General features: G+C 67.6%; 57 protein-coding genes and 1 tRNA gene (2 of these 58 only partly in view). 27 read left to right on the top strand and 31 right to left on the bottom strand.

Annotation, left to right across the window (positions count from 1 at the left end; translation table 11 throughout):
- A protein-coding gene (gene malQ / locus AB0F51_RS19585; RefSeq protein WP_360281757.1) for a 4-alpha-glucanotransferase crosses the window boundary here: on the bottom strand, window positions 1-591 show its beginning. 1,527 nt of this gene lie to the left of the window's left edge; 591 of the gene's 2,118 nt are visible here — the first part of the coding sequence; its start codon is at window positions 589-591; its stop codon lies off the left edge, out of view.
- A 244-nt stretch (window positions 592-835) separates the two neighbouring features.
- On the opposite strand from malQ, the gene AB0F51_RS19580 reads away from it, so the two are divergent.
- Window positions 836-2,323, top strand: a complete 1,488-nt coding sequence (locus AB0F51_RS19580) for a glycerophosphodiester phosphodiesterase (protein WP_360281755.1) — start codon at window positions 836-838, stop codon at window positions 2,321-2,323.
- Here the strand turns inward: AB0F51_RS19580 and AB0F51_RS19575 are convergent.
- Window positions 2,307-3,251 carry an FAD-dependent oxidoreductase gene (locus tag AB0F51_RS19575; RefSeq protein WP_360281753.1) on the bottom strand — a complete coding sequence of 315 codons (945 nt, stop codon included), beginning with the start codon at window positions 3,249-3,251 and terminating at the stop codon, window positions 2,307-2,309. The genes AB0F51_RS19580 and AB0F51_RS19575 overlap by 17 nt on opposite strands.
- Window positions 3,248-4,267 (bottom strand): hypothetical protein, encoded by a 1,020-nt coding sequence (locus tag AB0F51_RS19570; RefSeq protein WP_360281751.1) that lies wholly within the window; start codon window positions 4,265-4,267, stop codon window positions 3,248-3,250. Before AB0F51_RS19570 ends, AB0F51_RS19575 begins: the two co-directional genes overlap by 4 nt.
- 135 nt (window positions 4,268-4,402) lie before the next feature.
- Between AB0F51_RS19570 and AB0F51_RS19565 the strand changes: the two genes are divergently transcribed.
- Window positions 4,403-5,209, top strand: coding sequence for a mechanosensitive ion channel family protein (locus AB0F51_RS19565; RefSeq protein WP_360281749.1), 807 nt, complete (start codon window positions 4,403-4,405; stop codon window positions 5,207-5,209).
- Between the two features lie 293 nt (window positions 5,210-5,502).
- Here the strand turns inward: AB0F51_RS19565 and AB0F51_RS19560 are convergent, their stop codons facing one another.
- Complete coding sequence (locus tag AB0F51_RS19560) at window positions 5,503-5,700, bottom strand: hypothetical protein (protein ID WP_360281747.1); 198 nt, start codon at window positions 5,698-5,700, stop codon at window positions 5,503-5,505.
- A 66-nt stretch (window positions 5,701-5,766) separates the two neighbouring features.
- Window positions 5,767-6,336, bottom strand: a complete 570-nt coding sequence (locus tag AB0F51_RS19555; protein WP_360281745.1) for an AAA family ATPase — start codon at window positions 6,334-6,336, stop codon at window positions 5,767-5,769.
- Between the two features lie 150 nt (window positions 6,337-6,486).
- Between AB0F51_RS19555 and AB0F51_RS19550 the strand changes: the two genes are divergently transcribed.
- Complete coding sequence (locus AB0F51_RS19550; protein WP_360281743.1) at window positions 6,487-7,518, top strand: type IV toxin-antitoxin system AbiEi family antitoxin domain-containing protein; 1,032 nt, start codon at window positions 6,487-6,489, stop codon at window positions 7,516-7,518.
- The gene (locus AB0F51_RS19545) at window positions 7,421-8,392 is read left to right on the top strand and encodes a nucleotidyl transferase AbiEii/AbiGii toxin family protein (protein WP_360281741.1); all 972 of its coding nucleotides are present in this window, start codon (window positions 7,421-7,423) and stop codon (window positions 8,390-8,392) included. The genes AB0F51_RS19550 and AB0F51_RS19545 overlap by 98 nt, the downstream gene beginning before the upstream one ends.
- A 459-nt stretch (window positions 8,393-8,851) precedes the next feature.
- Here the strand turns inward: AB0F51_RS19545 and AB0F51_RS19540 are convergent, their stop codons facing one another.
- Genes AB0F51_RS19540 through AB0F51_RS19525 form a run of 4 tightly spaced genes read right to left on the bottom strand, consistent with a single transcriptional unit; the run spans window position 8,852 to window position 10,526 of the window.
- Window positions 8,852-9,283, bottom strand: coding sequence for an OsmC family protein (locus AB0F51_RS19540; RefSeq protein ID WP_360281739.1), 432 nt, complete (start codon window positions 9,281-9,283; stop codon window positions 8,852-8,854).
- A gap of 22 nt (window positions 9,284-9,305) precedes the next feature.
- The gene (locus tag AB0F51_RS19535; protein WP_360281737.1) at window positions 9,306-9,725 is read right to left on the bottom strand and encodes a globin; all 420 of its coding nucleotides are present in this window, start codon (window positions 9,723-9,725) and stop codon (window positions 9,306-9,308) included.
- Between the two features lie 13 nt (window positions 9,726-9,738).
- Complete coding sequence (locus tag AB0F51_RS19530) at window positions 9,739-10,158, bottom strand: acyl-CoA thioesterase (RefSeq protein WP_360281735.1); 420 nt, start codon at window positions 10,156-10,158, stop codon at window positions 9,739-9,741.
- Window positions 10,155-10,526 (bottom strand): thioesterase family protein, encoded by a 372-nt coding sequence (locus AB0F51_RS19525; protein WP_360281733.1) that lies wholly within the window; start codon window positions 10,524-10,526, stop codon window positions 10,155-10,157. The genes AB0F51_RS19530 and AB0F51_RS19525 overlap by 4 nt, the downstream gene beginning before the upstream one ends.
- 142 nt (window positions 10,527-10,668) lie before the next feature.
- Between AB0F51_RS19525 and fabG the strand changes: the two genes are divergently transcribed.
- On the top strand, window positions 10,669-11,424 hold the full coding sequence (gene fabG / locus AB0F51_RS19520) for a 3-oxoacyl-ACP reductase FabG (RefSeq protein ID WP_360281731.1): 756 nt from the start codon (window positions 10,669-10,671) through the stop codon (window positions 11,422-11,424).
- A 9-nt stretch (window positions 11,425-11,433) separates the two neighbouring features.
- Window positions 11,434-11,886 carry a MaoC family dehydratase gene (locus tag AB0F51_RS19515; protein ID WP_360281729.1) on the top strand — a complete coding sequence of 151 codons (453 nt, stop codon included), beginning with the start codon at window positions 11,434-11,436 and terminating at the stop codon, window positions 11,884-11,886.
- Here the strand turns inward: AB0F51_RS19515 and AB0F51_RS19510 are convergent.
- From AB0F51_RS19510 to AB0F51_RS19500, 3 genes are read right to left on the bottom strand one after another with little or no spacing between them, the layout of a single operon-like run.
- Window positions 11,883-12,770 carry a GNAT family N-acetyltransferase gene (locus tag AB0F51_RS19510; RefSeq protein ID WP_360281727.1) on the bottom strand — a complete coding sequence of 296 codons (888 nt, stop codon included), beginning with the start codon at window positions 12,768-12,770 and terminating at the stop codon, window positions 11,883-11,885. The two genes, AB0F51_RS19515 and AB0F51_RS19510, sit on opposite strands and share 4 nt — an antisense overlap.
- A 9-nt stretch (window positions 12,771-12,779) precedes the next feature.
- On the bottom strand, window positions 12,780-13,676 hold the full coding sequence (locus tag AB0F51_RS19505; protein WP_360281725.1) for a GNAT family N-acetyltransferase: 897 nt from the start codon (window positions 13,674-13,676) through the stop codon (window positions 12,780-12,782).
- A complete protein-coding gene (locus tag AB0F51_RS19500) occupies window positions 13,676-14,566 on the bottom strand; it encodes a GNAT family N-acetyltransferase (RefSeq protein ID WP_360281723.1) in 891 nt (296 codons plus the stop codon). The genes AB0F51_RS19505 and AB0F51_RS19500 overlap by 1 nt, the downstream gene beginning before the upstream one ends.
- A gap of 120 nt (window positions 14,567-14,686) precedes the next feature.
- Between AB0F51_RS19500 and AB0F51_RS19495 the strand changes: the two genes are divergently transcribed.
- From AB0F51_RS19495 to AB0F51_RS19480, 4 genes are read left to right on the top strand one after another with little or no spacing between them, the layout of a single operon-like run.
- Entirely contained in the window at window positions 14,687-15,586 is a 900-nt protein-coding gene (locus AB0F51_RS19495; RefSeq protein WP_360281721.1) for an ABC transporter ATP-binding protein, read from the top strand.
- Window positions 15,579-16,475 (top strand): ABC transporter permease subunit, encoded by an 897-nt coding sequence (locus AB0F51_RS19490; protein ID WP_360281719.1) that lies wholly within the window; start codon window positions 15,579-15,581, stop codon window positions 16,473-16,475. Before AB0F51_RS19495 ends, AB0F51_RS19490 begins: the two co-directional genes overlap by 8 nt.
- Window positions 16,472-17,386 (top strand): ABC transporter ATP-binding protein, encoded by a 915-nt coding sequence (locus AB0F51_RS19485; RefSeq protein WP_360281717.1) that lies wholly within the window; start codon window positions 16,472-16,474, stop codon window positions 17,384-17,386. Before AB0F51_RS19490 ends, AB0F51_RS19485 begins: the two co-directional genes overlap by 4 nt.
- A 3-nt stretch (window positions 17,387-17,389) precedes the next feature.
- The gene (locus AB0F51_RS19480) at window positions 17,390-18,106 is read left to right on the top strand and encodes an ABC transporter permease subunit (protein ID WP_360281715.1); all 717 of its coding nucleotides are present in this window, start codon (window positions 17,390-17,392) and stop codon (window positions 18,104-18,106) included.
- On the opposite strand, the gene AB0F51_RS19475 is transcribed toward AB0F51_RS19480, so the two are convergent.
- A complete protein-coding gene (locus AB0F51_RS19475) occupies window positions 18,083-19,081 on the bottom strand; it encodes a WYL domain-containing protein (RefSeq protein WP_360281713.1) in 999 nt (332 codons plus the stop codon). The genes AB0F51_RS19480 and AB0F51_RS19475 overlap by 24 nt on opposite strands.
- A 67-nt stretch (window positions 19,082-19,148) precedes the next feature.
- Here AB0F51_RS19475 and AB0F51_RS19470 point away from each other — a divergent pair, with 67 nt between their 5' ends.
- Window positions 19,149-19,712, top strand: coding sequence for a TIGR03086 family metal-binding protein (locus tag AB0F51_RS19470; RefSeq protein WP_360281711.1), 564 nt, complete (start codon window positions 19,149-19,151; stop codon window positions 19,710-19,712).
- A 3-nt stretch (window positions 19,713-19,715) separates the two neighbouring features.
- Here AB0F51_RS19470 and AB0F51_RS19465 read toward each other — a convergent pair whose 3' ends face one another.
- The 3 genes from AB0F51_RS19465 to AB0F51_RS19455 are packed head-to-tail and all read right to left on the bottom strand — an operon-like array spanning window position 19,716 to window position 22,849.
- Window positions 19,716-20,471: an SDR family oxidoreductase gene (locus AB0F51_RS19465; protein ID WP_360281709.1), complete on the bottom strand. Its 756-nt coding sequence runs from the start codon at window positions 20,469-20,471 to the stop codon at window positions 19,716-19,718.
- Window positions 20,471-21,691, bottom strand: a complete 1,221-nt coding sequence (locus AB0F51_RS19460; RefSeq protein ID WP_360281707.1) for an acetyl-CoA C-acetyltransferase — start codon at window positions 21,689-21,691, stop codon at window positions 20,471-20,473. Before AB0F51_RS19460 ends, AB0F51_RS19465 begins: the two co-directional genes overlap by 1 nt.
- A gap of 12 nt (window positions 21,692-21,703) precedes the next feature.
- Window positions 21,704-22,849 carry an acyl-CoA dehydrogenase family protein gene (locus AB0F51_RS19455; protein WP_360281705.1) on the bottom strand — a complete coding sequence of 382 codons (1,146 nt, stop codon included), beginning with the start codon at window positions 22,847-22,849 and terminating at the stop codon, window positions 21,704-21,706.
- A gap of 72 nt (window positions 22,850-22,921) precedes the next feature.
- Here AB0F51_RS19455 and AB0F51_RS19450 point away from each other — a divergent pair, with 72 nt between their 5' ends.
- Window positions 22,922-23,524, top strand: a complete 603-nt coding sequence (locus AB0F51_RS19450) for a TetR/AcrR family transcriptional regulator (protein WP_360281703.1) — start codon at window positions 22,922-22,924, stop codon at window positions 23,522-23,524.
- Between the two features lie 83 nt (window positions 23,525-23,607).
- Here AB0F51_RS19450 and AB0F51_RS19445 read toward each other — a convergent pair whose 3' ends face one another.
- A complete protein-coding gene (locus AB0F51_RS19445; RefSeq protein ID WP_360281701.1) occupies window positions 23,608-24,162 on the bottom strand; it encodes a YceI family protein in 555 nt (184 codons plus the stop codon).
- Window positions 24,163-24,306: 144 nt separating this feature from the next.
- Here AB0F51_RS19445 and AB0F51_RS19440 point away from each other — a divergent pair, with 144 nt between their 5' ends.
- Window positions 24,307-24,765, top strand: coding sequence for a MarR family transcriptional regulator (locus tag AB0F51_RS19440; RefSeq protein ID WP_360282542.1), 459 nt, complete (start codon window positions 24,307-24,309; stop codon window positions 24,763-24,765).
- 17 nt (window positions 24,766-24,782) lie between these two features.
- Window positions 24,783-25,418 carry an SGNH/GDSL hydrolase family protein gene (locus AB0F51_RS19435; protein ID WP_360281699.1) on the top strand — a complete coding sequence of 212 codons (636 nt, stop codon included), beginning with the start codon at window positions 24,783-24,785 and terminating at the stop codon, window positions 25,416-25,418.
- On the opposite strand, the gene AB0F51_RS19430 is transcribed toward AB0F51_RS19435, so the two are convergent.
- A complete protein-coding gene (locus AB0F51_RS19430) occupies window positions 25,399-26,763 on the bottom strand; it encodes an NAD(P)/FAD-dependent oxidoreductase (RefSeq protein ID WP_360281697.1) in 1,365 nt (454 codons plus the stop codon). The genes AB0F51_RS19435 and AB0F51_RS19430 overlap by 20 nt on opposite strands.
- A 109-nt stretch (window positions 26,764-26,872) precedes the next feature.
- Here AB0F51_RS19430 and AB0F51_RS19425 point away from each other — a divergent pair, with 109 nt between their 5' ends.
- Window positions 26,873-27,322: a MarR family transcriptional regulator gene (locus AB0F51_RS19425; RefSeq protein WP_360281695.1), complete on the top strand. Its 450-nt coding sequence runs from the start codon at window positions 26,873-26,875 to the stop codon at window positions 27,320-27,322.
- Window positions 27,323-27,397: 75 nt separating this feature from the next.
- Here AB0F51_RS19425 and ettA read toward each other — a convergent pair whose 3' ends face one another.
- The 5 genes from ettA to AB0F51_RS19400 all read right to left on the bottom strand — a co-directional run bounded on the left by ettA (window position 27,398) and on the right by AB0F51_RS19400 (window position 37,214).
- Window positions 27,398-29,080, bottom strand: a complete 1,683-nt coding sequence (ettA, locus tag AB0F51_RS19420) for an energy-dependent translational throttle protein EttA (protein ID WP_360281693.1) — start codon at window positions 29,078-29,080, stop codon at window positions 27,398-27,400.
- A 252-nt stretch (window positions 29,081-29,332) separates the two neighbouring features.
- A complete protein-coding gene (ssb, locus tag AB0F51_RS19415; protein ID WP_360281691.1) occupies window positions 29,333-29,890 on the bottom strand; it encodes a single-stranded DNA-binding protein in 558 nt (185 codons plus the stop codon).
- Window positions 29,891-30,057: 167 nt separating this feature from the next.
- On the bottom strand, window positions 30,058-31,728 hold the full coding sequence (locus AB0F51_RS19410) for a GTPase (RefSeq protein WP_360281689.1): 1,671 nt from the start codon (window positions 31,726-31,728) through the stop codon (window positions 30,058-30,060).
- Window positions 31,725-35,429, bottom strand: coding sequence for an AAA family ATPase (locus tag AB0F51_RS19405; RefSeq protein ID WP_360281687.1), 3,705 nt, complete (start codon window positions 35,427-35,429; stop codon window positions 31,725-31,727). The genes AB0F51_RS19410 and AB0F51_RS19405 overlap by 4 nt, the downstream gene beginning before the upstream one ends.
- A 90-nt stretch (window positions 35,430-35,519) precedes the next feature.
- Window positions 35,520-37,214, bottom strand: coding sequence for a PrsW family intramembrane metalloprotease (locus tag AB0F51_RS19400; RefSeq protein WP_360281685.1), 1,695 nt, complete (start codon window positions 37,212-37,214; stop codon window positions 35,520-35,522).
- Window positions 37,215-37,430: 216 nt separating this feature from the next.
- Here AB0F51_RS19400 and AB0F51_RS19395 point away from each other — a divergent pair.
- The 4 genes from AB0F51_RS19395 (at window position 37,431) to AB0F51_RS19380 (ending at window position 39,847) form a co-directional block, all read left to right on the top strand.
- Window positions 37,431-37,504 (top strand) — tRNA-Arg (locus AB0F51_RS19395).
- Between the two features lie 204 nt (window positions 37,505-37,708).
- Window positions 37,709-38,005, top strand: a complete 297-nt coding sequence (locus AB0F51_RS19390; protein WP_360281683.1) for a hypothetical protein — start codon at window positions 37,709-37,711, stop codon at window positions 38,003-38,005.
- Between the two features lie 158 nt (window positions 38,006-38,163).
- Complete coding sequence (locus tag AB0F51_RS19385) at window positions 38,164-39,102, top strand: aldo/keto reductase (RefSeq protein WP_360281681.1); 939 nt, start codon at window positions 38,164-38,166, stop codon at window positions 39,100-39,102.
- A gap of 34 nt (window positions 39,103-39,136) precedes the next feature.
- A complete protein-coding gene (locus tag AB0F51_RS19380) occupies window positions 39,137-39,847 on the top strand; it encodes a YdcF family protein (RefSeq protein WP_360281679.1) in 711 nt (236 codons plus the stop codon).
- Window positions 39,848-39,869: 22 nt separating this feature from the next.
- Here the strand turns inward: AB0F51_RS19380 and AB0F51_RS19375 are convergent, their stop codons facing one another.
- Window positions 39,870-40,259, bottom strand: coding sequence for a nuclear transport factor 2 family protein (locus AB0F51_RS19375; protein WP_360281677.1), 390 nt, complete (start codon window positions 40,257-40,259; stop codon window positions 39,870-39,872).
- Window positions 40,260-40,350: 91 nt separating this feature from the next.
- Here AB0F51_RS19375 and AB0F51_RS19370 point away from each other — a divergent pair, with 91 nt between their 5' ends.
- From AB0F51_RS19370 to AB0F51_RS19355, 4 genes are all read left to right on the top strand, one after another.
- The gene (locus AB0F51_RS19370) at window positions 40,351-40,740 is read left to right on the top strand and encodes a helix-turn-helix domain-containing protein (protein WP_360281675.1); all 390 of its coding nucleotides are present in this window, start codon (window positions 40,351-40,353) and stop codon (window positions 40,738-40,740) included.
- 134 nt (window positions 40,741-40,874) lie between these two features.
- Window positions 40,875-41,837 carry a LysR family transcriptional regulator gene (locus tag AB0F51_RS19365; protein WP_360281673.1) on the top strand — a complete coding sequence of 321 codons (963 nt, stop codon included), beginning with the start codon at window positions 40,875-40,877 and terminating at the stop codon, window positions 41,835-41,837.
- A gap of 138 nt (window positions 41,838-41,975) precedes the next feature.
- Window positions 41,976-42,140 (top strand): hypothetical protein, encoded by a 165-nt coding sequence (locus AB0F51_RS19360; protein WP_360281671.1) that lies wholly within the window; start codon window positions 41,976-41,978, stop codon window positions 42,138-42,140.
- Between the two features lie 173 nt (window positions 42,141-42,313).
- The gene (locus AB0F51_RS19355; RefSeq protein WP_360281669.1) at window positions 42,314-43,075 is read left to right on the top strand and encodes a GntR family transcriptional regulator; all 762 of its coding nucleotides are present in this window, start codon (window positions 42,314-42,316) and stop codon (window positions 43,073-43,075) included.
- 44 nt (window positions 43,076-43,119) lie between these two features.
- On the opposite strand, the gene AB0F51_RS19350 is transcribed toward AB0F51_RS19355, so the two are convergent.
- From AB0F51_RS19350 to AB0F51_RS19330, 5 genes are all read right to left on the bottom strand, one after another.
- The gene (locus AB0F51_RS19350) at window positions 43,120-43,659 is read right to left on the bottom strand and encodes a hypothetical protein (protein WP_360281667.1); all 540 of its coding nucleotides are present in this window, start codon (window positions 43,657-43,659) and stop codon (window positions 43,120-43,122) included.
- Between the two features lies 1 nt (window position 43,660).
- Window positions 43,661-45,160: an Nramp family divalent metal transporter gene (locus AB0F51_RS19345; protein WP_360281665.1), complete on the bottom strand. Its 1,500-nt coding sequence runs from the start codon at window positions 45,158-45,160 to the stop codon at window positions 43,661-43,663.
- Between the two features lie 120 nt (window positions 45,161-45,280).
- A complete protein-coding gene (locus tag AB0F51_RS19340; RefSeq protein WP_360281663.1) occupies window positions 45,281-47,425 on the bottom strand; it encodes an acetate--CoA ligase family protein in 2,145 nt (714 codons plus the stop codon).
- Between the two features lie 35 nt (window positions 47,426-47,460).
- Entirely contained in the window at window positions 47,461-48,687 is a 1,227-nt protein-coding gene (gene frc, locus AB0F51_RS19335) for a formyl-CoA transferase (protein ID WP_360281661.1), read from the bottom strand.
- 13 nt (window positions 48,688-48,700) lie between these two features.
- Window positions 48,701-50,425, bottom strand: coding sequence for a thiamine pyrophosphate-binding protein (locus tag AB0F51_RS19330; protein WP_360281660.1), 1,725 nt, complete (start codon window positions 50,423-50,425; stop codon window positions 48,701-48,703).
- Between the two features lie 127 nt (window positions 50,426-50,552).
- Here AB0F51_RS19330 and AB0F51_RS19325 point away from each other — a divergent pair, with 127 nt between their 5' ends.
- Window positions 50,553-50,837, top strand: coding sequence for a hypothetical protein (locus AB0F51_RS19325; protein WP_360281659.1), 285 nt, complete (start codon window positions 50,553-50,555; stop codon window positions 50,835-50,837).
- Window positions 50,838-50,848: 11 nt separating this feature from the next.
- Entirely contained in the window at window positions 50,849-51,010 is a 162-nt protein-coding gene (locus AB0F51_RS19320; protein WP_360281657.1) for a hypothetical protein, read from the top strand.
- Between the two features lie 338 nt (window positions 51,011-51,348).
- On the opposite strand, the gene AB0F51_RS19315 is transcribed toward AB0F51_RS19320, so the two are convergent.
- A complete protein-coding gene (locus AB0F51_RS19315; protein ID WP_360281655.1) occupies window positions 51,349-52,707 on the bottom strand; it encodes an OFA family MFS transporter in 1,359 nt (452 codons plus the stop codon).
- A gap of 170 nt (window positions 52,708-52,877) precedes the next feature.
- Here AB0F51_RS19315 and sucC point away from each other — a divergent pair, with 170 nt between their 5' ends.
- Both sucC and sucD read left to right on the top strand, forming a co-directional pair.
- Entirely contained in the window at window positions 52,878-54,035 is a 1,158-nt protein-coding gene (gene sucC / locus AB0F51_RS19310; RefSeq protein WP_360281653.1) for an ADP-forming succinate--CoA ligase subunit beta, read from the top strand.
- A 10-nt stretch (window positions 54,036-54,045) separates the two neighbouring features.
- Window positions 54,046-54,936, top strand: coding sequence for a succinate--CoA ligase subunit alpha (gene sucD / locus AB0F51_RS19305; RefSeq protein ID WP_360281651.1), 891 nt, complete (start codon window positions 54,046-54,048; stop codon window positions 54,934-54,936).
- Between the two features lie 17 nt (window positions 54,937-54,953).
- Here the strand turns inward: sucD and AB0F51_RS19300 are convergent, their stop codons facing one another.
- Window positions 54,954-55,042 carry the final stretch of an EamA family transporter gene (locus tag AB0F51_RS19300; RefSeq protein ID WP_360281649.1) on the bottom strand. Its footprint extends 727 nt past the window's final position, so only the last 89 of its 816 coding nucleotides appear in the window; the start codon falls outside the window, past its right edge; the stop codon is at window positions 54,954-54,956.

The raw sequence follows: 55,042 nt of genomic DNA, 5'->3' as shown, positions 1-55,042 counted from the left end.
AAGGTCGTGCAGGTCGCCGATACCCCACGACCTGCGGGAGCGCACGGAGTACAGCTGAAGCACCCAGCCCCAGGTCCGCTGCAGCTTCTGGGGTTCGAGCCTTTGCGGGGTGACGATCAGCGAGCCGACCGAGATCTCCGGGTTGCTGCCGACGCGCGCGCAGAGCCGGTGGTAGCCGATCGGCAGGTCGCCCGGCAGTTGGTACGTCGCCTCGCCGATCTGTACGCCGTCGACCCACTCGGGCTCGACCCAGTGCTGCTGCTGCACGATGTCGCGGCGCTGCCCACCGTCCTCCAGGTCCACCCACACCTCGGCCGTCGAGCCGTGCGGCAGGTGTACTGCGAACCAGGGCGTCCAGCCCTCCCGCATCACCAGACTGGCCGGCACCGTCCGGCGCCAGCGGGTTAGCTGGTGCTCCGCCAGGGCGTCCGCGGCCCGGTCGGGGGTGGACGCGTCGACACCGAGGGCGGCCAGCACAGTGGAGACGACCTCGGACGAGACCAGTACATGTTTGCCTTGCCAGTCCCAGTACTCGGTCGCCACTCCGTGCGCGACGGCTAGCTCGACAAGGGCTGGAGTGGGAGCAGTCACGCGTGCGAGTCTGCCGCATCCGGGGCCACGGGGGCGAACGCCGCGCGCGCCGGAACAGCCTGTGACGTCACTGCTCGCAGGCGTTCCGGCACTGGCCGTTCCGTTGCGTCACGACCGCGCATCGGGGACTGCCGCAGTACCGCCTCCTGCCTTAGTCTTCGGTGGAGTACCTGACCAGGGGCAGTGAGGCGGGCAGGTCAACAGCACGGCGGAGTGGGGACTTGCGCCGGAGTGAGGGGGCACGATGGACGAGTTGCTGCCGCGCGGCATCAGCCGCCGTGCTGCCCTTGGCTTGCTGGGTGCGGCAGCCGTCGGCTCTGTGACCACGGGCTGCCGCAGTACGCCGGCCGCGAGCGCACCCGTGACCGGCGACTACAGCGTCACCGACTGGGTCGCGGACCGGGGCGACAGCTACCTGGTCGCCCACCGAGGTGCCGGCGACGTGTTCCCTGAGCACAGCATGGAGTCGTACGACGCCGCGGTCGGCTGGGGTGCGCAGGCGATGGAGATCAGCGTCGGCATCACCTCCGACGACGTGCTGGTCTGCTTGCACGACCTGACCCTGGACCGGACCACCAGCTTGACCGGCAACCTGCGAACCACCCCGTACGCCGCAGTCGCGAACGGCTGGCTCGACGTTCCCCGGCTGGGACCGCGCTGGGCGCAGACCAAGGTCAAGGTCCCGTTGTTCGAGGACGTCCTGCGCAAGTACGGCGGCCGGGTGATCCTCGCGGTCGAGGCGAAGGACGAGCGGGCCTACGCGCCGATGATGGCGATGGTCGCGAAGTACCGGCTCGAGTCAGCGGTGATGCTGAAGACCTACTTCAAGAGCAAGCGCATCGCCGAGGCGAAGGCGCACGGGCTCGGCGTGTTCGCCTACTTCACCACACCCGCGGAGCTGACCCCCGAAGCGGTCCAGGCCGTCGCTAGCCAGTTGACGCCGCGCACGGACGCGATCGTCGTACCGAACTCCGGCCCCGGCGGTTACCTGGACACGCGCCTCGTGGAGGCGGCCGTCGCGACCGGCATCCCGATCTGGCCGTATCCGTTGCACCGCCGCTCGGACGTCGCGCATTACGCGGCGCTCGGAATGAACGGTGCCGTGACATCCAACATCGGCTACCTGCTGGGCAAGACCGAGCAGGCCACCACCGACCAGTGGGCTTCAGGTGCGCTGGCTCCGGGCGAGCTGACCAGAGATCCCTATGACGACCGGTTCGCCATCGCCTGGGGGCGCGGCGGCAGCATCGCGCTCGCCGCGAAGGGGACCCAGCACTTCCTCACGCTCGGCAATCTCGGGCCGATCACCGCACCGTCGTACTCGGTTGAGTTCCAGGCCTCGTACGCCGCGCTGCCCACCGACCCGCTCGCCAACTTCACCCTGGCGTTTGGTCACACCGACGACGCGTACTACGAACACCGGCTCGGCGCCTCCAACGGCTACCACGCGATCATGCAGGCGAACGGCGAACTGGGCCTCTACGCGCACCGCACCGGGAAGACCGCCGGCATCAAGCTGGCCGTGAAGAAGACGGCTCCCGCGTTCCGGGGCGAGTGGCTGAAGTTCCGCCTCGACGTCACGCCGACCACGCTGACCTGGAACCGTCTCGACCAGCCGGCCAAGGTAACCGTCATGGACAAGGCGTACCGGGGCGGCTACCTGCACATCGGGCGCGCGTCCACCGACGGCAGCCTCGTACTCCGCGGCCTGAAGGTCACCCACACGCCCTGACAGCATCCGCGGCACAGCCCCAGCCCAGAGTGATGCCACTGCCGCCATGCCCGTAGTTGTGCACGACCGGTACTCCGGGCAGCAGCTGCTCGTCTCGCTCCAGCCTCACCTCTGGCCTGCCGGGCCGTAGTCCGACCAGAGCCTCGATGATCTCTGCATCCGCCAGTGCTGGGACAAGGTCGCTGCAGCGGCTCACTATTGACCGGGTGGTCTCGTCGTCGACTGTGGTGTCCCACACGCCCGCGTCTAGCGTGCCGCCGAGGATGCAGTCGTTCTGGCGCGGGTGAATGTAGGCGCGGCCGGCCGGGTGCGTCTCGTCCCGCACGGACAGGGTCAGGCCGGGGTTGGCCACTCTGACGATCTGGCCGCGGATGGGGTAGGTGCTGGTGTCGCCGACGAGCTCGCCCGCAGCAAGACCCGCGCAGTTCACGATCACGTCGGGCTTGAGGTCCAGGAGCTCCCCCAGGTCCTTGATCCGGCGTACCTGCTGCTGGCCGCCTCCGTCGACGTACTGGCGGTAGAGCCACGGCAGGTAGGTCGGCATCTCGACCAGCGGCACCACGAAGCGCAGGCCGTGGGTGTAGCCGGGTGGGAGCTCGTCAGGGCTCGCTGGGCGTACGTCGCCGACAGCGCCCGCCCAGGGCTGCGGGCCGGGCTCCTGGCGGTACACAACCAGCGACTCGCGCATGACGACGCCTGGCACCCCACGGGCCGCCTCAGCCGCCAGTACGTCGTACGTGGTGCTCCCCCAGCTTGCGACCTTGTCTGCTGGCCCAGCGGAGGTCGGGAACCACACTGCTGCTGCCAGGTGGGAGGTGGTTGCTTCGGTGGCGTGTGCGCTGACCAGGATCACGTCGTCGCCGCGCTGCCTGAGCAGGGTGGCGGTAGACAGGCCGGAGATCCCTGCGCCGAGTACGACGACTCTCATCTGACCAGTCTTCTCTGACGGCGGGTCAGGAGCAGGACGGCCACCAGGAGCGCAGTACTGGCTATCACCAGGCCGATAGCCACACCGGCCACGTTGTTGGTCAGCTGATAGAGCGAGATCGGCCAGATGACCAAGAGGATCGAGCAGCCGACTACTGCGTACGCCGACGCGTGGCGGCGACTGTAGGCGAACAGGAGCGCGGCCGGGCCCGCAGTACCGACGACGAGGGCCATCACCTCACCACGTTCCTGAATGAGCCAGCAGACCGACGAGCTGAACATCGCGGCTCCGGCCAGTGACCACGCGGTCACTTGGTCGCGGACCAGACCGGTCACGGCCAGCACAAACGCCACCAGGATGAAGCCGGTGCCGGCGATCCCGGCCGAACTGGCCGACGAGGTGTCCGGAGTCAGGACGTCGGCGGTGATCACCAGCACACCGACGGCCAGGATCGCGAATGTTGCCACCAGCAACGAAGACCCGGCCAGCCACCACACGCCGAGCACCGCCAGCACGAGGGCTACCGCGACTCCCGCGATCCGGCCCGACTCGCCCTCGATCGCGACGTACGTGGCGAACCCGGCCACACAGCACCCCAACGAGGCCAGCGCCGAACTCAACTGCTCCCTGCGGCCCACCAGGGCTAGCACGGCCGCAGTACCGAGGAGGATCACCGCTGCGCTCGTCCCCGTACTGATCCGGGCGGCACGGCCCATCTCGCCCCAGTTCGCCACTGTGAGCAGGGCCACGGCGCCTAGGAGGAGCGCGCCGCCGATGTACCCCAGCACCTCGGTCAGGGCCGACGAGTGAGCAGCGGTGGGCGGCACCCGGCGCGGCTCGCTCTTCGTCGGCTGCGGGCTGGCCTCTCGCGTGCTCGGGCGGCTGGCGGCGGGTTGCGACGTACTGGCGCCTTGGGCGTCGGCCTCGGCGGCTGAGCGGAGCGCCTGGGCTTGGTAGGGGCGCAGGACACCCGCGGACACCAGCCTGGTCAGCTCGTCATCCAGCCGGCTCGGCATATCCGTGTGCTCCTCCTCGCAAATCTGAAGGTTCGGGGATTGCAGAGATCCGGGCGGCGATCACTACAGTAGGGCGGCGAGATGCCTATTCTGCTCAGTTACCCCGTGTCCCTGCTCAGTCACCCCCTGTTTTCCGTGCCGGACACCTTCCCGACCTTCTTCCGCCGCGGCAACGACGGCCAGTTGGAGGTCACGGACCAGATCATCATGGTCCCGGCCCGGATCGCCGGCCTGATCATCGGCTTCTTCGTGATCCGCTGGCTGCTGCACAAGGGAATCCGCCGCTTCGCCAAGCGCACCGGCAACGGCGCCGTGGCCGGCGTCCTGGCCAAGTCCAAGCGCGGCCAGGAGTTCGTCGAACAGACCCTGAACAGCGAACGCCGGGCCCAGCGCGCCCAGACCATCGCCTCACTCCTGTGCAGCACGGTCACGATCATCCTGACCGCCATCCTGGTCGTGATGGTGCTGGCCGAACTCGGCTTCAACATCCTGCCCGTGGTCGCGTCCGCCAGCATCATCGGCGTCGCACTCGGCTTCGGCGCGCAAACTCTCGTCAAAGACTTCCTGGCCGGCGTCTTCATGATCTTCGAAGACCAGTACGGCGTCGGCGACCTGGTCGACATGGAAAAAGCCACCGGCGTGGTCGAAGCAGTCGGCCTACGAGTCACCCGCCTGCGCGGCGAAGACGGCACCACCTGGTACGTCCGCAACGGCGAAGTCCTCCGAGTCGGCAACCTCACCACCCGCGACCCCCACGCCCCCGCCGCGTCCACCACCGGCGTAGGCAGCGCCGCCGAGGTCGCCGACGGCATAACCCACCTCGAAACCCCCAACTCCGACGAATCCACCACCCGCCCAGAAACACGCGCCCTCCCGGAACATCCGGTCCGTTCGTCCGCGGAGGCTCAACGCACCGCAGGCGGTCACGAACCTCGCGAGTAGCGCGCATTTCCCCACCCCTGCCCGTCACGCGGGCCAGCGCCTTGCACCCACCCGAACCTCTGCGGGTGAAGCGCGCAGGCTAGGGATGCCCGCATCGCACCGTGCGACTGCATGGGCACCCACCCCCACCCGTCACGCGGGGCCGGCGCGTTGCACCCACCTGAGCCCAGACGCGTGGACCGCGCAGGCGCGCAGTGCCCGCATCGCGTGGGCGCACCCGAACCCGGTAACGCGTCCGCGTCCTCACGAGGGGAATGTGTGCCGACCGACAGGAGATGGTGCTTGTTTTGTCATCACTCGACCGGTCGCTGAGCGTCGCGAGTCGGAACGCCGCCAACTAGCTCCTGTCGGTCGGCACAACCTTCACAGAAGACCTCGACCTCCGACCTCGCCACCCGCTGCGGAATCACCGCCGGCGCGGTCAGCGAGCCCATCGCGTACTCCGCGACTGCGACCTGATCACCACCGACCGCAGCCGCCGATCCCTCCACTCCATCACCCCAGTCGGCGCAGCCCTCCTCCGAGCCCCGCGCCGTACCCCCACCTGACCTCGCCGCTCAAGCCCACCCCCGACGATCACGCAGCCGATCGAACGCCTTCGGCGGACGAATTGTGGGGAGTACTTCGGCGATCACTCGCGCGCAGGCTTCGGGGCTGGTGGAGGTGGTATCCACGGCGATGTCGTGGTCTCGATGATCAAAGACCGTGGTCTGCGACAAGGCCAGTCCGACCGGCCGGTCTCCTCGGGCACGCTCACGCCGTTCGAGTTCCTCAGGCGCACAACGGACGTCGACGAGCGTCACGTCGTACCCATCCAGTACGTCGAGCAGGTCGTCCAGTCGCCATCGCTCACTGAGCGGATAGTCCATGATGACGTCGTTCCCAACGGACACGAGAGCCGCCACGGCCCGGTGATAACCCAACCGAGTCCGCCGCAACATCTCGCCAACCTCAGCCTCCGCCAGCACCCGCGTATGCACCGTCGACCGCATCGCCCCCAACGCGTCAACCGGCACAAAAAACCACGGCTCCGCCAACAACGGCAGCAACGCCCGCCCAATGGAACTCTTACCGGAACTGGAAGCCCCGTTCAACAAAACAACCCGTCCCCCACGCCCCGACTCCACCCCAGGACCCTAACAACCGGGGGACCTCAGGCCTGCGCCTTCTCCACCGCGACCCCACGTCGGACTCTCCGCATCCGGGACCTGTCTTGGGCTGAACTCGAACTTCGAAAGTAACGCTTAGCTGTTACTATCGAAGCGTCGAGGAGGTGAATGTGGATGCGTGCAGTTGATGTATTGGAGTCGTTGGAGCTTCTTGGGTCCAGCCAGGGAGGCGTGGTGACCGCGGCCCAAGCCTCCGAGGCGGGAGTGTCCAAGATGCACCTGTCCCGCCTCGCCGACCGTGGCACTGTTCAGCGCATTCGTCATGGCGTCTATGCGCTTCCTTCCGCCGACACCGGACCGCTGCAAGGCCTGCGTGCAGCCTGGTTGGCTACGGGCAGTCGGCCAGCGGGAAGCCAGCCGCTGGCCGTAGCGTCTGGCGAGTCCGCGGCGGCCGTGCACGGACTCGGTGATCTGCTGCCGTCGAAGTACGAGTTCACCACCGCAGTACGCCGACAGACCACGCAGCCGGACACCCGGTACCGGAGGCGCGACCTGCCGGAGGAAGACGTCACCTGGGTCCACGGGCTTCCAGTGACCACGGTCGCCCGCACCATCAAGGATCTAGCTGCTGGCGGCACCGATTTCGACCACCTTGCCGTCGCGGTCCGCGACGCTGTTTCGTCGACAAACGCCGCATCCGACGCCCTCATTCAGGCGCTTGAGCCGGCCGCTGAGCGGTTCGGTTTCCCTGATGGAAAAGCCCTTTTCCTAGCTCTGTTGAAGGCAGCAGGCTACAAACCCGACCCCGAGCTTGCGGCGTTGGAAAGCCCAGCTGCTGGCGACGAGTTCCTCCGCGCACTCATGCCTCAACTCGAGAACCTCGTCACCCAGCTCGTCACCGAGCAACTCCACCAACTGGCGCCCGAGGTTGATCTCTCTCCCGAGACTGATTACCTCATCAGAGCAGCACTTCCCGACGCCGAGACAATCAGCCGCGCGGTTGCCCCGCTACCACCAGGGCGGTCCCCGGAATTGCGCCATTCATCGGCGCAGCAACACGAATCACGAGATGCCGTCCGCCGGCAGAACAGAAAGGCCGACGATGGCAAGCCCGCTGACGCAGCTGGAAGCGAACCTCCTGCGACGGTCGCTGGGGGCCAAGCTGGCCAACGATGCGAAGAGCCGCGGCATCGCGGTTGATCCGGTCCGCAAGCAGTACATCTTCACGATCTTCCTCAGCCGCGTCTTCCAGAACCACGACGCACCTTGGGTGCTGCTCGGTGGAAACGCTTTGCTGATCCGGACGGGCGGCGGCCGGTTCACCCAGGACATCGATCTGGCCCGCGAGACACCCTGGGCAAGTCCCGAGGATGCGATGGCCGAACTGAGGCGACTTTCGAGCCGACCGCACCACGACGATCCGTTCGTATTCGACCTGTACTCCATGACCACCCAGAGGGAACCCGACGCTTACGGTTACGGCCTCGAGCGACGAGGGCAAGGCCAAGCTGACGGAGTACGGGAAACTGCCAAGGTGAAGACGCGAGCTCTGCTGGGAGGTCGAGAGTTCGAGAGCTTCAGCATCGATCTCACCACTCGCCGGCACATCGATGCCCCGGTCGACCAGGTACCGCTGAAACCGATCATCGATCACGAGACCTTGCGAGACCTCCCTTCGGTCCCCACCACTCCGATCGAACCCCACCTTGCCGACAAGATCTGCGCCCTCTACGAGAGGTACGGCCAGGACGGCGAGAAAGCCTCGAGTCGCTACCGCGATCTGGCCGATATCGTCCGGATCGTCGCAGCTATCCCGTTCGATGCCGCCCGGCTGACCGCAGTCCTCCAGCGCGAAGCCGGCCGACGTCAGATGACCCTGCCGAAGAAGCTCCGAGCGCCGAGTGAAGACTGGGTCACCGGCTTCCCCCGATCGGCCGCGGGGTTCGCAGAGTACTCACGGGACTACTGGGACCTGGACGCGGCACTGACGTACTCCAACACCTGCCTGGAAGAGGTTCTCAACGGCGAACGAACCAGCGGCACCTGGGATCCAGACGACAACTGCTGGCGATAGGTGCCTAGATCTGCCGCGGGCAAGGCGAGCTGTCGGCCCTGCAGGTGACCCCGGGTCTGGCGATGCGCAACGCGGTGCGGGTCCCAGCCGCCTGCGCGCCGATCCGCCAAAGGTTCGGGTGGGCACGACGCTCCAGCCCGCAACACGAGTACGGGTGGGTGCAAACCCCCACACCACCACCGCGACGCGGGTCCCCAAACCCCTGCGCACATCACCCCCAGAGGTTCGGGTGGGCACGACGCTCCAACCCGCAACACGAGTACGGGTGGGTGCAAAACCCCCACACGACCACCGCGACGCGGGTCCCCAAACCCCTGCGCACATCACCCCCAGAGGTTCGGGTGGGCACGACGCTCCAGCCCGCGACTTGAGCACGGGTGGGTGCAAAAACACATCCACAAACACTTCCGGCGCCAGCCCCCACATGAGGCCGGCGCCGGTCGGCAGTACGAAAGAACGTCAGGCGGTGAAGGTGACGTCGAGGGTGATTTCGGTGCCGGTGAGGGCCTGGGAGACCGGGCAGTTCTTCTTGGCGTCCTCGGCGAACTGGGCGAACTCGTCGGCGGTCAGGCCGGGGACCTTGCCGTTGACCGAGAGCTTGCTGCCGGTGATGCCCTGGCCCGGTACGAAGGTCACGGCGGCCGTGGTGTCGAGGGACTCGGGGGCGTTGCCGGCCTTGGCCAGGACGTTGGACAGGGCCATGTTGAAGCAGCTCGAGTGGGCGGCGGCGATCAGCTCTTCCGGGCTGGTCCGGCCGCTGGCGGCGTCCTCGGTGCGGGCGGCCCAGGTTACGTCGAAGGAGCCGAGGCCGGACGACTCGAGGTTGACCTGGCCGGCCCCCTCCAGCAGCGAGCCTTCCCAGTGGGCCTTGGCGGTGCGAATTGCAGCCATGCTCTTTGTTTCTCCTCAGAAGTCAGGTGCCGGACACGTCGATCGTGCCGGGGTACGTCGGTTCGTCGGTGTTCACCATGCTGTGCGCGGCCATCACCATGTACGTCCAGATCTCCTGGTCGCGGTCCGGCTCCAGCCCGAGTTCGTCGAGCGCGGCGCGCATGTGGCCGAGCCAGCGGTCCCGGGCGCTCGGGGTGACGGCGAACGGGTGGTGCCGCATCCGCAGCCGGGGGTGCCCGCGCTGTTCGGAGTACGTCCGGGGTCCACCCCAGTACTGCTCGAGGAACATCCGGAAGCGCTCCTCGGCCGGGCCGAGGTCTTCTTCCGGGTACATCGGGCGCAGCTCCGGGTCGGCGGCGACACCGCGGTAGAAGGCGGCCACCAACCGGTGGAACGTCTCGGCCCCGCCCACGGCGTCGTAGAAACTCTTCGGCTCGCTCATCGCCCCAAGTGTCTCAAGCCGCCCCAACGAGCCGGACGAGGGCGTCCCGTTCGGCCGCGGAGAGCTTCCGCTTGGTGTGCGTCCGGCCGTCCACCGCGACCAGTACGGAGACCGCCTTGGCGTAGACGTCCTCGGTCTCGCCGGTGCGATCGACGATCCGTGAGCCCAGCGTGAACGACGTACTGCCGACCGCCTCGACCCAGACGTCCACCTCGTACGGCGGATGGCGCAGCAGGATCGGGCGCAGGTAGTCGACGGTCTGGCTGGCCAGGACACACGGGTACTGCGTGACGTAGTCCCCACTGGTCCCCGCCAGCTGGCTCAGGAACGCGAGTCGCGCCTCCTGGAGATAGTCGAAGTACCGGACGTTGTTCACGTGGTCGTAGGAGTCGATGTCGGACCAGCGGACCAGGACGGGATGACTGAACCTCACGAGCCCACCAGTTTCTCCAGCGCCGCGCGCTCGACCGGGGTGATCCGGCGCAGGCGGTTGGCGGCGAAATCGAAGGGAACCAACCGGGTCCGCGCCTCCACGTAGGTCACTCGCGGCGAGGGGTCCAGGATCTCGTAGTCGACCACGAACGAGGCCGCCTTGATCTCGCTGATCCACAGCTCGATCTGGACCGGCTCGGGCCGGAAGACCAGCGGCCGCCGGTACTGCACCTCGTGCCGGGCGACCAGCAGGCCGGTCTCCAGGTTGTCGGCGCCGAGGTCCTTGGCGGTCCGGAACAGGAAGTCGACGCGCGCGTCCTGCAGGTAGTCGACGTACCGGCCGTTGTTGACGTGGCCCAGCGCATCCATGTCACCCCAGCGGAGCGGACACTGGTAAACGTGCCGGTTGTGATGATCCACACGGCGATCATCCCATCCTGACCACACCCGCCGTGACCGAACGTGGGTAATGTCATCCCGGATACGAACCGAGCAGTAGGGAGCAGGCGGTATGAGCGAGCAGCGAGTGGCGGTCGTGACCGGGTCGGCCCGGGGAATCGGTGCCGCCGTGGCGCAGCGGCTCGCCGCCGACGGCAACGCGGTCGCGGTCCTGGACCTGGACGAGGCGGCCTGTGCCGGGACCGTCGAGGCGATCACCGCGGCCGGCGGCAAGGCCGTCGCGATCGGGTGCGACGTGAGCAAGTCCGACCAGGTGGCGGCCGCGATCGAGCGGGTGGTGGCCGAGCTCGGCCCGCCCACGATCCTGGTGAACAACGCCGGCGTACTGCGCGACAACCTGCTCTTCAAGATGTCCGAGGACGACTGGGACACCGTGATGTCGGTGCACCTGCGCGGCAGCTTCCTGATGTCGAAGGCCTGCCAGGCGCACATGGTCGAGGCGGGCTACGGCCGGATGGTCTTCCTCTCCTCCACCTCCGCGCTGGGCAACCGCGGCCAGGCGAACTACGCGTCCGCGAAGGCCGGCCTGCAGGGCCTGGCCAAGACGCTCGCGATCGAGCTGGGCAAGTTCGGCGTCACCGCGAACGCGATCGCCCCCGGCTTCATCGAGACCGACATGACGGCGGCCACCGCGGCCCGGGTCGGGGTCGACTTCGAGGAGTTCAAGAAGGCGACCGCCGCCACCATCCCGGTCAACCGGACCGGTAAGCCCGAGGACATCGCCGCCGCCGCGTCGTTCTTCTGCAGCGAGGAGGCCGGCTTCGTCTCCGGCCAGGTCCTGTACGTCGCCGGCGGACCCCGCAACTAGGAGCCCGGAATGCATACCTTCACCGGTGTCGACGAGGTCGTGCACGCGGTCGGCACCCAGCTGGGTGAGACCGAGTGGCTGGAGATCACCCAGGAGCAGGTGAACCAGTTCGCCGCGGCGACCGGGGATCACCAGTGGATCCACGTCGACGTGGACCGCGCCGCGAAGGGCCCGTACGGCGGAACGATCGCGCACGGCTACCTGACGCTGAGCCTGATCGCGCGCTTCGGCGAGGAACTCTTCTCCGTCGAGGGCGTGACGGCGAAGCTGAACTACGGCGTCAACAAGGTCCGCTTCCCCAGCCCGGTCCCGGTCGGTAGCCGGGTCCGCGCGGGCGCCTCGATCGCGGGCGCCCAGGAGACCGCCGCCGGAGTTCAGGTCTCACTCCAGTGGGTGATCGAGCTCGAGGGCTCCACCAAGCCGGCCTGCGTCGCCGAAACCGTAGTACTGCTCGTTCGTTAGAGCGGGCAGACCAGTACTGCGTGGGTTGCGACGCGGCGGTAGCCGAGCCAGTTGTTGACGGCAAGCATTGGCTGGTTGCCGTCGTAGTTGGCGGTGAAGGCGCCGACGACGCCGGCCTCGGCGGCGCGGTGTAGTGCCGCGCACTTGACCACTTTGGCGAGGCCGCGGCCTCGGTGCTCGGGCATCGTCGCCGTCATGTGCGACCAGATCTTGTGAGAGCCGCCGGTACCGAGGGTGAAGCCGATGACCTGGCCGTCCCGCACGGCAGCCATGCTCAGGTCCAGCCTCATGCCGGGCGCCTGCCAGACTTCGGCGTACCAGTCGTCGTACGGCCGGCTCCCGATCTTCGCGTCACCGGGTTTGGTGCGCTGGGCAACTTCATCGGCCGCGTGGACGAGTCGCGGGTCCACCTCGATCAACGGCAACAGCTCAACCCCGGCCGGTACTGCGGGCAGCGCCGGCGCCTCGCGTGGAGCGATTCCCGCGTAGTGCACCTGCCTGGTCTGCCGGTAGCCCCAACGCGATGCCCACTCCAGCGAGGCCGGCTCGGCGAAGACGCGGACGCTCACCGCGCCGGCCTGCTTCAAATGGTAGTGACTGCACTCCACCAGCGCAGTACCGGCCCCACGCTCGCGGTACTGCGGATGCACCATCACCCGGAGCTCGGCACTGACCGGATTGGAGCCCGCTGTCAGCGCCGACGTTCCCCAGCCGACCAGCCGGTCGTCGTCGAAGGCTGCGAACATCGCGCGAGCCCGGGAACCAGGGCCGCGCTCGATGCCGGCCCGCAGCAGGTCCGCAGTACCGACGGACCAGGGCTCGACCACGTCATAGAGCGCGATGGCCGCCTCGGCGTCATCGGGTACGGCAGGCCTGATCTCCATCGGCAGCCCTTACGAAGTCCGTAAGTTCCGGCTGACCACGGTGTGCTTGGCCACCTGGTGGTATCCCAGCCACTCGTTGACCGCGAGCATCGGCCGGTTCCCACCGGCATTCGCCGTGAACGCGGAGGTCAGTCCCGCGTCGGCGGCGGTTCGCAGTACCGACCACTTGACCGCTCGCGCCAGGCCGCGGCCGCGGTGCGACCGGCGGGTGGCGGTCATGTCGGTCCACAAGCCGCCCGCACCTACGAGGCTGATCGTCAGGCACACCACCTGGTCGCCGTCGACGGCCGCGGCGCAGTACTCCCATGCCACGTTCGGCGAATCCCAGACGACCTGGCGGAACCACTCGTACGGCGCGTCCACCGGGGTCGACGGGATGTCCAGCCCCGCTTCCCGATAGACGGCGAACGCCGCCTCGGGGTCGACGTCCGCCAGCGGCACGATCGCGACGCCGTCCGGCAGCACGGGTTCGGGCGGGAGGGTGCGCAGGTCGACGCCGGCGTACCGCATCTCGGCGTGCGCCTGGTAACCGTTGCGCAAGGCAAACGTCAGGCCGCTCTCGTCGGGCGTGGCCTCCACCTCGGTCGCCTCGTGATCCGCAAGGTGGGCGTCGACCGCTGCCAGCAACTGGGATCCGAGCCCGGCACGACGATGGTCCTGGTGGACGAAGACATGCAGGTTGAACGCACCCGGCACATTCCGCCAGGTGGCGGGAAGGACCATGGCCCAGCCGACCATCCGGCTGTCCGACTCGGCGGCGTACGCGGCTCGCCGAGGGTCATCGAAGGTGCGGACCAGGTCGTGGCGGTACTGGTCTTCGGTCTTCGCCAGGTACGGAAACAAAGCCAGATACAGTCCGGCCAAGGCGGCTGCGTCGTCAAGGGTCGCGAGCCGGACCGCTGCCATCAGAGCACTCGCAGCATGCTCGTCTGGGTTTCGATGCGCTGGTACCCGAGCCAGTTGTTGATGGCGAGCATCGGGCCGTTCGCGTCGTCGTTCGAGGTGAACACGCTGACAATGCCGGCCTGCGCGCAGCGGCGCAGCGCCACCGACTTCACCAGTTTCGCCAGCCCACGACCCCGGTACTGCGGAATGGTGCCCGTCATGCCCGACCAGGCCCGGTCGCCGTCGATCTCCATCGCGGTGAAGCAGACCACCTCGTCACCGGCCAAGGCCGCGACACTGAGCGACTTGTCCAGAGCAGGCGACTTCCACACCTCCTCGAACCACTCGTCGTACTCGATGGAGTCCAGCGGTGAGTCGCCCGGCTCGTCGAGGGAGGCGATCATGTCGGCGGTGTAGATCGGCTTCGGGTCGAGCTTGTCCATCGTCTCGAGCACGATGCCCTCAGGCGTCGGCGGCTGGTCGGGCAGCACCTGAAGGTCGACACCGGAGTAGTGCAGCTCGCGGGACCGCTCGTACCCGAGCCGCTCCGCGAAGGCCTGCCCATCCGGTGTCGCGAACGCCCGCACCCGGGCGACGCCGATGTCAGCCAGGTGATTGTCCAGCTGCTCGTGCAGCGCGGTGGCGATGCCCTGCCGCCGATAGCGCGGATGAACATACAGAGACAGCTGGGCCTGGCCCGGCTCGCTCGTCCAGGTGTTCCGGCCGCAGCTCCCCGAGGCGACCACCACACCGTCCACCTCGGCGACGAGCGCGAGCTGCTGCTCAGCCGGCGTGTGCATCGTGATCGCGTGCCGCATCGCGGCCGGCGAGACCACGGAGTACGAGAAAGTGTCCCGCCGCACCTGTGACAACGCCTCTGCGTCGGTCACCTCAGCCGCCCTGATCACCATGTCGGGACACTAGTCAGGCCGGGGGCCACGCGCCACGCAATTTGCAGTTGGAACGGGATCGCAACAGCTGTGCGGCGGCTGTGATTCTGTCCGGGGCGGGGTGGGCATTAGGGTTGGCCGGTGCCCGTGATCGCGACCGCATCGTTGAGCAAGCGATACCCGCGTGTGACGGCCCTGGACGAGCTGACTGTCGAGGTGGGGTCCGGCGTGACCGGACTGGTCGGAGCCAACGGTGCCGGCAAGTCGACCCTGCTGAAGATTCTGCTCGGACTGATCGCCCCGACCGCCGGAAGCGCCATCGTGCTGGGACACGACGTGGTCACCGGCGGCGAGGCGGTCCGTGCTCTCGTCGGCTACATGCCCGAGCACGACTGCCTGCCCCCTGACGTGTCCGCGACCGAGTTCGTCGTCCACCTCGCGGAGATGTCCGGACTGCCGTCGACCGCCGCGCGGGAGAGAGCAGCCGACGTACTACGGCACGTCGGCCTCGACGAGGCGCGCTACCGGCCGATGGGTGGCTACTCCACCGGTATGAAGCAACGGGTGAAGCTCGCCCAGGCGTTGGTGCACGACCCCAAACTTGTCCTGCTGGACGAACCGACCAACGGGCTCGACCCGGCCGGGCGCGACGAGATGCTGACGCTCGTACGCCGGATCGGTACCGAGTTCGGCATCCCCGTGCTGATCACCTCGCACTTGCTCGGCGAGCTCGAACACGTCTGCGACCACATCGTCGTACTGGACGGTGGCCGGTTGCTGCGGTCGGAGTCGAAGGCCGCGCTGACCGGCGAGACCGGAGTACTGGCGGTCGAAGTACGGGACCTGAGCGGGCGGGACCGGTTGGGTGCCGCGCTGGAGCGGGCCGGTGCGCGGGCGCGCGCCGATGGGCCGCTGGTGCTGGTCGAGATCGCCGGTGAGGAGACGTACGACCTGGTCCGCGACACGATCGTCGAACTGGGACTCGGCTTGGTTCGTGTCGAGCCGCACCGGCACCGCCTGGAAGAGGTCTTCAGTGTCTGACCAGCCCCACGAGCAGCGCCGCGCCGGCGTCATTCACGACATCGGCTACCGGCACTACGACGGTCCGCGGCTGGGCCGGTTCGCGATCTGGCAGGCGCTGGTCGTCTCGAGTCTGCGGCACGCTTACGGGCTCGGGCGGTCCGGCAGGTCGAAGGTGATGCCGATCCTGCTGCTCGCGGTGATGGTGGTGCCGGTGGCGATCATCGTCGGCATCGAGACCGCACTGAAGTTCGACAAACCGCCGCTGACGCAGGTGGAGTACATCTCCTTGCTGCAGGCCGTCATCGCGCTCTACCTCGCCTCGCAGGCGCCGCAACTGTTCTCGCGGGATCTCCGCTACCGCTCGATCGTGCTGTACCTCGCTCGGCCGCTGCACCGGACCGACTATGCGCTCGCGAAGCTCACGTCGCTGATCCTCGCGCTGATGATCCTCATGGGCCTGCCGATGGTGATCCTGTACGCCGGTGCGCTGCTGGCCAAGTTCGACTTCACCGACATGACCAAGCAGTTCCTCAGCGGACTGGTCGCGGCGCTGCTGCTCGCGATTCTGCTGGCCGCGATCGGCGGACTCATCTCGGCGGCGACACCCCGGCGGGGCTTCGCGGTGGCGGCCATCATCGCCGTCCTGATCGTCTCGTTCACCGCCGTCGTGACAACCACCGCGATCATCAACGACGGGCCGGGGAAGATGACCCCCACGGGCCGCTACGTCAACCTGGGTTCGCCTTTCACGCTGGTCGAGGTGCTACAGAGCTTCCTTCTGCGCGGCGGCGGGACCTTCGAGCCGACTACTTCCCAAGGCCTCGTTTTCGCGGCCGTCTACGTCGCACTGCTCGCGGTCTGCGTCTGGGGCGTCAACGCGCGCTACGCGAAGGTGGCCCGCGGATGAGCGTGATCCAGATCGCGAAGGTCTCCCGCTGGTACGGCAACGTCGTCGCGGTCAACGACGTCACGATGACGATCGGCCCCGGCGTCACCGGCCTGCTCGGGCCGAACGGCGCGGGCAAGTCCACGCTGATCACGATGATGGCCGGCTTCCTGCCGCCGTCGACGGGCGCGGTGACACTGGACGGCGTACCGGTCTGGCGAAACGAGGCCGCGTACCGGCAGATCGGGCTGGTGCCCGAGACCGAGGCCGTCTACGACACGTTGACCGGGTCGGCGTTCGTGCGGGCCAATGCGGAGCTGCAGGGGTTGACGAATGCTGGTGCGGCGGCAGCCGAGGCGGTTGCCACGGTGGCGATGGAGGATGCCGCGGGACGGCGCATCTCGACGTACTCGAAGGGTATGAAGCAGCGGATCAAGATGGCGGCCGCGCTCGTGCACGAGCCGTCGGTGCTGTTGCTGGACGAGCCCTTCAACGGCATGGACCCGCGGCAGCGGCTGCACCTGATGGATCTGCTGCGCAAGATGGGCGCGGACGGGCGGACCGTACTGTTCAGCTCGCACATCCTCGAGGAGGTGCAGCAGGTCGCGACCCACATCGAGGTCGTCGTGTCCGGGCGGCACGCGGCCTCGGGCGACTATCGCGCCATCCGGACGCTGATGACGGACCGCCCGGTGCTCTACCGGCTGCGCTCCAGCGACGACCGCCGGCTCGCTTCCGCGTTGATCGGTGACCCCTGTACGTCGGGCGCGGATCTGGACGGCGGTGCGCTGCAGGTGCAGGTGGTCGACTTCGAACGGTTCAGCCGCCTGGTGCCGACGATGGCCCGCGACCTCGGGATCCGGCTGCTCGAGGTCGCGCCGACGGACGAGTCCCTCGAGAGCGTCTTCTCCTACCTCGTCGGGAGGCGCTGACCTATGAACGTCACGATCGCGCGATTGACGATGGCGACCCTGTTCGGTCACCGTCGCGGTCTGCTGCTCTTCATCCTGCCCGGCGTACTGCTCGCGCTGTGCATCCTGCTGGCGCTGACGGTCGACGACAGCCCTGGTTTCAGTGCGGCGCTGCTGCAGATGTTCGGCCTCGCGGTCATCGTGCCGCTGGTCTCGCTGGTGGCCGCGACCGGCGCGCTGGCCTCCGAGATCGACGACGGCTCGATCGTCTACCTGCTCAGCAAGCCGATCAAGCGCTCTTCGATCATCCTGACCAAGGCGGTGGTGGCGATCGCGGTCATCTTCGTCCTGGCGGCTTTGCCGATGACGGTGGCCGGACTGATCCTCGACCACTCCGACCCGCGCACGGCCGTTGCCTTCGGCATCGGTTCGCTGGTGGCCGGGATCGCCTACACCGGAATCTTCCTGGCGCTCTCGGTCATCTCGGGCAACGCGGTCACCATCGGCCTGATCTACGCGCTGCTCTGGGAGGGCGTGATGGGCCAGTACGTCGACGGCGCCAAGGCGCTCAGCATCCAGCAGTGGTCGCTGGCTGTCATCCAGAAGCTCACCGACTCACCCCACGTCGAGTCGGCCGTGAAGCTGCCGATCGCCACTCTCCTGCTGATCGCAGTAGTGGCCGTCGGCCTGGGCCTAGCGATCGCGCGTCTGCGCTCGCTAGTCCTCTCCACCGCCGAGTGACCCGTAGACCTGCACAACCTCGGAAGCCAACCGCAGCAGGTCTTGCCGAAGCTCCAACGGCTCCAGTACTTCGACGTGCTTGCCGAACCCGAGCAGTACGCCGCAGGCCGCCTCCCGCACGCGGAACCTCATCGCCACATGCGGCCAGGAGTCGTCCCCACCCGGTACGTCGCGTGCCTGCTCCCCCTTGGCCAGCATCGGCGTAGCCACTCGTCGTACCAGCTCGGCGCGGTCCGGTCGAACCCTGACGACCACGTCGACCCCAGCCGGCAGGGTCCGCTCCAATTGGGCCCGCAGCCGCTGCCACTCCCCTTGCAGATCAAGCCCTTCCGGCCGCGCAGCCGCTTCGTCCAGTACGTCGACCTGTTCGACCCGCGACACCCGGTACATCCGGGACACCCCGCGATGAGCTGCCACCAAGTACCAGCGTCCTGCCTGCTCCACGAGTCCCCAGGGGTCGACGGTACGGCGTACTGGTCGCCCTTCGGTTGCGGACGCGTAGCGCAGCGCCACCCGGCGGCGGGTCACCACGGCTTGCCGTAGTACGGGCAGGGCGCCGGTGTCCTCGGCTTCGGCGAACCACCTGCGCCGGTCGACCACGATGGCGTCTTTCAGCGCGTCTGCGTCGCCTTGCAACTGCAGCGGGAGCGTGGAGGACAGCTTGCCCATTGCCGACTGCAGTGCGTCGCGCAGGCCGAGCTCCTCCGACAGTGAGGCGCTGCCACTCCAGGCGAACAGAGCCTGCGCCTCACGAGGCGTCAGACCGCTGACGTCGGCCCGGTAGCCGGGCAGCAGTACACAGCCGCCGTTGCGGCCGCGCTCTGTGTAGACGGGGACTCCAGCGGCCGACAGCGCCTCCATGTCGCGCATCACCGTGCGCCGCGAGACCTCCAGCCGCTCGGCCAGGTCGCGCGCGCTCAACCTTGGATGCCTCTGCAGCAACAGGATGATCTGCAACAACCGGTCGGCTCTCATATAAGACACAAGATGTCACACATAGGGCCCGAGAGTGGAGCCGTTCCCAACCACTGGAGGAAGAATCGTGACCGACCCGCGTCCGATGCTCGTGCGTGCCCTGGACCAGACCCAGGCGATGATCGACACCGTCACCCCTACCGACCTGGACCTCCCGACCCCCTGCCCCGAGTACGACGTACGGACTCTGCTGGGCCACATGATCACGGGGATCAGCCGGATCAATCTCGCGCTGACCGGCCAGGACCCGCTGTCCGTTCCCACCGTGACGCCCGGCGTGACGGACTTCCCTGGCGCCTGGAAGGAGCGCCGCGCGCTGGTCGACGAGACGCTGTCGGACCCGGCCATCCTGACCATGACCTGCACAGTGCCGTGGGGAACCATCCCGGGCGCCGCGGCAGTCGCGTCGTACACGAGCGAGATGACCACCCACGCCTGGGACCTCGCCAAGGCCACGGGTCGCACCGATCTGCTCGATGACGAGCTGGCCGTCTACTGCCTGCCGCTGGCGCAGCAGTTCATCCCGGCGGCACAGCGAGGCGGCCCGATCCCGTTCGGCCCAGTGGTCGAGGTGGCCGCAGACGCACCGGCGTACGACCGGCTCGTTGCCTGGGTTGGCCGCCAGCCGTGAGGACTAGCCGACGATGCCGCCGTTGAGGGTCAGGCCGCCGTCGATGGTGATGGTCTGGCCGGTGATCCAGGAGGCTTCGTCGGAGAGCAGGAACCAGACAAGGGACGCGACGTCCTCGGGGCGGCCCAGCCGCTTCAGGGGGTACGACGCGGCGACCTTGTCCTCGCGGCCTTCGTAGAGGGCGCCGGCGAACTTGGTCTTCACCACCGCGGGTGCGACCGCGTTGACCCGGATCGCCGGTGCCAGCTCCACCGCCAGCTCGGCCGTCACACGGGACAGCATCGCCTTGGTGGCGCCGTACCAGCCGATACCGGGTGATGGCGACAGCCCCGCGACCGAGGACACGTTGACCACGGAACCGCCGTGCGCCCGCATCCAGGCATCACTGCAGGCCTTGACCCACGCGATGGTCGCCAGCACGTTCGTGTCGACCATCTTGGCCGCCACTGCGGTGTCGACGTCCAGCAGCGAGCCGTAGATCGGGTTGATGCCGGTGTTGTTCACCAACAGATCCACCGACCCGTACGTCGCCACTGCCGCGGCCACGACGCTTGCACGGTGCTCGCCGTCGGCAGCGTTGCCTGCAACGGCCAGGGCGTTGTCCCGGCCACCCAGGTCGGCGACTGCCTCGTCGAGCGCGTCCTGCTTGCGTCCGGTGATCACTACGTGAGCACCGTCGGCCACCAGCCGCTTGGCGATCGCCAGGCCGATGCCGCGGGAGGCACCGGTGACGATCGCCGTCTTGTCCTTGAGAGTCATCAGCTGAGGCGTTCCAGGATGACGGCCATACCCTGGCCGCCGCCGACGCACATCGTCTCGAGGCCGAACTGCTTGTCCTCGAACTGCAGACCGTTGACCAGCGTGGTCATGATCCGCGCGCCGGTCGAGCCGAACGGGTGGCCGAGCGCGATCGCGCCGCCGTGCACGTTCAGCCGGTCCTCGTCGATGCCGAGCTCGCGGGCCGAACCGATCACCTGGACCGCGAAGGCCTCGTTGATCTCGACCAGGTCGATGTCGCCGATGCTCATCCCGGCCCGCTGCAGAGCCTGCCTGGTCGCGTCGACCGGGCCGAGCCCCATGATCTCCGGCGACAGGCCGCTCACGCCGGTCGAGACGATCCGGGCCAGCGGGGTCAGGCCGAGCTCACGGGCCTTGGTGTCGCTCATGATGACCACCGCGGCCGCACCGTCGTTCAGCGGGCAGCAGTTGCCGGCCGTGACCGTGCCATCGGGGCGGAACACCGGCTGCAGCTGGCTGACCTTCTCCAGCGTCGTACCGGCGCGGGGTCCGTCGTCCTTGCTCACGACAGTGCCGTCCGGCAGCGTCACCGGGGCGATCTCGCGCTCGAAGAAGCCGTTGTTGATGGCCTTCTCGGCCAGGTTCTGCGAGCGGACGCCGAACGCATCCTGGTCCTCTCGCGAGATGCCCTTCAGCGTCGCGACGTTCTCGGCGGTCTGGCCCATCGAGATGTAGATGTCCGGGATGAGGCCGTCCTCGCGCGGGTCGTGCCAGGTCTCGTTGGTCTCGGCGTACTTCTCGGTCCGCTGGACCGCGTCGGCGAAGACCTCGTTGAACGAGCTCGGGTCACCGACGCCGGCCGACCCGAAGTTCTTGTACCGCGAGACGCACTCGACACCCGCGCTGACGAAGATGTCGCCCTCGCCGGCCTTGATCGCGTGGAACGCCATCCGCGCGGTCTGGGTGGACGACGCGCAGAACCGGTTGATCGTCGTCGCGGCGGTGCTGTCCCAGCCCAGCTGGACGGCGACCCGGCGGGCCATGTTGCCGCCGTGCTCGTCGTGCGGCTCGGCGCACCCGAGCATCAGGTCCTCGATCTGGTCCCCGCTCAGGCCGGCCTTGTCGACCGCCGCCTTGATCATCTGCACGGCCAGGTCGTCCGGCCGGATGTCCTTCAGCGAACCCTTGTTGGCCCGGCCGATCGGCGACCGCGCGGTGGAGACGATGACTGCTTCAGGCACAACTTGTCCTCTCTACAGGCCCAGATCGCGGCCGATGAGTTCCTTCATGATCTCGTTCGAGCCGGCCCAGATCTTCGTCACCCGGGCGTCGCGCCAGGCGCGGGCAACCCGGTACTCGTTCATGTAGCCGTAGCCACCGTGCAGCTGGACACAGGCGTCCAGGATCTCGTTCTGTACCTGTGCACTCCACCACTTCGCCTTCGCCGCGTCCACGGCGGAGAGCCGTTCTTCGCCGTGCGCGACGACCGCGTTGTCGATGTAGGCCTGCGTCACCTCGGCCTTGGTGACGAGCTCGGCCACCAGGAACTTGTTGTACTGGAAGGAGCCGACCGGCTGGCCGAACGCCTTGCGCTGCTTCACGTACTCGATCGTCTCGTCCAGGATCTGGGTCGCGTGCGCGATGTTGCACACCGCGGCGCCGATCCGCTCCTGGGCCAGTCGCTCCATCATGTGGATGAAACCGCGGTCGACCTCACCGAGCACGTTCTCGTCCGGCACGAAGACGTCCTCGAAGAACAGCTCCGACGTACCGGACTCGGTCTGGCCGACCTTGTCCAGCTTGCGGCCGCGGGCGAAGCCCTCCATGCCCTCCTCAATCACGAACAGCGTGATGCCCTTGGCGCCCTTGCTCGGATCGGTGCGCGCGGCGGTGATGACCAGGTCGGCCATGTCGCCGTTGGTGATGAAGGTCTTCGACCCGTTCACCACCCAGCCGCCGTCGGTCTTCTTCGCGGTCGTCTTCAGCGCGGCCAGGTCGGAACCGCCGGACGGCTCGGTCATCCCGATCGCGGCGATCAGTTCGCCGGAGCAGAACTTCGGCAGCCAGCGCTGCTTCTGCTCCTCGGTGCCCAGATCCACCAGGTACGGCGCGGAACAGTCGTAGTGGATGCCGAAACAGCTCGACAGCGAGGCCGACACCTTGGAGACCTCTTCGGCGAACACCGCGTTGAACCGGTAGTCGCCGACGCTCGAACCGCCGTACTCCTCCGGTACGTCGAGGCCGAGGAAGCCCTGCTTGCCGGCCTCCAGCCAGGCGGCCCGGTCGATCGTCTTCTCCTCGAGGAACTGCTCCATCCGCGGCACCAGCGAGCGGTCGCAGTACTCCTTCGCACTGGCCCGGAAGGCATGGTGGTCCTCGTTGAAGATGATCCGTTCCATCGCTGTCCTCCCGTGGCACGACTGGTTGCTAAGCGCTTGCTTAGCTTGGCGAATCTAGGGCATTGTGTCAACGTGTCCGCAGTCACCAGCCCCCTCGCGTGGGCGCACGTCCAGCCCGCCGCCGCCCGCCGGCTGCTCACCGGCGCCATCGACGCCTTCGCCGAACGGGGTTTCCAGGCGACGACCACCCGGGACATCGCCTCCCGGGCCGGCATGTCGCCGGCCGCGCTCTACGTGCACTACCCCTCGAAGGAACGACTCCTCTTCGAGATCAGCCTCTACGGCCACCGGGCCGCGCTGGAGATCCTGACCGAGGCCAATGAGGGCGGCTCCCCTTCGGACCGGCTCCGCGCGATGGTCTCCGCCTTCACTGCCTGGCACGCGGAGCACCACACGATCGCGCGCGTCGTCCAGTACGAGTTGGCCGCTCTCAGTCCGGAGCACTTCGCCGAGGTGGCCACCATCCGCCGCGCCATCTCAGCCGTGGTCGAGAAGACCCTGACCGACGGCGTGACCGACGGCACCTTCACCGTCGAAGACCTGCCAGGCACGACAATCGCCGTACTGTCCCTGGCCGTCGACGTAGCCCGCTGGTACGACCCAACCCGCCACGCCACCCCCCAAGCCCTAGGCACCCTGTACGCCGACCTGGCCCTCCGCATGGTCCAGGCCTGACAGGCCGAACGGCCGACTCCTGACACGTCGAACGGCCCGGCTCCCATCGAGGGAGCCGGGCCGTTCGCGTTGCGTAGTACGGGTCAGACCTGCAGGGCGGCCTGGACGTCGAGGTGGATCTCGACCTTGTCGCCGATCAGGAGCTTGCCACCCTCGAGCGGCACGTTGAAGTCGATGCCCCAGTCCTTGCGGCTGATCGAGGCCGACGCCTCGAAGCCGATGATGGTCTGGCCGTAGGCGTTCTGGTCGACACCGAGGAACTCGACGGCGAACTCGATCGGCTTCGTCACGTCCTTGATGGTCAGGTTGCCGGCCAGGATGTAGTCGTCACCCTCGGACTTGAGGGCGGTGCTGGCAAACGTCATCTTCGGGCTGTTCTCGGCGTCGAAGAAGTCGCCGGAGCGCAGGTGACCGTCGCGCTGCTCGTTCCGGGTGTGCACGGAGGCCAGCTCGACGGTGACGGCGGCGGTCGACTCCTCTAGGGAGTCCTTCACGACGATCTCGCCGGCGAACTCCTGGAAGGTGCCGCGGACCTTGGTCATCAGGTGGCGGACGGTGAAGCCGATCTCGGTGTGCGCGGTGTCGATCGCGTAGGTGCCGGAGACGAGGCCGGGAATCGTGGTGGTGGCGGTGCTCATGGGGGTCCTCTCGAAACGGGAAACCAGTAGGGGGCGTCGCTGTCGCCGGGGAGTGGTGTTGTTAAACTTTCAACCGATGGCTACGACACTAGGGAAGAACGGTTTAAAAGTCAACTACATTCCCGGTACACTGTTCCCGTGACGATGATGACTGGGACCCGGTGGCTTGACTCCGAGCAGCAGGTGGCGTGGCGCGCGTACCTGCTGGGCACTGCGCGCCTGATGGCCAAGCTCGACGACGACCTTCGGCAGTTCGGCCTGGGCATCAACGACTACGAGATCCTCGTCCGGCTCTCCGAGGCACCCGAGCGCCGGCTCCGGATGGCGGAGCTCGCCGACCGGCTGCACCAGAGCCGCTCCCGGCTGACCCACACGGTCGGCCGCCTCGAGGCCGCCGAACTGGTCCGTCGTACCTCCTGCAAGAGCGACAAGCGCGGAGTCTGGGCCGAGCTCACCGACGCCGGCTTCGCCTTGCTGGAGCAGGCAGCGCCGTACCACGTCGAGGGCGTCCGGGAGAACCTGGTCGACCTGGCCTCTCCCGAGGACTTCGCCGCCATCGGGCGGGTCTTCGACGCCGTCTCCGAACACATCGGTCAGCGCTGAGCATTACCGCCGCCCTGGTGCCTCCGGGCTCCGTCGTCATGTTCCAGGGCGACTCGATCACCCATGGTGGGCGCGGATCTACCGATGACCCGAATCACGTTCTGGGGCATTCGTACCCGTTCCTGATCGCAGCCGAGGCGGGTGCGCGGCATCCCTCGCTTGGGTGGCGGTTCGTCAATCGTGGGGTCAGTGGCGACACCGTGGCCGACCTGTCTGCCCGGTGGCAGGAGGATGCGCTGGAGCACCGGCCCGACGTACTGAGCATTCTCGTGGGCGTCAACGATGTTGCCGATGTCATGGACGGCAAGTCGTTGGACGCGACGGGGGCGGCTTTTCGTTCGGCGTACGAGTTGCTTTTGACGCGGGCCGTTGAGGCGCTGCCTTCGGTGCGGCTGGTTCTTGGCGAGCCGTTCTATCTGCCTTCTGGGGTTCGTGAGGGTTGGGCTGCTCAGGTCGCGGTTCATGCATCGGTGGTGCGCGAGCTCGCTGCCGCCCATGGCGCGACCTTCGTGCCTTATCAGCAGGCTCTGGACGACGCCGTCACCCGGGCACCGGCCGCCCATTGGGTGTGGGACGGCATCCACCCGACGTACGCCGGGCAACGGATCCTTGCCGACACCTGGATCGCTGCGGTCACTTCACGGGCGCAGTGATCTCCGGCAGGACCTCGTCGCGACCGGCTCCCCGATCGGCCAGCATCGAGTCACGCATCCGTCGCTTGACCGGCGGGAGGTGGTTGACGATCCGCATCGCCGTCCGCATGCCCGCTAGCACCAGCCGCCCCACGACGGGCTTATGCATCGGGTCGCCGGCATCCATCTGCTCCCGGGACTTGATGACGGCCTCAAACGCGTAGTCGATCATCTCCACCTCGTACTGCGTAACTGCGGCCAGCAGCTCGGCTCGCCCGTCGCGCACCTCGATCAGCTTGCGGCACAGCAGCAGTGCATCGCGGAGAGCGGTGTTGGCTCCCACTCCGCGGCTGGGCGTCATCGTGTGGATCGCGTCGCCGAGAAGGGTCACGTTGGTTGTTGGCCACGGGTCCAGTGGGACCGAGGTCCAGATGTCGACCGGGAAGCAGGTTCCCGGGTCGGTGAGGTCGAAGAGCTTGCGCAGGTCCGGGTGCCAGTCCGGGGTGAGCCGCAGGACGACGTCGACGAGCTCACGGCCGCGCAGCTCCATCACGTTCGGCGGCAGTTTGTCGGCGGCGGCCGAGAATCCCCAGTTGATGTAGTCGCGGGTGTTGTCGAACTGCAGACCGGGCCAGGTCCGGATCAGCTCCTCGGTGTTGCCGCCGATCCCGTTCTTGACGCGGCCGTCGCGATCCCAGTTGAACTCCATCACGTGCAGGATGCAGAAGTAGCCGTGCGGGGCGTTGATCATCGAGATGCCCTCGAACACCTTCGGCGGCAGCAGCTTCTTGCTCTCCTCGGTGATCGGCAGCTTGCCGGCGATCGCGACGATCCCGGTCTTCTCGGTCTTCGCCTGCGGCAGGTACTGACGCCGGACCCTCGATCCGGACCCGTCGGCAGCGACCAGCAGATCGCCCGTCGCCGACGAGCCGTCAGCGAAGTACGCCGTGACCGTGCCGTCGTCGTGCTGCTCGTAACGGGTGAACTCGCGGCCTAGCTGAACAACGTCCTCCAGGCCGGTCATCAGGACCTGCCGCAGGGTCATCCGGCTGATCGACTTCTCGCTGTTCACCGGATCTGCCGGTGGCGGGACGTCCATCGAGAGGACCTCCTTGAGGTCCTCGGTGAGCATGTTGAAGTACTTCGGATCGCGGGCCCTGGTCGCCACGAACACGTCGTACAGCTCCTTCGGCAGCAGCGACCGCAGCGCCCGGCTGCCGTCCGGGTCGATGCCTACGCGATAGCCGTGCAGCCCGTCGGTCCGCAGCCGGTCGCGTTCGAAGACTGCAACCTCGATGCCGGCCCGCAGCAGTCCGTGGGCCAGCGCCAATCCGCCAGTGCCCGCTCCGATCACCAGCACCTTCATCGGTTCGCCTCCTCTAGGATCGCTGAGCCGTGACGATTTATCTCGGCGAACCGAGTATCTTGGAGATCCGAGATAAAAGCAAGCGTGCTTTTGAGGAGGCGACGGACGAATGAGTCAGCGCGACGAACTGCTGGCCGAGGTCCAGCAGGGGATGGTCCGGATGATCGCCGACGTCGTCCTGTTCAACCACGCGGTCGCCGCCAAGGTCGGTCTCGGGGCCAGCGACTCCCAGTTCATGACGCTGCTGCAGACCTATGGCCCACTCACGCCACGGCAACTGTCGGAGCACACAGGTCTGACCTCCGGCACGGTCACCGGCGTGATCGACCGGCTCGAGTCCATCGGCCTGATCACCCGCCAGCCGGACCCCAACGACCGCCGCAAAGTGCTGGTGACCCCGTCGATCGAGGCGATCCAGGAAAAGCTCGCTCCCCTGTACGCCGAGCAGGGGCGGCGGATGCAGTCCGTCCTTGCGGGCCGGTCGGAGGACGAGCTCAGGGTGATCGCGAGCTTCCTCGCCGATGCGATCGCGGAAAGCCAGCCGATTCAGAGCCTCTGATCATCTCGCGCCGACACAGCAGGCCCCGACAGATCTCTCTGCCGGGGCCTGCGTGATTGCTGCTGCTGGTGTGGGTCAGTCGCGGGTGAGCTTGCGATAGGTGACCCGGTGCGGCCGGGCCGCTTCGGCGCCGAGACGCTCGATCTTGTTGGCCTCGTACGAGGCGAAGTTGCCCTCGAACCAGAACCACTTGGACGGGTCCTCGTCGGTACCCTCCCAGGCGAGGATGTGGGTCGCGACACGGTCGAGGAACCACCGGTCGTGGGAGATCACCACGGCACAGCCGGGGAACTCCAGCAACGCGTCCTCGAGCGACTGCAGCGTCTCGACGTCCAGGTCGTTGGTCGGCTCGTCGAGGAGCAGCAGGTTGCCGCCCATCTTGAGCGTGAGGGCCAGGTTCAGCCGGTTCCGCTCACCGCCGGACAGGACGCCGGTCGGCTTCTGCTGGTCCGGGCCCTTGAACCCGAACGATGCGACGTACGCGCGGCTCGGCATCTCGAAGTTCGCGACCTTGATGTAGTCGAGCTCGTCGGAGACCTGCTGCCAGACCGTCTTCTTCGGGTCCAGGCCGCCGCGCGACTGGTCGACGTACGAGATCCGGACCGTTTCGCCGAGCTTCAGGCTGCCCTGGTCCGGGACCTCCTCGCCGACGATCATCCGGAACAGCGTCGACTTGCCGACACCGTTCGGGCCGACGACACCGACAATGCCGGCCCGGGGCAGCGAGAAGCTCAGCCCGTCGATCAGCTTGCGGTCGCCGAAGCCCTTCTCCAGCTTGCTGACCTCGAGCACGGTGCTGCCCAGACGCGGACCCGGCGGGATGTTGATCTCGTCGATGTCCAGCTTCTTGGACCGCTCGGCCTCGGCCGCGAGCTCCTCGTACCGGGCCAGACGCGACTTGCTCTTGGTCTGCCGGGCCTTCGGGTTCGACCGGACCCACTCGAGCTCGCGCTCCAGGATCTTCTGCCGCTTCGCGTCCTTCTGGCCCTCGACGATCAGCCGCTGCTGCTTGGTCTCCAGGTACTTCGAGTAGTTGCCCTCGTACCCGTAGGTCTTGCCGCGGTCCATTTCCAGGATCCACTCGGCGACGTTGTCCAGGAAGTACCGGTCGTGGGTGATCGCCAGGACGGCGCCCGGGTACTTCTGCAGGTGCTGCTCCAGCCAGAGCACCGACTCGGCGTCCAGGTGGTTGGTGGGCTCGTCGAGCAGCAGCAGGTCGGGCTGCTGCAACAGCAGCTTGCACAGCGCGACCCGGCGCCGCTCACCACCGGACAGCTTGTCCACGATCGCGTCGGCCGGCGGGCAGCGCAGCGCGTCCATCGCCTGCTCGAGCTGAGCGTCGACGTCCCAGGCGTTGCGGTGGTCGAGCTCGGTCTGCAGGTCACCCATCTCGGCGAGCAGCGTGTCGTAGTCCGCGTCCGGATCGGCCAGCTCGGCGGAGATCTCGTTGAAGCGGTCCAGCTTCTGCTTGGTGTCGCCGACCCCTTCCTCGACGTTCTCCAGGACGGTCTTGCCTTCGGTCAACGGCGGTTCCTGCAGCAGGATTCCCACCGTCGCGCCCTCGGCCAGCCGCCCCTCACCGTTGTTGGGGTGGTCCAGCCCCGCCATGATCTTGAACAACGAGGACTTGCCGGTACCGTTCGGCCCGACGACGCCGATCTTCGCGCCGGTCAGAAAGTTCAGGGTGACGTCGTCGAGAACGACCTTGTCACCGTGCGCCTTCCGCACATTGCGCAGCGTGTAGATGAATTCCGCCATACCCCGAGCCTATGCGCTACCCCCCACCGCCACCCAACCGAGCCTTCATCACCGGCGGCTGAGCCAGACAGCGAGCCCAGCACGTCACCCTGGCGACCCGGCCAGCTCGCGCCGTGACTCGTGGCTCGTGCCGTGCCTCGTGGCTCGTGCCGTCGCTCATGGCTCGTGCCGTGACTCGTGTCGTGACTCGTGCCGTGGCTCGAGCGGCTGACCCGCCCCCGGCGATGCTGGCCGACTCCTTCGCGGCTGCCGTTAGGCGGCCTCGTGAGTTTCGGCCGGCTCGGTGGTCGCGGATGTATGAGCGCCTCGGAAGGTGACTGGCTCTTGGTCGACGGGACCATCGTCCTGAGCCGATGAGCCGGGGCTGAGGTCCAGGAAATCCCTGTCGTGGTTTGAAGTTGCGCCGCCGTCCATCGAGGCGCCGTTGGAGGCCGCGAGGCGAGCCGGCGCCTTGGTGAAGGTCGCAGTACCCCGGGAGAGATCGTGACCGACGGCAGCGGCCTCGATGAACAGACGGGATCGCGGATTGCCGGCCTCGTCCTGCCACTCCGTCGTCCGGAAGCGGCCGGTGACCACGATCGGGTGGCCACGCTCCATCGAGTCGCGCACGTTCATCGCGAGGTTGCGCCAGCACTCGACGGTGAACCAGTTCGTCGGACGATCGGTCCAGACCCCGCCGGCTCGATCGAACTGCCGGGGCGTGGTGGCGAGCCGGAACGAGCAGACCGTCACGCCGTCGGAGACCTCCTTGAACCTGATGTCGCTACCGATCCAGCCCTGCACGGCCACCGTGGTTTCGCCGATGCTCATGTCAGCATCCTTTCGTCGCATCGCAAAGTTGTCCTGTCACCAGAGAAGATGCCCGTCTCCTGGGCTTTTCCGGCGAGGACTTCACCGCCTGTGGACAACCCGGCGCCAACCACGAGAAGCACAGAAGGCCTGCCAGGAATCTGGCAGGCCTTCTGTGCGTGGATCGGTCAGCCGCGGGCTACGGCCAGCTTGTCGCGGCAGGTCGTGTAGGCGTCGAGCTCCTCGCGGGCGGGGGCGACGACGTGGCTTTCCGCGACCTTTTCCAGTTCGGCGCGCAGCGACTTGGCCACGAGACGCGCACGGCGGTTGGCGCCGGTCGCGGCAAAGAGGCGACAAGCCACGGAGACCACTAGGCCCAACACAGCACCACCGACCAGCATGATCGTTGCGTACGGGATGCCCTCCCACTTCGCCAACGTCAGGTCCTGGATCTGCAGGAAGCCGGCCACCACAAGCCAGACGGCGCCACCCAGCGCCACCAGGAACAACAGCCACTGGAGGAACCGCGCAACACCCCACCAACCCGGCGTCGTGTTGGCGCCCAGATCAGTACGCGCGATCGCCTGGTCCAGCTCGTCTCCGAGCGACTCTTCACGCCGACGGATCGCAGTACGGACCGAGTCTGCCCAGGGGCGGGACAAGCCGGCTGCTGCCTTGTTGGTGATGTTGCGAACGGCCGTGTCCATCCGCGCCCGCTGCACAGGTGTTGCCACAGGCAACGATGAGCGGGCGATCGACACCTCGGTGGACGCCGACTTCCGCAACGCCTTGCTCTGCTGACGAGGCACCTGATCCAGATGCAGCCGCCGCAGCGGATCCGGCCGGAACCGCGCCAGCCACTTGGTCACCGGCCAGCCCGTCGCAGCAGTCGCACGCTGGAGGTACGACCGCCGAACGGCCTCAACAACCACCGGTACGCCGCTCGCTTCCGCCAGCGCGTCGACAAGTTCCGTGATGTCCGACTTCGCGAGCTGCGGCGTCTTGGCATTGCCACACTGGCTCGCCATCCGGTCGGCGACGCGATCCACATCGGCGGCGAGCCGCTCGCGAGCAGCGCGCTTCGCGTTGACCCGCTTGACCAGCAACGCCCGCAGGTCGTCCAGGCCGGCACCGTCAACGGCAGAGGTCGCGACGATCTGCGGACTCTTCAGGCCGTCCGACTTGAGCAGGCGGGTCAGGTCGGCCAGGCAGCTCTTGCGCTGTTCGTCGGTCAGCTTGTCGGCGTGGTTCAGGGCGAACACCATCACCGACGAGTGCGACGCGAACGGCTTGATGTAGCGGTTGTGCAGCGCCGCGTCGGCATACTTCTGCGGATCGACCACCCACACCAGGACGTCGACCAGCTCGACCAGCCGGTCCACGATCAGCCGGTGCTCCACCTCGGTGGAGTCGTGGTCGGGCAGGTCCAGCAGGACCAGTCCGTCCAGGTCCTCCGACTGCGCCTCCTCCAGCGAGCTGCGGTGCTGCACCTGATGCCGGCGCGGGATGCCGAGCCAGTTCAGGAGCTCACCGGCCGGCTCCTCTCCCCAGACGCAGGCCAGCGGCATCGAGCTCGTCGGCCGTCGCGTACCGATCGCGGCCAGGTCCAGCCCGGTCAGCGAGTTGAACAGCGACGACTTGCCGGAACCGGTCGCACCGGCCAGCGCCACGACTGTCAGATCGCCGGACATCCTGAGCCGTTGAGTGGCCCGGTCGACGATCTGCGAGGCCTCACTCAGGACCACCTGGTCCAGCCGTCCCCGGCCGGCCTCGGCAGCGTCCTCGAGTGCCTCGATCTTGGTCAGGACATCGGTGGAGCCCCTCACCAGGCCCTTGACCGTATCCACAATTCCCGTCACGTGCAGTCCTCCACCGCGCGCGCGGCCTCCGTCAGTTGCCTGGGTGCGTCGGGATCGACCGGATGCTGGTCGAGCACAGCCAGATAGCGGGCGAATTCGGCATCCATCAAGGTATGAACTCTAGCGTCAAGATCGTCCCGGGCCTTGGCCGCCAGGCTGCGAACCGCCTGATCACCGAAGACAGCCTCCAGCAGTTTCTGGGCGACCACAGCAGTTCCGGCGCCGACACCGAACTCCGCACCGGTGATCCCCGCAGTACTGGCGAAGATGACCATCATGAGAGCCAGGCCGAGGCCGTTCACGCCGTACGCCAGGATGCGCGCCGTACTGCGCTTGTCGGCGCCCTCCTGGCGAACCAGTTCAAGCACGTGGCCCTGCCACTCGCGTACTGCGCGAGCTGCCTCAGCAGGGAACTCCTTGGACATCCTGCCCATGTCGCGGTCTCCAGCAGCGAGCAACTGGCGTCCAGGGGCCGTCGACTGCCACGCCTCCTCGGCACGTTCGGCGGCAGCCTCGGCGTGCTCGCGCATCAAGGACTCCAGGCCGGACTCGACCGCGTCCTTGAGGTCCCTGGTCGGCGCCGGCTTGCCGACGACCGCAGTACGGACCTTGTCGCGCAGCCGACCCACGTTGGTCTGCAGCCCCTTGAGCAGCTCGCCGGTCCCGACGAACTCCTGCCAGCGAGCAAGCACCTCGCCGCGCAGCATCGTGCCGTCCTGGATCGCGAGGGCGATGTCCTTCACGGCCCGCTCGTACGCCGTTTCGGCTGTCGACCGCAACTCCACAACGGTGTCGGCCTGCGCCCTGACCGCCTTGGCGAAAGCCGGCGTCTTCTTCGTCATCGCGGTGACCGCGCCCTGCAGGGTCCGCCGTACGACGGCCGAGCGCGCCTCCGAGTCGGCGGCCAGGTCGATCAGCCAGTCCTTGATCGAGGCAACGACTTCGCTGGCGAGCATGCCGTTGCTGTCGACAACTGTTTCCTTGATGGAGAACAGCGGCGAGTCGCCCAGCCCACGTTCGAGCAGCATCTGGGCCAGGTGGCCGGTGATGTCGTCGATGGTGTCGGCAGGCGCCCGGTCGAGTACCACGGCTACCGCCGTACTGCGGTCCGACGCGCTCTGCAGGAACTCCCACGGCACCGCATCGGCGTACCGGGCGGCGGTGGTGACGAACAACCAGAGATCCGCCGCGGCAAGCAGTTGAGTTGCGAGTTCGCGGTTCGCCTCGACGACGGAATCGATGTCGGGGGCATCGAGAATCGCCAGCCCCGGCGGAATGGTGTCGGCGGCAACCAAACGGATCTGTCCGGGATCCTCGGTCCCACCCGGACGGTCACCACTGGACCGCGCCATCCCCGGCAGCACCCGGTCGCCTACGAACCACTCGGCGTCGGCCGGGTGGTGGATCAGGACAGGTGAGCGAGTGGTCGGCCGCAGTACGCCGGGCTCGCTGACGACCTGCCCGATCAGACTGTTGACGAGAGTCGACTTGCCGGCCCCCGTGCTGCCACCGACGACAGCAAGCACCGGCGCCTCGAGCTGCACGAGCCGCGGCAGGATGTAGTCGTCCAGCTGATCCAGCATCGACTTCTGCTGCTGGCGAGCCTCGTCAGCCCCCACCACATCAAGCGGCAACTGACTAGCCGCCAACGCACCGCGCAACTTCATCAACGCGGTAATCAACGCCATAGCGGCTTGCTCAGTAGCCGCATCCTCCACAGACTTCCCAGCCCCAGCCCCAGCCCCTACCGCACCGGACTCATCGCCCGCACCCGAGCCAGCGTCCTCACCGCCCCGGCTACCGCCGACCGCATCGCCACCGCTGACCGCATCGCCGTCACCGTCGACCTCAGCCGCGTCACCCGCCGCGTCATCCCGCCCAGCATCGCCCTCGCCCTCACTACCGCCACTGGCCTCAACCGCAGCCTCACCAGCCCCCGCTGAGCCGTCGCCGTCACCACCCATACCCGCAATCCCAGCAATAGCCGCAGCCGGCACAACAGACGCATCAGCCTCAGCATCCGCATCCTCAGCGTCGTCGCGAGCGGCAGCGGCTGCGTCGCCGGCCTCTACCCCTACAGGCGAGCCCTCCGCACCAGCCTCAGCCTGCGACCCCTCAGCACTCGCAGCTGCCGCAGCGGACGCATCGCCCGCCTCTGCCCCAGCACCCGAGCCCTCCGCACTAGCATCAGCCTGCGAGTCCTCGGCGCCCACAGCACCTTCGTCTACCGCACTCGTGTCAGACGCGTCGTCAGCGTCCGCCCGTGCGTCGGCGTCATCCGCGTCCGGCTCGGTGTCGCCATTGGACTCAGCCGCAGGCTCCTCACCTTCAGATGAGCTGCCATCGTCACCGCCGATCGCCGCGACACCAGCGATCGCCGGAACCGGCACCACAGACGCGTCATCCGCGCCCTGCCCCGCACTCGCATCCTGCGCCTCAGCATCAACTGCGGTGCGCTCGGCGCCAGCGCCCTCGGCGTTCGCGCTGTCGGCGTTCGTGTCCTCGGGGTTGGAGTCCTCGGCGCTCGCCTCGTCCTCGGCGCTAGCGTCGTCCGTGGCGTCCGCAGTAGGCGTGGCTTCGGTGCTGGCGTCGGCCGTGGTGTCCGCAGCGGGCGTCGTCTCGGTGCTGGCGGCGGCTGTGGCGTTCGTGGCAGGCGGGTCGTCGGTGGCCTCGTCCGCGTTTGGGTCTGTGGTTACGTCAGCCGAACTCGTTGGTGTCTCGGCCTCTGCGGGGGCCCCCTCCTCCGTGGCAGGGTCCTGGTCCTTGGCCGCCGCGTTGTTTTTGGGTGCTGTGGGGTCGACAGTCGTCGGGGCTGCGGTTGCCTCGGGATCGTCGTTGTTGTTGGCGGCTTCCTCGGCTGCTACTGCGGCTGCCTCGGCTTCTGCGGCCTGGGTTAGGTCGACGGGGTCGTCGTCGTCCCCTCCTGGCTGCTTGGGCAGGCCGATGATGATCTCGCCGTACTCGAGTGGGAAGCCCTCAGCAGACTCCACCGGCTCGTACACGACTCCGACCTTGGGGCGCGATTCTTCCTCAAGAGCCTCGGCACCAGCGGGCACATCTCCGCCAGCCATCTCTGCAGCGGTCACCATCTCAGCGGACAGTTCACCACCCGCAGCGCCCTCAGCAACCGCAGGAGTCGGCTCCTCGTCGGAGGGCTCTTTCGCAATCGTCTCAGCGGCAGCCTCCGAAGACGCCGCTACCTCAGCCGCGGAGGACTCCTCGCCGGCGGCCTCAGTTGCCGGGGCCTCGTCGTCCGAGGACTCCCCTGCGACTACTGCCTTCTCGTCCGAGGACGAAGCCTCAGCCGCAACCGGCTTCTCTGCTGAGGGGGCACCGGTAGCTACCTGCTCGCCGTCTGTGGCTGCAGTAGTCACCTCAGCAGTCGGCGACTCCACCGCTTCACCTTCAGCGCTCGCATCAGCCGATTCAACTGACGCACTCGGCTGCCCGTCGACCTTCTCCTCCGCGGGCTCGCCAGCCGGCGCCGGGGCAGCGGGCGGGTCGACAGTCGGCGCAGCGGCGGCCGGTTCGGGGGTCGTAGTACTGGGTGCTTTGCGTTTGCGGCGGCGCCAGAAGCCCTTGCCTTTGGCATCGGACTGGGCGATCAGCCGGGCCAGCTCGGAGACAGGCTGATCCTGGGCCGGAACCTTCGGCTCTCCCGAACGCTCCGAACCCTCACCAGCTGGCCTGGTGTCAGCCACGGCTACCGTCCACGAGCACAGAGTGCCCGGTCGGACAGCGCAGAAGCAAAGTCATCTTCATCCCCGTTTGGCGGCGTGGACGGGTGGCAGTCACTGCGGCGGTGGATAGGGACCGTATCCTCCCGGCGTTCCGGGCGGTCCAGGGGGTCCCGGTGGGTAACCGGGCTGGCCCGCGGGGTAGCCGGGTTGCCCGGAGGGATACCCCGGCTGGGCCGGTGGATAACCCCCTTGGCCGGGCGGGTACCCACCCGCCCCCGCGTCTCCCTGGTACCCACCATGAACCGGCTGCCCAGCAGGCTGCCCAGGCTGTCCGTACGGCCGAGGCTGATCCTGCGGCCGACCATCCGGCCCCCCAGGCGGCATCCCCTGCCCAGCCGGCCCCACCTGACCCGGCGGCACCTGACCAGGCGACACCTGACCCGCTGGCCCACCCGGCCCCTGCGGCCCGCCGTACTGCGCTCCCCCGTACTGCGCGCCGCCGTACTCCATCCCGCCGTAGTACTGCGCCCCCTGCGGAGCACCCTGGTACTGCGGAACCGCCTGCGCGAACGCCGGCATCGGCGGGAACGGCACGCTAGGCCGCCGGGCCCGGAGCTCGTCCAGCAGCCGCTTCTCGGTGACAAGCGCTTCCGGGCCGATCACCTGGCGGACGATCTTGTCTCGCAGGTAGGCCAACTCGGTCGCGTTCTGCTGGAACGCCTTGGCCGCCGTCTCCGCCTGGGAGCCGTACCGCTTGGCGTTCTGCCGGAGCGCCTTCCGGCCGCGCAGTGTCGCGATCAACGGCACGTCCTGCGGAACCAGCCAGCCGAACCGCACGTAGTCGTAGAGCCGCGACGCGATCATCTGGCCTTCGCGTGATCGCATCACCAGAGCGAAGACGACCATCGCGATGAAGATCGGCACCATCAGGAAGAGGTAGACGGTGATGAAGCCGCCGCCACCGGCCCAGCTCGCGCCGCCGTTCCACAACCCGTGCGCGAGCACCGCGGCGAGGAAGCCGACGACCGGGGCGAGGAAGCGCACGATCGTACTGCGATGCCGGACCGCGATGCCGATCCCGATCGCGGTGAAGGAAGTGAAGAGTGGATGCGCGAAGGGTGAGATCAGCCCGCGGATCACGAACAGCATGAACGCGCCGCGCAGACCCTCGTCGCTGCCGACCTCCTCGGACAGCTGCCGGAAGATGCGGCCGTAGTACAGGATGTTCTCGGTGAAGGCGAAGCCGACACCGACCATGCCGGCGTACACCAGGCTGTCGATGATGCCGTCGAACTCCTTGCGGCGCAGCAGCGCCAGCATCAGGATGATCGAGCCCTTCGCGAACTCCTCCACCGGCGGCGCGACGAACACCGCGGACCGGGCACCGCCGCTGCCGGTCTCGTGCATCCACTCCGACACCGTCGTGTTGATGAAGATCGCCGCCAGGGTGGCGATGAAGGCGCCCCAGCACAGCGCGACCAGGATGTACTTGGTCGGCTCCGGTTCGTAGCGGTCCAGCCACAGGTACAGGGCGATCACCGGGATCACCGGGATGAACGCGAAGCCCAGGCCCCACATGAACCCGCCCGCGCCGGTCGACTTCGCCACGATCGCGAAGATGCCCAGGCCGGCGATCGCGAAGGCGACCGCCACCACGACCCCGATCAGGATGCCCTGGTTCCGCCGCTGCCCGGGCACCGGATGTGTGCCGAGCACGTTGGGCTGGGGCTGCTGTGCGCCGGGCTCGCCGACGGCCGCCCCCGCCGGTTGTGGCGACTCGGGCGTGCCTCCTGAGGGGTAACTCATGCAGGCAGCCTAGTTGTAGAGCCCTCACCTCGGCAGGACCGCCCACTCAGCGTTACCGGGATGGAACGACAACCCTGTACTTCGCAGTAGCCAGAGCCGCCCGTACGCCGTACGAGCCCCGGCCCGTACGCCGCGCCGGCCGCGCGGGAGGAACCCACGAGCGTGATCGGCCTGCCATCTGAGAGACTCTGATTCTGCCGGGCCCGACCCGGCCGGGCGCCCGTAGCTCAGCTGGATAGAGCGTCGGACTTCTAATCCGTTGGTCGCAGGTTCGAATCCTGCCGGGCGCGCCCCTTCCTCTCCTCGCGCGCCACCAGTCCGGCCGAGGCTGCCACTAAACCCTGGCGGCTGACACTTAGGCGAGACTGGAATAGCTGGCGATCGGCTTCCTCCTCGCCTTACCGTCGAATTCAGCGAAGGTTATTACTGGCCAGCCGTCGCCGATCATTCGAGCAATTCGATGGCCATTGAAAAATATGCCTGAGGAGAATCCGATGAACAAACTCGTCGCTGCAGGGGTCACCACGCTGGCCCTCGGCGGTGCACTGCTGGCGGGCGCCGCTCCCGCCAGCGCGGCGCCGGCCACGACCACCGGCCCGGCTGTTGCTGTCCAGCAGACCGTTGCGAACAGTCCGAGCATCGTCCAGGACTACGAGTACTACACCTGGTACTGGGCCCGCGACACCTGCGAGAGCGAAGGCGCGAAGCTGCAGGTTCGGGGCGTCATCTCGAACTACTACTGCCAGCAGAGCGGCTGGACCACCTGGTACCTGTACGTGCTGTACACGTAATCCGCAGGTGAATTCGTCCGCCGCGGTCAGCGGCGGGCGAATTCCGCGTTGATTCCCCGAAAAAACCTGGTGTCGGTGGCCGGAAGAAACCGGCGGCACAGAAAAAGATCTGGTCACAGCCCTGGCCCTGACAACAGGCCTCGGGTTAACCTGTCCTCATGCAGAAGACAGATGTGAACGCAGATCTCAGCTCAACTGTAGCACTTCAAGAGACAGAGCGCAAGTCCGCGAAAGCGGCCGGCGTCTGGAACCTGGCCGGGCAGGACATTCACCGGATCGGGTTCGGCGCCAAACGCCTCGGCGGCGGTTCGGCCACCAGCGCCGGGCAGGTGACCGGCCTGCTGCGCCGGGTCATCGAGTTCGGGATCAACCACATCGACACCGCCGCCTTCTACCCCTCGGTCGGCCGGGCCGGGGAGCGGCACGGATTCGACAGTCTCGACTGGGCCAACGAGGCCATCCGGCAGGCACTGGCCCCCTACCCCGACGATCTCGTCATCGCGACCAAGGTCGGGCCGACGGAGCACGGCCTCGCCCGGCCGGACCAGCTGCGCGGTCTGGTCGAGGGCAACCTGCGCCAACTGGGCCTGGAGACGCTGGACCTGGTGTACCTGCGTCAGTCCGGGCTCGACTCGGTCGCCGAGCACTTCGGCGTACTGGCCGAGCTGCGTCAGGCCGGCCTGATCCGGCATCTGGGGTTGTCCAACGTGCGGGTCGAGCATCTCGCGCAGGCGCAGGAGTTGGCGCCCGTGGTCGCGGTACAGAACCGGTACGGCGTTGGCTTCGGCCGGGTCAACGACTCCATGCTGGAGATCTGCGCGGCCCAGGGCATCGCCTTCGTACCGTTCTTTGCGGTTACCGCCAGCGGCCGCGAAGCCGGCGGGGTTGCCGAGTCCGACCCGGTCGCCGCGATCGCCCGCGAACACGGCGCGACCACCGCCCAGATCCGGATCGCCTGGACACTCGCCAAGGGTCCCCACGTCCTGGCAATCCCCGGCACCGGCAACCCTGCTCACCTCGCCGAGAACGTCGCGGCCGCCTCGATCCACCTCACCCCCGACCAACTGACCACCCTCGACGCCATCCCCTCCGACTGACTCATAAGAGGTCCCAGGCAGTCAGACTGGGCTAGTGGACGCTCCGACAGTGACGGTCATCTCGGACTACCTGGCGCGGCGGGATGTCAGCATCCCCGTCGACGCCGGGCTGCTCGTCTTGATGGGCAGCGCCGTCCTGGAGTCCCTCGAGGTGGCTGCCGAGACCTGGCGAGCCGGCTTGGTGCCGCGGATCCTGATCAGCGGCGGGATCGGCCACTCCACGCGGCACCTGCTGGCGAAGGTCGGCGAGCGCAACCCTCGACCGGAGGCGCACATCTTCCGCGACCTGCTGATCCGCCAGTACGGCGTACCGGCTGCGGTGATCGAGGTCGAGGATCAGTCGACCAACTGTGGGGAGAACGCTGAGTTCACTCGTGCGCTCGTCGATCGGGGGCAGCGGATCCTGCTTGTGCAGGACCCGACGATGCAGCGGCGGACCCACGCATCGTTCGAGCGGTCGTTCCGGGATCTCCCCGGCACCGAGCTGATCAGCTTCGCGCCCGTGATTCCCTGGATCGGCCCGTACGGCGTCGCGGCGGCGGCCGGCGGGCCGGCGATCTGGGAGCGCGAACGGTTCGTGTCGCTGGTGCTCGGGGAGGTCCGGCGGCTGCGGGACGACGAGAACGGGTACGGTCCACGCGGCCGGAACTTCATCGACCGGGTGGACCTGCCGCCCGCCGTACTCGATGCCTACAGCAACCTCACCAGGAAGCATCCGGAGCTGATCCGTCCGGCTGGACACTGAGGCTTGAAGGCTCCAGAAGGGGTCAGCCCCAGAAGGCGTCTTCGGCGGGCTGGTCGGAGCTGAACAGCCAGGCTTCGACGATCTTGCCGTCGGCAACCTTCAGCAGGTCGACGCCGTCCTGGCCGAGGTCGGCGCCGGAACGCTTCGCGCTGAAGTGGATCGGCGCCGCCACCAGGTCGCCGTTCAGCATCGGCGGTCCGGTCAGTGCCAGTTCGAAGGTGCCTTCGCTGACCTCCATCATGCCGCCGATCATCGCGTTCACCGCGCCGGCGCCGCGCTGCGTGCCGGAGAACCGGTTGCCGCCGGGCTGGTGCCAGACGATGTCCTCGGCCCACAACGTCGCCACCGTCGCGAAATCCTTCGCCGCCAACGCCGCGAAGTACTGCTGAACCACTGCCACCGGGTCGCTCATCATGCCTCCAGATTTGGTTGTTTGCCCTGCTGGAGGCCAATACTTACTATTGGTGACTGTTAACTTCAACGTAACTAATGGGCGGGCCGCGATGTCGCAACCGAAAACCTACTCTCCCCCGTCGGGCCGGAGCTGGAACGTGCTGTCCAGCCAGTGCCCGTCCCGCACGTCGCTGGCCCGGATCGCGAACAAGTGGACCGCGATGATCGTCGCCGTGCTCGAGAGCGGCCCGATGCGCTTCGGCGACATCCGGACCGCCCTCGAAGGCATCAGCGGCAAGGTCCTGACCGACACGCTCCGCGACCTGGAACGCGACGGCATGGTCACCAGACGCACGTACGCCGAGGTCCCCCCGCGCGTCGAATACGAACTGACTCCCCTCGGCCACACCCTCGAGGGCCCCCTCACCGCCCTCTGCCGCTGGGCCGAAGACCACATCCCCGAAGTCCTAGCCGCCCGAGACGCCTACGACGACCGCTGACCGCCACCACCTCCTGCCACGGCGGCGGCAGGCTCTGTATGTGACCTGGATCACGTCTGACATCTTCCCGCCGCAAAGACAGCCGCGTAGGGTTGGATTATGTATACAGACGAACGGTATTCCGTCGGCAGTTCGTGGAAGCGGGGCTGATCGCCATGCTGCTGCGTCAGCTCGAGTACCTCGTCTCGCTTGCCCGGGAGCGGCATTTCGCCCGCGCCGCCGACGCTTGCTACGTCTCCCAGCCGTCGCTGTCCGCCGCGATCCGCAAGCTGGAGCAGGAGCTGGATGTCCCGATCGTCCGGCGCGGCCGCCGGTTCGAGGGCCTCACCCCCGAAGGCGAACGCGTGCTGCTCTGGGCTCAACGCATCCTCGCCGAACAAGACGCCCTGCGGCACGAGCTCTCCGTCATGCGCGGCGGCCTCACCGGCACGCTGCGGCTCGGCGCCATCCCCACCGCCATGCCGGTCGTCTCGCTGCTGACCACCCCGTTCTGCGCTCGGCACGCCCAGGCCCGGGTGACCATCGAGTCGCTCTCGTCGCGCGACATCACCCAGAAGCTCGCCGAGTTCGAGCTCGACGTCGCGATGACCTATCTCGACGACGACACCCTCGGCCAGGTCCGCAAGACTCCCCTGTACGAGGAGCGCTATCTCCTGCTGACCCCTGAGGACGGCGACCTCGCGGAGTTGCCGGTCGCCACCTGGGCGCAGGTTTCCGAGCAACCGCTCTGTTTGCTGTCACCCCAGATGCGGAACCGCCGGATCATGAACGGCTACTTCACCGACGACGGCGTGACCGCCACCCCGGCCATCGAGAGCGACACCGTCTCGGGTCTCTACAGCCATCTGCGCGGCAACCACTGGTCGACGGTCATCTCCCACGCGTGGCTGCACATGTTCGGCGTACCGGCGGGGATGAAGGTCGTGCCGCTGAAGAGCCCTGCCCACGGTCCACGTGTCGGCCTGGTGATCGCCGCACGCAGTCCCGAGCCCGTCCTCGCCCGTGCCCTGCTCGACGTCGCCCGGCAGGCCGGCGTACACACCGCGCTGGACGAACTGCTCGACGTGCACCTGATGGGTTCCCAGCTCGCTCGCTAGACAGGCTCTGCCTGGGTACAGGCTTGTAACCGGGATCACGTCTCACGTAATCCGGATCACGTGAGACGTGGGCATAACCGGTGAGTTTGCCTGGTTGAATGTATACAGAAGGCAGAATTCCAACCCAGATGAGAGGGCATGATGATCTTCACCCGTAGGTTCGGCGCGCTGGCGGCCCGGCCGCAGTTCCCGGACGCACCGGAGCTGCAGCAGGAGCTGGACAGCGACGTCGAACTCCAGCAGCACGAGGACCCGAACACCGATGGCGACCGACGGTCCGAACGCGTGACCACTGCCGCCTGATCAACAAGCCCGATCGGTGCTCCGGACACCCGCGAGGCCTGCGCGGCGGCGGACTCCCCGCGGGGCAGAATGCAGGGATCCGGAGCACCGGGAGCAGGACGATCCACCACGGCACTTGGTAGACTGTCTACCAAGTGCCACCTTGTTCTCCATCACCAGCGGGGAAGGACCTCATGACCACACTCAGCGCGGGCCCGGATGCCACCTCCGACTCCCCCGGCGTGCGGCACGTCAAGCGACCGACGCCGCTGCGTGAGTCGGTCTACGAGGCGCTGACCGAGATGATCATCGACGGCACCCTTGAGCGTGGCCGGCACCTGGTCGAGGTGGAGCTGGCCGGCATGCTCGGCGTCTCCCGTCAGCCGGTGCGCGAGGCTCTCCAGCGGCTCAACAACGAGGGCTGGGTCGACCTCCGACCGGGCTTCGGCGCGATGGTGCACGTACCCGCCGAGGACGAGGTGGACCAACTGCTCGCGGCCCGCGCGGCGCTCGAGTCGGAGTCGGCGCGACTGGCGGCCCGCAACCCGAGCAAGGACGCGGTGGCCAAGCTCAAGGAGCTCTGCAAGGTCGGCGCCGGCCTGCAGGAGTCCGGCGACATCGACGGCGCCGTCCGGACGAACGCCGAGCTGCACGGCCTGATCACCGAGATGTCGGGCAACCGCTTCCTGGTCGACTTCGCCGGCCAGGTCGACCGTCGCGTCCGCTGGTACTACACGCCCGTCGCACCGGTTCGCGGTGCTGCCTCCTGGCGCGAGCACACCCGGCTGGTGAAGGCGATCAGCGACGGCGACGAGGACAAGGCCGCGCAGATCATGCGCGAGCACACCGAGCACACCCGCAAGGCCTACCACGACCTCCAGTCCGGCGCCGAGCCCGCGGAGACGCCGGCCCCGGAGAAGAAGCCCGCCACCCGCCGGCGCCGCAGTACCGACTGAATCAAATGACGAACCCGCAAGCTCAGAGCTTGCGGGTTCGTCGGTCAGGCAGCGTTGCGTTGAGGCTTGCGCTTGGTGGCTGCTTTGCGTTCGGCCAGTGAGGTCGCGAGTTCGACGTACTGCTCGACGACCCGGCGGGCGTAGCGGTTGTGGTCGAGGATCCGAGGCCACCAGTGCCGGCCGAGCTGCTCGTGCATCCACAGGAAGCCGATCGCGAATCCCATGCTGAGCAAGGCCCGGAAGGCGAGGAACTTCAGCGGTTCCGCCGGCAGGCCCGGCGTACCGGCGACTGTCCACTCGGTGACCACCGCGTGCGCCATCAGGGCCAGCGGGAAGCCGATCACCCAGTAGACCGCCGCCGGTGCGAACACCCCGGCCGGAAGCTTGCCGAGAGCAAGCAGTACGGCGTACCCGGCGCCGAACACCATCAGCGGTACGGCGAGCCCGAGTCCGGTGACCAGGGCCCAGCCGATGGGCTGACCGACGAACGCGGCCAACCCACCGGCGACGAAACCGGCTGCTACTCCGACGGTGGCAGCGGGGACGGAGAACTCCGCCAGCTGCCTGACCAACACCCTGTCCATGTCAGCCCACGACCACGCCGAAGCGCACCAGGCTGTAGAACAGCATGCCGAGGTAGAACACCGCGCCGAAGCCGATGATCACGTTGCGGACCGGTCCCGGCCGGATCGGTTTGGGCAGCAGCTTGTTGTTCACCAGGAGCAACACGATGCAGTAGGCACCCATCGCGAACGTGGACAGGAAGGCGAGGATGTCCAGGATCCCGGCCGGACCGTCGGCCGGCCCGAACAGCAGGATCAGGATGCCGAAGGTGATCACGCCCCAGAGGAACCCGGCGTACAGGCGGGACATCGAGAAGCGCTTGGCGCCCGGGATGAAGTAGTACGTCATGTCCGCCTGGCCGCGGGAGAACGAGTCGAACAGGCCCAGCGTGGCGTTCAGGCCGATCAGCGCGATGAAGGCGAAGAACAACGTGCCCAGGATCGGGCTGCCGGCCGAGGCGAAGGCATCCGACATCGCCTTCAGCGCGGCCTCCCGGTCACCGCCCTCGATCAGGTTCGCCACGTCCGGATTCTCCCGGGCCGCCGACATGGCCAGCACGGTGAAGGAGATCGTGACCAGCATCGTGATGCCCCAGAAGAGCAGCAGCGCGTCGAAGGTGACCCACTTGCGCCAGCCCTTCCACTTCTTCATCTCCTCGGGGTTCTCGGTGTCGAACATGTAACCCCGCGACGGCATCGACTCCGCCTCGGCCGACGACCGCAGGCCGCGGATCTTCGGGATGTGCGCACCCATGCCGGCCCCGCTGTCGCGCAACTGCAGGGTGTACCACATCTGCTGCATACCGGACGGGCCCGCGAAGGCGATCGAGCCGACCAGGATCGGGAACCAGACGTCCGACAACGCCTTGTCCGGCAAGAACCCGAACGCGAACATGCCGGAGACGGTCTGGGCCAGGTCGTCCCAGCTGCCGACGATCGCCGCGATGATCGACGTACCGACCACCAGGAAGCCGATCAGGAAGCCGAGCAGCTTCTCCAGGAAGTTGTAGATCACCGACAGCAGGCTGAACAGCACGCCGACGAAGACCAGGGCGACGCAGGCCGAGACCTGCCAGGGAATGCCGGATATCTCCTCGAACGCGGCCGCGCCGGCCGACAGGTGTCCCGGCCAGATGTAGATCAGGATGGCGGCGACGTAGAAGAACCACATCAACGGTTTGAACACCCGGGCCGCGCCGAAGAAGATGCTCTCCCCGGTCGCCATCGCGTACCGGGCCATCTCCAGCAGCACGAACGCCTGCAGGGTGACGCCGACCATGAACAACCAGCGGATATCCGGACCGAACACCAGGACGAGCCGGGGCCACATGTAGGACTCACCCATGCCGACGCCCAGCGCGACCAGGAAGACGGTCGGACCGAGGATGTGCAGGGAGGGCGGAGCCGGCGGCAGCGGCCGGATCGGCATCGGTTCGAGCCGGCCGGCCTTCCAGACCCGCTCGGTGGCAGCCGCTGCCGCGGGCTCTTCGGGTACTTCTGAGGTCTTGCTTGTGACGTCCAAGGCGGACTCCTTAGATCGACGCCAGCTGACGAGACTTATCGCTTCCCCGTGCACTCCCCCCGGACCAAACGCATCACCGCCTCCTAGGTGTTACAGAGCCTGCAGCTGAAAGGGATACGACTACGAACCGAGCGGACCCGCGTTCCGGGCCCAGCGGTACTTGGCGCCGAGCACCTGGACCGGTGTCTCGGTGGTGTACGGGTACGCGACGATGCCGTGCTCGAACAGGTACTGGCTGGCCTCTTCCACCTCGACGTCACCGGACAGCGAGGCGACCACGGGCTTGTCGATGCCCTTGGCCCGGTACTCCTCGACCACCTCGGCGACGAGCTTCGCGAACACCATCGGTGGCGTCACGATCGTGTGCCAGTAGCCCAGGATCAGGGCGTGGATCCGGTCGTCCTCGAGGCCGAGGGCGACCGTGTTCCGGTACGTCGACGGCGGCTCGCCGCCGGTGATGTCGACCGGGTTGCCGGCCGCCCCGAACGGCGGGATGAACTTCTTGAACGCGGCGTCCAGGTCCGGCGGGATCGTCATCAGTTGCAGCCCGTTGTCGACACAGGCGTCCGACAGCAGGACACCCGAGCCACCGGCGCCGGTGATGATGACGACGTTCTCGCCCTTCGGCGTCGGCAGCAGCGGGATGCCCCGGGCGTACTGGAGCATCTCGTTCAGCCCCGGCGCCCGGACCACGCCGCTCTGCCGGAGGATGTCGTCGTAGACCTTGTCGTTCCCGGCCAGCGCACCGGTGTGCGAGCTCGCCGCCCGGGCACCCATAGCGGTGCGGCCGGCCTTGAGCACGACGACCGGCTTCTTCTTGGACACCCGGGCAGCCGTCTCGGCGAAGGCCCGGCCGTCCTTGAGATCTTCCAGGTGCATGGCGATCAGGTTGGTGTTGTCGTCGGTCTCGAAGAACGTGAGGAGGTCATCCTCGTCGATATCGGCCTTGTTGCCTACCCCAACGATCGCGGACACGCCCATCCGGCTGGACCGGCTGAAGCCCAGGATGGCCATCCCGATGCCGCCGCTCTGTGACGACAGCGCGACACTGCCCTTGACGTCGTACGGCGTACAGAACGTCGCGCAGAGGCTCTCCGGGAGGTAGTAGTAGCCGTAGATGTTGGGGCCGAGGATCCGTACGCCGTGCTTGCGGGCGATCGCGACGACCTCGTCCTGCAACTCCTGCTCACCGGTCTCGGCGAACCCGGACGGGATCAGGATCGCCCCGGCCACACCCTTCTGCCCACACTGCTCGAGCGCCCCACCGACGAACTTGGCCGGTACGGCGAACACCGCGACGTCGACCTCACCCGGTACGTCGGTGATCGACGGGAACGCCTTCAACCCGAGCACCTCACCGCCCTTGGGGTTGATCGGGTAGATGTCGCCCTGGTAGCCGCCGTTGACCAGGTTCTTCATCACCGAGTTGCCGATCTTGCCGTCCTCGTTCGAGGCGCCGATCACAGCCACCGCCCGCGGCTTCATGATCCGGGTCATCGCGGTCAGGATCTCGTCCTGGCTGTAGCGCTCCACCGGCTTGCCGGCCTCGGCGTCCACGATGATCCGGAAGTCCACCGCGGTGGCACCGTCCGGCCCGGCCAGCACCGGGTTGAGGTCGACCTCGGCGAACTGCGGGAAGTCCTCGACCAGGTCGGACAGCTTGGTGATGATCGCGGCGATGGCATCCTTGTCGACCGGCTTGGCGCCGCGGACGCCGTTCAGCATCTCGTGCGCGCCGATCCCGTCGACCATCGAGCGGGCCTCCGCCGGGGTGGTCGGCGCGAGCCGGAAGGTGACGTCCTTGAGCACCTCGACCAGGACGCCCCCCAGACCGAAGGCGACGATCTTGCCGAACGTCTCGTCGGTGACGGCACCGACGATGACCTCCTGCACGTCACCGCCGGTGACCAGCATCTTCTGCACCTGGACGCCGGTGATCGCCGCATCGGAGTCATAGGCCTGAGCGTTCGCGACGATCCGCTCGTACGCCGAGACCGCGGCCTCGGCGCTGTCGACCCCGACCACCACGCCACCCGCCTCGGTCTTGTGCAGGATGTCCGGCGAGACGATCTTCAGCACGACCGGGAAGCCGATCTCACCCGCAAGGGCGGCGGCCTGTTCGGCAGACGTGGCCAGCCCTTCCCCCGGGGTCGGGATGCCGTACGCGTCCGCGACCAGTTTGGCCTCGGGTGCGCTCAGCGAGGTGCGGCCTTCCGCCAGCGCCTGATCGAGGACGGTCTGGACAGCTGCCTTGTCATATGTCATGCCTGAAGCTCCTCAGAAGCGGGGTGGGTGGTGGCTCAGACGACGCCGGCGGCCTTGAGCTCTTCGAGTTCGGCGGTGTCGATGCCGAGCGCGCCGTAGATCGCGGAGTTGTGTTCGCCGAGCCCGGGTGAGGTCTCCACCTGGACCGGCGAGTCGGACAACTTGATCGGGCAGCCGACGGTCTTGAACGTGCCGCGCTGCGGGTGCTTCACCTCGACGACGGCGCCGAGCTCGGCCAGCGTCTCGTCCTCGATCAGTTCCCGGGTGGACAGGATCGGGCCGCACGGCACGTTCAGCGCGTTCAGCTTCTCCATCACCTCGAACTTGGTGTGCTGCTCGGTCCAGGCCTCGATCAGCTCGAACATCTTGTCGAGCTTGTCCAGCCGGGCGGTCGGTGTGGCCCAGTCCGGGTCGTCGGCCAGCTCGGGCCTGCCGATCAGCGTGGCGATCGGCGCCCACCCGGGCGGCTGGACGATCACGTAGATGTAGTCGTTCGGCCCGCCGGGCGCGGTCCGGACCGCCCAGCCGGGCTGGCCGCCACCGGAGGCGTTGCCCGACCGCGGTACCTCGTCGCCGAAGTTGTCGTTCGGGTACTCCTTCAGCGGCCCGTGCGCGAGCCTTTGCTGGTCGCGCAGCTTGACCCGGGTCAGGTTGAGCACGGCCTCCTGCATCGCCACACTGACCCGCTGGCCCTTGCCGGTCGTGGTCCGCTGGTAGAGCGCGGCCAGGATGCCGGCGACCAGGTGGATGCCGGTGCCGGAGTCACCGATCTGGGCTCCGGTCGCGGTCGGCGGACCGTCCTCGAACCCGGTCGTGCTCATCGCGCCGCCCATCGCCTGGGCGACCACCTCGTAGGCCTTGAAGTCCTCGTACCGGCCCGGCCCGAAGCCCTTGATCGAGGCGTAGATCAGCTCCGGGTTGATCAGCTGGAGCCGGTCCCAGGTGAAGCCCATCCGGTCGATCGCGCCGGGCGCGAAGTTCTCCACCAGAATGTCGGAGTTCTTCACCAGGTCGGTGAAGATCTCCTTGCCCCGCTCGGACTTCATGTTCAGGGTGATGCTGCGCTTGTTGCAGTTCAGCATCGTGAAGTAGAGGCTGTCGACGTCCGGGAGGTCGCGCAGCTGCTGACGGGTGATGTCACCGGTGGGCGCCTCGAGCTTGATCACGTCGGCGCCGAGCCAGGCGAGGATCTGGGTACAGGACGGTCCCGACTGCACGTGCGTCATGTCGAGTACGCGAACGCCTTCAAGGGCTTTGCCCATCATCGTCCTCCCGCTACTTGTACATGGTCTGGTTCATCGTTCCGGGCGCGTAGGCGTCCGGATCGACCCACACGTTGATCAGGGACGGCAGGCCGGACTCGCGGGCCCGCTGCATGGCCGGCCCGATGTCCTTGGGGTCGCGGACCTCCTCGCCGTACCCGCCGAGCATCTTGGCGAACTGGTCGTACTTGACGTCGCCGAGCGTGTTCCCAATCCGGCCCCGGTCCTGCCCGTACTTCGCTTCCTGGCCGTAGCGGATCTGGTTCATCGACGAGTTGTTGCCGACCACACCGACGAACGGCAGCTTGAACCGGACCAGCGTCTCGAAGTCCCAGCCGGTCAGCGAGAAGGCGCCGTCGCCGAACAGCGCGACGACCTCCTTGTCCGGCCGGGCGTACTTGGCCGCCATCACGAACGGGATGCCGACACCGATCGTGCCGAGCGGTCCCGGGTCCATCCAGTGGCCGGGCGACTTCGGCTGCACGACGCCACCGGAGAAGGTGACGATGTCGCCGCCGTCGCCGATGTAGATCGAGTCCTCGGTGAGGAACTCGTTGATCTCGTGCGCGAGCCGCAGCGGGTGGATCGGGTTGGCGTCCGACAGCTGCCGCGGCAGCCGCTTCTGGTACGCCGCGTCCTCCTCCGCCCGCAACTCGCTGAACCACGCCTTGCGGTCACCGGCCTTCGCGATCCGGCCCGACGACGCCTGGGTCACCGCGGCCAGGATGGCTCCCGGGTCGCCGACCAGGCCGAGGTCGATGTCGCGGTTCTTGCCGACGGTCCGGTAGTCCATGTCGATCTGCACGACGGTGGCGCCCTTCGGCAGCCGGCGGCCGTAGCCCATCCGGAAGTCGAACGGCGTACCGACGATCAGGATCAGGTCGGCGTTGTTGAACCCGTACCGCCGGGACAGGTGGAAGTGGTGCGGGTCGCCGGGCGGCAGGGTGCCCCGCGCCGAACCGTTCATGTACGCCGGTACGTTCAGCTTCCGGACGAACTCGATCGCCGCGTCGCTGCCACGTGCGGTCCACACCTGCGTTCCGAGCAGGACGACCGGCTTCTCGGCCCTGGCCAGTAGGTCGGCCAGCGCTTCGATGTTCGCCGGGTCACCGATGCTCTTGGTGGACGCTCGGTACCGGCCGGCCTCCGGGATGGTCGCGGACTCGACCGGGACCGAGTTGTCCAGGATGTCGCGCGGGATCTCCAGGAACGACGGGCCCGGAGCGCCGTTGTAGCACTCGCGGAACGCCATCGAGACCATGTCGGCCACTCGTGCGGTGTGCGGCACGGTCGCGGCGAACTTGGTGATCGGCGTCATCATGTCGACGTGGGGCAGGTCCTGCAGCGACCCCATCTTGTGCTGGTTCAGAGCGCCCTGGCCGCCGATCAGCAGCATCGGGCTCTCGGCCCGGAAGGCGTTCGCGACGCCGGTCACGGCGTCCGTCGTACCGGGGCCGGCGGTCACCACGGCGCAGCCGGGCTTGCCGGTCATCCGGGCGTAGCCGTCGGCGGCGTGCGCCGCGACCTGTTCGTGGCGGACGTCGACGACGGCGATACCCTCGTCGACGCAGCCGTCGTAGATGTCGATGATGTGCCCGCCGCAGAGGGTGAAGATCACGTCGATCCCCTCCGCCTTGAGCGCCTTGGCCACCAGATGCCCGCCCGAGATCGTGGCGGTACTCGGTTCCGGCTCGGTCACCTGCGTCACCGCATTTGATTCGGACACTGTTTGCGCCATCTGGCAGTCATCTCCTCGGAGGAAGGCCGTACTGGAATATCAGCCTGTAGATTGCATACCGTATGTGGTAGTCGTTAGTCATATCGCACCGTCGATCCCGTTGTCCAGAGCTCAGCAGGGAGTTGCCATGACGATCCACGACGAACTCGGCCAGACCCGCCGCGCGGTCCAGAACCTCGAGAAAGCCCTTGCAGCGTTGCGGAACCAGCTCGGCCCGCACCTCGACGTACTGCGCCTGCTGGACGACGTCGCGCGATGCTCGGCCGACCTGCGCCGACTCGAGGACCAGCTCGGTACGCCGCGTCCGTACGAGCTGGTGGCGATCCCTGACGACGACTACACCCACGGCCTCTGGGCCACCGGCGACGCCGACCACGAAGGGCTGGGCGCACCCGGCCGCCGAGCCCCCTGAAGCGCCAGACATTGTTTGAGCAGCTGCCGAAGCTGTCCGTCGTCCGCCGCTCGCGCGGTGACGGCCACGGCTTCGGCAGCGTGTTCGCCGGCAACGAAGGTGCGATAGAACGGTTCGCCCAGACCGATCCGGTCAAGGGGTGGCAACCACCAGCGAGCTGTCCCGCCTGGTGATTCCTCCTTGCCCAGGAGATGGAGCGCGGTGCGCTGCGCGTTGGACAACCGTGCGTGTTCGTCGCGGGTCAGCTCGCCCGCTGTCGTGAGAGCCGTCGATATACAGAGCGCGACCAACCGGGCCGACGTTTCGAAGCCGGCCCGCGCGGTCCCCAGGAAGGCCGGGGCCAAGGGCAACAGCGCCCGGCGCCCGGCCTTCGTACTGTGGTCATGGACCATCCTGGCGATCGAGCCGAGCACCGGATGGACGCAGGTCGGTCGATCCGCCCACGGTTCTCGCGCGAGTTTGGAGACCAGTTCCAGCACACACGGTTCGGGCCTCGCCACCCGGCCGTAGGTCACTTACCCGGCCGTACTACTCCGGCGACCGGGGTGCCGAGTTGGGATCGGACCGTGAGCGACGGTCGCCCTGGTTGTTTGAGGAACCGCACGCTCAGGGCGGTGACCAGACCAAGGAGGCCGGCACCCAGGAAGACCGGTCGATAACCGATCGCTTCGACCAGGCCGGCCGTGACACCGACTCCGACCAGCCCACCGGCCGCCTTGGCGCTGTACAGGATCGCCTGGTTCTGCAGCAGACTGTTCTCGCCGAAGAACTCGAGCACCAGATTCGCCATGATCGCGTAGAAGGCACCGCCGCCGAGACCGGCGAACATCGCGAACAGCACGAAGGCCCACCCCGCGCCGGCCTCACCCGCCAGCACCAGCCCGACCTGCGTCAGCCCTTCGATCATCAGTACTGCGGCCAGCACCCGCCGACGGCCGAACCGATCAGACAGCTGGCCGGCGAAGGACCTGCCGAGACCGTTGACCGCAGCAAGCAATCCGGCGGCGAAGCCAGCCACGGCCAGCCCGAGCTGCGCCTGGATCGCATAGCTGACGACGAAGGCGATGCCGAACAGCGACAGCGCAGTACTGAGTGCGAGGGTCAACCACATCAGCGGGAGCGCTCCGGTGCGCATCGCCTCGCCTGGACGGTAGTGCCGGGCAGCGGGGATGTTGTTGGGGATGCTGCGGTTGAGTTTGCGGTCGACGGCCCAGGCCTGCGCGTCGAGTTCAGCCGGCCACCAGTGCCGCGGCGGATCCTTCAGGACGCCGCCTGCTGTCAGCACGATGAGCAATGCCAGCGCGGCAGCTAGGTCGAACACCAAGCGATGGTCGGCGACGGTCAGCAACGCGATACTCGGCACGGCACCGACAGCGAACCCGCCGGTGACGAACCCGATCGTCGCGACCCGGTTGTCGGGGAACCACCGACCGGCGGTCGTGATGCAGGCGGCGTACACGAGACCCGCGCCGGTGCCACCGATCACGGCGTACCCGAGCACAACAGCCGGATAGCTCGCAGCATGAGCCAACGTCGCCAGCCCGGCTGCAGCAAACACCCCACCCAGTACGACGAGGCGCGTCGGTGTCACCCGGCGTACCCGTTGGAGCCAGGCCGCGGGGATCGCGACCAAGGCCTGACAAGCAACGAAGATCGCCAGCAGCCACATCGTCTGGACGGCACCCCAACCGCGACCTGACTGCAGGTCGAGAGCCGCCGTGCCGAAGGAGTACTGCAAGGGGCTGATGGCCACCATGCAGGCCCAGGCGGCCCACAGTTGCCAGCGCCTCGGATGCCCGGTGAGTTCTCGGGCGTCTTCACCGACCCGGTACTGGCGGCCGTACACGTCACGAACATCCCGTGCTGTCATCAGCGCCTCCTGCGTGACTGGGGTGGCGGGGCGGGGAAGGATTGAGTACTGCATACCGTATGTGGTCTTTGGTACTCCTCTGCGCTACCGCTTGTCCAGAGTTGAGAAGGTCTTGTGACCGGAGTGCATACAGCATACAGTCGGCCGCAGACCGATCGAGGAGGACTTCTGTGGACCTGATGGAGTACCAAGCCAAGGAACTCTTCGCCCGGCATCAAGTGCCGGTGACCCTGGGCCGAGTGGTCGAAGACGCTGCGGACGCGGCCGCGGCTGCCGAGGAGCTGGGTGGCCGGGTCGTGGTCAAGGCCCAGGTGAAGGCCGGCGGCCGGGGCAAGGCGGGTGGCGTCAAACTTGCCGCGACACCGGCCGAGGCGACCGAGCGCGCTCGCGACATTCTCGGCATGGACATCAAGGGACACACGGTCCGCCGGGTCCTGCTCGCGCCGGCCGCGGACATCGCCGCGGAGTACTACTTCTCCTTCCTGGTCGACCGGGCCAACCGCAACTACCTGTGCATCGCGAGCACCGAGGGTGGCGTCGAGATCGAAGAGGTCGCACACAGCAACCCCGATGCGATCGCGAAGATCTCGATCGACCCCGCAATCGGCGTCGACGCGGCGAAGGCAGTGGAGATCGTCACCGCTGCGGGCCTCCCCGCCGACGCGGCGTCCGTAGTACAGGCGTTGTGGGAGGTGTTCATCGCGGAGGACGCGTCATTGGTTGAGGTGAATCCGCTGGTGAAGCTGGCCGACGGCTCGCTGGAGGCGCTCGACGGGAAAGTGACGCTGGACGAGAACGCGGCGTACCGGCATCCCGATCATGCGGCCTTCGACGACAAGGCGGCCGCGGATCCGCTGGAGGCGGCGGCCCAGGAGAAGGGGCTGAACTACGTCAAGCTCGACGGCTCCGTGGGCATCATCGGCAACGGCGCGGGACTCGTCATGTCCACGCTCGATGTGGTCGCGTACGCCGGTCAGGCACACGGTGGGGTGAAGCCGGCCAACTTCCTCGACATCGGCGGCGGGGCGTCGGCCGAGGTGATGAAGAACGGGCTCAGCATCATTCTCGGCGACCCGCAGGTGCGCAGCGTGTTCGTGAACGTGTTCGGCGGCATCACCGCGTGCGACGCCGTCTCCAACGGGATCGTGCAGGCCCTCGAGCTGCTCGGCGCCGAGGCGGACAAACCGCTGGTGGTCCGGCTGGACGGCAACAACGTGGAGGAAGGCCGGCGGATCCTTGCGAAGGCGAACCACCCGCTGGTGACAGTGGTCGACACCATGGACGGCGCCGCCGACCGCGCCGCCGAACTGGCCGCAACAGGGCGTTGAGGAGACTGAGATGGCAATCTTCCTGACCGAGCAGAGCAGGGCCGTGGTCCAGGGCATGACCGGGGCCGAGGGGCAGAAGCACACCTCCCGGATGCTTGCCGCCGGCACCAACATCGTCGGCGGCGTGACGCCGGGCAAAGGCGGCCAGTCGGTCGACTTCGCCAAGCGGTCGATCCCGGTCTACGGGTCGTGCGCCGACGCGGTGAAGTCGACCGGTGCGGACGTCTCGATCGTGTTCGTGCCGCCGAGGTTCACCAAGGGCGCGGTGATCGAGGCGGTCGACGCCGGGATCGGGCTGGTCGTGGTGATCACCGAAGGCGTGCCGGTGCACGACACGGCCGCGTTCTTCGCCCACGCGCAGGCGGCGGGCACGCGGATCATCGGGCCCAACTCCCCCGGCCTGATCAGTCCCGGCAAGGCGAACGCGGGCATCATCCCGGCCGACATCGCCGGCCCCGGCCGGATCGGGCTGGTGTCGAAGTCGGGCACGCTGACCTACCAGATGATGTACGAACTGCGGGAGTACGGCTTCACCACCGCGATCGGCATCGGCGGCGACCCGATCATCGGGACCACTCATATCGACGCGTTGCGGGCCTTCCAGGACGATCCCGAGACCGAGGCGATCGTGATGATCGGCGAGATCGGCGGCGACGCCGAGGAACGCGCGGCCACCTTCATCAAGGAGTACGTGACCAAGCCGGTGGTTGGCTATGTGGCCGGCTTCACCGCGCCTGAGGGCAAGACCATGGGCCACGCCGGCGCCATCGTCTCCGGCTCCTCCGGCACTGCGCGCGCCAAGCAGGAGGCGCTCGAAGCGGTCGGGGTCAAGGTCGGCAAAACCCCAACCGAAACCGCCACCCTGATGCGAGCAGCCCTCGACCAACTCCTCGTGCACTAATCCCCTGAGAAAGTCGTTCATCGGGTTCCGATTGAGACGAGGAGGATGCCGGCTACTACCGCGGTGAGGCCGGTCAGGGTGGCGAGGGTGAGCTTTTCGCGGAATG

The organism is Kribbella sp. NPDC023855 (assembly GCF_040639475.1).
In the GTDB taxonomy this organism is placed as follows: domain Bacteria; phylum Actinomycetota; class Actinomycetes; order Propionibacteriales; family Kribbellaceae; genus Kribbella.
Note: the sequence above shows the minus strand (reverse complement) of the source record. Positions and strands in the feature narration are given on the sequence as shown.

What these genes read in the sequence shown, in the direction of transcription:
- AB0F51_RS19550 (WP_360281743.1), top strand. Translation starts at nt 6,487, where the DNA reads ATGTGGATGCGTGCAGTTGATGTATTGGAGTCGTTGGAGCTTCTTGGG.
- AB0F51_RS19330 (WP_360281660.1), bottom strand. Translation starts at nt 50,425, where the DNA reads ATGGCGCAAACAGTGTCCGAATCAAATGCGGTGACGCAGGTGACCGAG.
- AB0F51_RS19465 (WP_360281709.1), bottom strand. Translation starts at nt 20,471, where the DNA reads ATGACTCTCAAGGACAAGACGGCGATCGTCACCGGTGCCTCCCGCGGC.
- AB0F51_RS19525 (WP_360281733.1), bottom strand. Translation starts at nt 10,526, where the DNA reads ATGGATGCGCTGGGCCACGTCAACAACGGCCGGTACGTCGACTACCTG.
- ssb (WP_360281691.1), bottom strand. Translation starts at nt 29,890, where the DNA reads ATGAGCATCGGCGAAACCACGGTGGCCGTGCAGGGCTGGATCGGTAGC.
- AB0F51_RS19425 (WP_360281695.1), top strand. Translation starts at nt 26,873, where the DNA reads ATGAGTCAGCGCGACGAACTGCTGGCCGAGGTCCAGCAGGGGATGGTC.
- AB0F51_RS19390 (WP_360281683.1), top strand. Translation starts at nt 37,709, where the DNA reads ATGAACAAACTCGTCGCTGCAGGGGTCACCACGCTGGCCCTCGGCGGT.
- AB0F51_RS19480 (WP_360281715.1), top strand. Translation starts at nt 17,390, where the DNA reads ATGAACGTCACGATCGCGCGATTGACGATGGCGACCCTGTTCGGTCAC.
- AB0F51_RS19540 (WP_360281739.1), bottom strand. Translation starts at nt 9,283, where the DNA reads ATGGCTGCAATTCGCACCGCCAAGGCCCACTGGGAAGGCTCGCTGCTG.
- AB0F51_RS19385 (WP_360281681.1), top strand. Translation starts at nt 38,164, where the DNA reads ATGCAGAAGACAGATGTGAACGCAGATCTCAGCTCAACTGTAGCACTT.
- fabG (WP_360281731.1), top strand. Translation starts at nt 10,669, where the DNA reads ATGAGCGAGCAGCGAGTGGCGGTCGTGACCGGGTCGGCCCGGGGAATC.
- AB0F51_RS19440 (WP_360282542.1), top strand. Translation starts at nt 24,307, where the DNA reads ATGATGACTGGGACCCGGTGGCTTGACTCCGAGCAGCAGGTGGCGTGG.
- AB0F51_RS19445 (WP_360281701.1), bottom strand. Translation starts at nt 24,162, where the DNA reads ATGAGCACCGCCACCACCACGATTCCCGGCCTCGTCTCCGGCACCTAC.
- AB0F51_RS19350 (WP_360281667.1), bottom strand. Translation starts at nt 43,659, where the DNA reads ATGGACAGGGTGTTGGTCAGGCAGCTGGCGGAGTTCTCCGTCCCCGCT.
- AB0F51_RS19515 (WP_360281729.1), top strand. Translation starts at nt 11,434, where the DNA reads ATGCATACCTTCACCGGTGTCGACGAGGTCGTGCACGCGGTCGGCACC.
- AB0F51_RS19430 (WP_360281697.1), bottom strand. Translation starts at nt 26,763, where the DNA reads ATGAAGGTGCTGGTGATCGGAGCGGGCACTGGCGGATTGGCGCTGGCC.
- AB0F51_RS19485 (WP_360281717.1), top strand. Translation starts at nt 16,472, where the DNA reads ATGAGCGTGATCCAGATCGCGAAGGTCTCCCGCTGGTACGGCAACGTC.
- AB0F51_RS19355 (WP_360281669.1), top strand. Translation starts at nt 42,314, where the DNA reads ATGACCACACTCAGCGCGGGCCCGGATGCCACCTCCGACTCCCCCGGC.
- AB0F51_RS19360 (WP_360281671.1), top strand. Translation starts at nt 41,976, where the DNA reads ATGATGATCTTCACCCGTAGGTTCGGCGCGCTGGCGGCCCGGCCGCAG.
- AB0F51_RS19455 (WP_360281705.1), bottom strand. Translation starts at nt 22,849, where the DNA reads ATGGAACGGATCATCTTCAACGAGGACCACCATGCCTTCCGGGCCAGT.
- AB0F51_RS19580 (WP_360281755.1), top strand. Translation starts at nt 836, where the DNA reads ATGGACGAGTTGCTGCCGCGCGGCATCAGCCGCCGTGCTGCCCTTGGC.
- AB0F51_RS19340 (WP_360281663.1), bottom strand. Translation starts at nt 47,425, where the DNA reads ATGACATATGACAAGGCAGCTGTCCAGACCGTCCTCGATCAGGCGCTG.
- AB0F51_RS19370 (WP_360281675.1), top strand. Translation starts at nt 40,351, where the DNA reads ATGTCGCAACCGAAAACCTACTCTCCCCCGTCGGGCCGGAGCTGGAAC.
- AB0F51_RS19545 (WP_360281741.1), top strand. Translation starts at nt 7,421, where the DNA reads ATGGCAAGCCCGCTGACGCAGCTGGAAGCGAACCTCCTGCGACGGTCG.
- AB0F51_RS19315 (WP_360281655.1), bottom strand. Translation starts at nt 52,707, where the DNA reads ATGACAGCACGGGATGTTCGTGACGTGTACGGCCGCCAGTACCGGGTC.
- AB0F51_RS19505 (WP_360281725.1), bottom strand. Translation starts at nt 13,676, where the DNA reads ATGGCAGCGGTCCGGCTCGCGACCCTTGACGACGCAGCCGCCTTGGCC.
- sucD (WP_360281651.1), top strand. Translation starts at nt 54,046, where the DNA reads ATGGCAATCTTCCTGACCGAGCAGAGCAGGGCCGTGGTCCAGGGCATG.
- frc (WP_360281661.1), bottom strand. Translation starts at nt 48,687, where the DNA reads ATGGGCAAAGCCCTTGAAGGCGTTCGCGTACTCGACATGACGCACGTG.
- AB0F51_RS19400 (WP_360281685.1), bottom strand. Translation starts at nt 37,214, where the DNA reads ATGAGTTACCCCTCAGGAGGCACGCCCGAGTCGCCACAACCGGCGGGG.
- AB0F51_RS19575 (WP_360281753.1), bottom strand. Translation starts at nt 3,251, where the DNA reads ATGAGAGTCGTCGTACTCGGCGCAGGGATCTCCGGCCTGTCTACCGCC.
- AB0F51_RS19375 (WP_360281677.1), bottom strand. Translation starts at nt 40,259, where the DNA reads ATGAGCGACCCGGTGGCAGTGGTTCAGCAGTACTTCGCGGCGTTGGCG.
- ettA (WP_360281693.1), bottom strand. Translation starts at nt 29,080, where the DNA reads ATGGCGGAATTCATCTACACGCTGCGCAATGTGCGGAAGGCGCACGGT.
- AB0F51_RS19500 (WP_360281723.1), bottom strand. Translation starts at nt 14,566, where the DNA reads ATGGTGATCAGGGCGGCTGAGGTGACCGACGCAGAGGCGTTGTCACAG.
- AB0F51_RS19475 (WP_360281713.1), bottom strand. Translation starts at nt 19,081, where the DNA reads ATGAGAGCCGACCGGTTGTTGCAGATCATCCTGTTGCTGCAGAGGCAT.
- AB0F51_RS19535 (WP_360281737.1), bottom strand. Translation starts at nt 9,725, where the DNA reads ATGAGCGAGCCGAAGAGTTTCTACGACGCCGTGGGCGGGGCCGAGACG.
- AB0F51_RS19325 (WP_360281659.1), top strand. Translation starts at nt 50,553, where the DNA reads ATGACGATCCACGACGAACTCGGCCAGACCCGCCGCGCGGTCCAGAAC.
- AB0F51_RS19510 (WP_360281727.1), bottom strand. Translation starts at nt 12,770, where the DNA reads ATGGAGATCAGGCCTGCCGTACCCGATGACGCCGAGGCGGCCATCGCG.
- AB0F51_RS19570 (WP_360281751.1), bottom strand. Translation starts at nt 4,267, where the DNA reads ATGCCGAGCCGGCTGGATGACGAGCTGACCAGGCTGGTGTCCGCGGGT.